This window comes from Streptomyces sp. NPDC001373 (assembly GCF_042895815.1).
Classification (GTDB): domain Bacteria; phylum Actinomycetota; class Actinomycetes; order Streptomycetales; family Streptomycetaceae; genus Streptomyces.
Genome location: NZ_JBIAWQ010000004.1, coordinates 280,251 through 337,407, shown reverse-complemented (window position 1 = coordinate 337,407; position 57,157 = coordinate 280,251). Strand labels below are relative to the sequence as shown.

General features: G+C 73.0%; 51 protein-coding genes and 1 riboswitch (2 of these 52 only partly in view). Of the genes, 33 read left to right on the top strand and 18 right to left on the bottom strand.

The window, feature by feature from the left end; genetic code table 11:
* On the top strand, window positions 1–825 hold the 3' portion of the coding sequence (locus tag ACFY15_RS12505; RefSeq protein WP_390685957.1) for a 6-phosphofructokinase. Its footprint begins 207 nt before the window's first position; 825 of the gene's 1,032 nt are visible here — the last part of the coding sequence; its start codon lies off the left edge, out of view; the stop codon is at window positions 823–825.
* A 92-nt stretch (window positions 826–917) separates the two neighbouring features.
* A complete protein-coding gene (locus ACFY15_RS12500; RefSeq protein ID WP_390825526.1) occupies window positions 918–1,922 on the top strand; it encodes a 2-hydroxyacid dehydrogenase in 1,005 nt (334 codons plus the stop codon).
* Window positions 1,923–1,945: 23 nt separating this feature from the next.
* On the opposite strand, the gene ACFY15_RS12495 is transcribed toward ACFY15_RS12500, so the two are convergent.
* Complete coding sequence (locus ACFY15_RS12495) at window positions 1,946–3,847, bottom strand: anthranilate synthase family protein (RefSeq protein ID WP_390825453.1); 1,902 nt, start codon at window positions 3,845–3,847, stop codon at window positions 1,946–1,948.
* Window positions 3,848–4,178: 331 nt separating this feature from the next.
* On the opposite strand from ACFY15_RS12495, the gene ACFY15_RS12490 reads away from it, so the two are divergent.
* Window positions 4,179–5,543 carry a class II 3-deoxy-7-phosphoheptulonate synthase gene (locus tag ACFY15_RS12490; protein ID WP_390685688.1) on the top strand — a complete coding sequence of 455 codons (1,365 nt, stop codon included), beginning with the start codon at window positions 4,179–4,181 and terminating at the stop codon, window positions 5,541–5,543.
* 183 nt (window positions 5,544–5,726) lie between these two features.
* Window positions 5,727–5,993, top strand: a complete 267-nt coding sequence (locus tag ACFY15_RS12485; RefSeq protein ID WP_390685689.1) for a bacterioferritin-associated ferredoxin — start codon at window positions 5,727–5,729, stop codon at window positions 5,991–5,993.
* Window positions 5,994–6,029: 36 nt separating this feature from the next.
* Here the strand turns inward: ACFY15_RS12485 and bfr are convergent, their stop codons facing one another.
* Complete coding sequence (gene bfr / locus ACFY15_RS12480; protein ID WP_390685690.1) at window positions 6,030–6,509, bottom strand: bacterioferritin; 480 nt, start codon at window positions 6,507–6,509, stop codon at window positions 6,030–6,032.
* A 172-nt stretch (window positions 6,510–6,681) separates the two neighbouring features.
* Between bfr and ACFY15_RS12475 the strand changes: the two genes are divergently transcribed.
* The gene (locus ACFY15_RS12475; RefSeq protein ID WP_390685691.1) at window positions 6,682–7,314 is read left to right on the top strand and encodes a sulfite oxidase-like oxidoreductase; all 633 of its coding nucleotides are present in this window, start codon (window positions 6,682–6,684) and stop codon (window positions 7,312–7,314) included.
* A 6-nt stretch (window positions 7,315–7,320) separates the two neighbouring features.
* Here ACFY15_RS12475 and ACFY15_RS12470 read toward each other — a convergent pair whose 3' ends face one another.
* The 6 genes from ACFY15_RS12470 to thiO all read right to left on the bottom strand — a co-directional run bounded on the left by ACFY15_RS12470 (window position 7,321) and on the right by thiO (window position 13,105).
* Window positions 7,321–7,923 (bottom strand): DUF4396 domain-containing protein, encoded by a 603-nt coding sequence (locus ACFY15_RS12470; protein ID WP_390685692.1) that lies wholly within the window; start codon window positions 7,921–7,923, stop codon window positions 7,321–7,323.
* A 100-nt stretch (window positions 7,924–8,023) separates the two neighbouring features.
* Complete coding sequence (locus ACFY15_RS12465) at window positions 8,024–8,884, bottom strand: deoxyribonuclease IV (protein WP_390685693.1); 861 nt, start codon at window positions 8,882–8,884, stop codon at window positions 8,024–8,026.
* A 6-nt stretch (window positions 8,885–8,890) separates the two neighbouring features.
* Window positions 8,891–10,804, bottom strand: coding sequence for a Stk1 family PASTA domain-containing Ser/Thr kinase (gene pknB, locus ACFY15_RS12460; protein ID WP_390825452.1), 1,914 nt, complete (start codon window positions 10,802–10,804; stop codon window positions 8,891–8,893).
* A gap of 119 nt (window positions 10,805–10,923) precedes the next feature.
* Window positions 10,924–11,718, bottom strand: a complete 795-nt coding sequence (locus ACFY15_RS12455) for a thiazole synthase (protein ID WP_390685695.1) — start codon at window positions 11,716–11,718, stop codon at window positions 10,924–10,926.
* Between the two features lie 5 nt (window positions 11,719–11,723).
* Entirely contained in the window at window positions 11,724–11,924 is a 201-nt protein-coding gene (gene thiS, locus ACFY15_RS12450; RefSeq protein WP_390685696.1) for a sulfur carrier protein ThiS, read from the bottom strand.
* Window positions 11,921–13,105 carry a glycine oxidase ThiO gene (thiO, locus tag ACFY15_RS12445; protein ID WP_390685697.1) on the bottom strand — a complete coding sequence of 395 codons (1,185 nt, stop codon included), beginning with the start codon at window positions 13,103–13,105 and terminating at the stop codon, window positions 11,921–11,923. Before thiO ends, thiS begins: the two co-directional genes overlap by 4 nt.
* A riboswitch (TPP riboswitch) is annotated at window positions 13,103–13,215 on the bottom strand. Its footprint overlaps the gene before it by 3 nt.
* Before the next feature lie 101 nt (window positions 13,216–13,316).
* On the opposite strand from thiO, the gene ACFY15_RS12440 reads away from it, so the two are divergent.
* The 5 genes from ACFY15_RS12440 to ACFY15_RS12420 all read left to right on the top strand — a co-directional run bounded on the left by ACFY15_RS12440 (window position 13,317) and on the right by ACFY15_RS12420 (window position 17,862).
* Window positions 13,317–14,537, top strand: a complete 1,221-nt coding sequence (locus ACFY15_RS12440) for an NAD(P)/FAD-dependent oxidoreductase (protein ID WP_390685698.1) — start codon at window positions 13,317–13,319, stop codon at window positions 14,535–14,537.
* A gap of 148 nt (window positions 14,538–14,685) precedes the next feature.
* Complete coding sequence (locus ACFY15_RS12435) at window positions 14,686–15,051, top strand: Rv2175c family DNA-binding protein (protein ID WP_267035306.1); 366 nt, start codon at window positions 14,686–14,688, stop codon at window positions 15,049–15,051.
* A 79-nt stretch (window positions 15,052–15,130) separates the two neighbouring features.
* Entirely contained in the window at window positions 15,131–15,769 is a 639-nt protein-coding gene (gene thiE, locus ACFY15_RS12430; protein WP_390825451.1) for a thiamine phosphate synthase, read from the top strand.
* Window positions 15,770–16,004: 235 nt separating this feature from the next.
* Window positions 16,005–16,919, top strand: coding sequence for a methylenetetrahydrofolate reductase [NAD(P)H] (gene metF / locus ACFY15_RS12425; protein ID WP_390685700.1), 915 nt, complete (start codon window positions 16,005–16,007; stop codon window positions 16,917–16,919).
* A 52-nt stretch (window positions 16,920–16,971) separates the two neighbouring features.
* Window positions 16,972–17,862 (top strand): hypothetical protein, encoded by an 891-nt coding sequence (locus tag ACFY15_RS12420; RefSeq protein WP_390685701.1) that lies wholly within the window; start codon window positions 16,972–16,974, stop codon window positions 17,860–17,862.
* 223 nt (window positions 17,863–18,085) lie between these two features.
* Here the strand turns inward: ACFY15_RS12420 and ACFY15_RS12415 are convergent, their stop codons facing one another.
* The 5 genes from ACFY15_RS12415 to ACFY15_RS12395 form a co-directional block, all read right to left on the bottom strand.
* The gene (locus tag ACFY15_RS12415) at window positions 18,086–19,519 is read right to left on the bottom strand and encodes a phytoene desaturase family protein (protein ID WP_390825450.1); all 1,434 of its coding nucleotides are present in this window, start codon (window positions 19,517–19,519) and stop codon (window positions 18,086–18,088) included.
* Window positions 19,520–19,570: 51 nt separating this feature from the next.
* Complete coding sequence (locus ACFY15_RS12410) at window positions 19,571–20,185, bottom strand: DUF4126 domain-containing protein (RefSeq protein ID WP_390685703.1); 615 nt, start codon at window positions 20,183–20,185, stop codon at window positions 19,571–19,573.
* A gap of 124 nt (window positions 20,186–20,309) precedes the next feature.
* Complete coding sequence (locus ACFY15_RS12405; protein WP_390685704.1) at window positions 20,310–20,711, bottom strand: DUF3040 domain-containing protein; 402 nt, start codon at window positions 20,709–20,711, stop codon at window positions 20,310–20,312.
* 288 nt (window positions 20,712–20,999) lie between these two features.
* Window positions 21,000–21,758: a class I SAM-dependent methyltransferase gene (locus tag ACFY15_RS12400; RefSeq protein ID WP_390685705.1), complete on the bottom strand. Its 759-nt coding sequence runs from the start codon at window positions 21,756–21,758 to the stop codon at window positions 21,000–21,002.
* Between the two features lie 77 nt (window positions 21,759–21,835).
* Entirely contained in the window at window positions 21,836–22,318 is a 483-nt protein-coding gene (locus ACFY15_RS12395) for an SAV_6107 family HEPN domain-containing protein (RefSeq protein WP_390685706.1), read from the bottom strand.
* 201 nt (window positions 22,319–22,519) lie between these two features.
* Between ACFY15_RS12395 and ACFY15_RS12390 the strand changes: the two genes are divergently transcribed.
* The 3 genes from ACFY15_RS12390 to ACFY15_RS12380 are packed head-to-tail and all read left to right on the top strand — an operon-like array spanning window position 22,520 to window position 26,215.
* Complete coding sequence (locus ACFY15_RS12390; RefSeq protein ID WP_390825449.1) at window positions 22,520–23,500, top strand: ATP-binding cassette domain-containing protein; 981 nt, start codon at window positions 22,520–22,522, stop codon at window positions 23,498–23,500.
* Window positions 23,472–25,559, top strand: a complete 2,088-nt coding sequence (locus ACFY15_RS12385) for a YhgE/Pip family protein (protein ID WP_390825448.1) — start codon at window positions 23,472–23,474, stop codon at window positions 25,557–25,559. Before ACFY15_RS12390 ends, ACFY15_RS12385 begins: the two co-directional genes overlap by 29 nt.
* Before the next feature lie 29 nt (window positions 25,560–25,588).
* A complete protein-coding gene (locus ACFY15_RS12380) occupies window positions 25,589–26,215 on the top strand; it encodes a TetR/AcrR family transcriptional regulator (protein WP_366456080.1) in 627 nt (208 codons plus the stop codon).
* Window positions 26,216–26,499: 284 nt separating this feature from the next.
* On the opposite strand, the gene ACFY15_RS12375 is transcribed toward ACFY15_RS12380, so the two are convergent.
* From ACFY15_RS12375 to ACFY15_RS12360, 4 genes are all read right to left on the bottom strand, one after another.
* On the bottom strand, window positions 26,500–28,926 hold the full coding sequence (locus tag ACFY15_RS12375; protein WP_390685709.1) for a transglutaminaseTgpA domain-containing protein: 2,427 nt from the start codon (window positions 28,924–28,926) through the stop codon (window positions 26,500–26,502).
* The gene (locus ACFY15_RS12370) at window positions 28,923–30,278 is read right to left on the bottom strand and encodes a DUF58 domain-containing protein (protein WP_390685710.1); all 1,356 of its coding nucleotides are present in this window, start codon (window positions 30,276–30,278) and stop codon (window positions 28,923–28,925) included. Before ACFY15_RS12370 ends, ACFY15_RS12375 begins: the two co-directional genes overlap by 4 nt.
* Window positions 30,278–31,288, bottom strand: coding sequence for an AAA family ATPase (locus ACFY15_RS12365; RefSeq protein WP_390685711.1), 1,011 nt, complete (start codon window positions 31,286–31,288; stop codon window positions 30,278–30,280). The genes ACFY15_RS12370 and ACFY15_RS12365 overlap by 1 nt, the downstream gene beginning before the upstream one ends.
* Window positions 31,289–31,424: 136 nt before the next feature.
* Entirely contained in the window at window positions 31,425–31,976 is a 552-nt protein-coding gene (locus ACFY15_RS12360; protein ID WP_390825447.1) for a beta-class carbonic anhydrase, read from the bottom strand.
* Between the two features lie 310 nt (window positions 31,977–32,286).
* Here ACFY15_RS12360 and rsmH point away from each other — a divergent pair, with 310 nt between their 5' ends.
* The 16 genes from rsmH (at window position 32,287) to ACFY15_RS12280 (ending at window position 50,478) form a co-directional block, all read left to right on the top strand.
* Window positions 32,287–33,246, top strand: coding sequence for a 16S rRNA (cytosine(1402)-N(4))-methyltransferase RsmH (rsmH, locus tag ACFY15_RS12355; RefSeq protein ID WP_390685713.1), 960 nt, complete (start codon window positions 32,287–32,289; stop codon window positions 33,244–33,246).
* Window positions 33,243–33,794 (top strand): hypothetical protein, encoded by a 552-nt coding sequence (locus ACFY15_RS12350; RefSeq protein WP_390825446.1) that lies wholly within the window; start codon window positions 33,243–33,245, stop codon window positions 33,792–33,794. Before rsmH ends, ACFY15_RS12350 begins: the two co-directional genes overlap by 4 nt.
* 309 nt (window positions 33,795–34,103) lie before the next feature.
* Window positions 34,104–36,068: a peptidoglycan D,D-transpeptidase FtsI family protein gene (locus ACFY15_RS12345; RefSeq protein ID WP_390825445.1), complete on the top strand. Its 1,965-nt coding sequence runs from the start codon at window positions 34,104–34,106 to the stop codon at window positions 36,066–36,068.
* Window positions 36,069–36,111: 43 nt separating this feature from the next.
* Window positions 36,112–37,806 (top strand): UDP-N-acetylmuramoyl-L-alanyl-D-glutamate--2,6-diaminopimelate ligase, encoded by a 1,695-nt coding sequence (locus ACFY15_RS12340; RefSeq protein ID WP_390825444.1) that lies wholly within the window; start codon window positions 36,112–36,114, stop codon window positions 37,804–37,806.
* Window positions 37,803–39,221, top strand: coding sequence for a UDP-N-acetylmuramoyl-tripeptide--D-alanyl-D-alanine ligase (gene murF, locus ACFY15_RS12335; RefSeq protein ID WP_390685717.1), 1,419 nt, complete (start codon window positions 37,803–37,805; stop codon window positions 39,219–39,221). The genes ACFY15_RS12340 and murF overlap by 4 nt, the downstream gene beginning before the upstream one ends.
* Entirely contained in the window at window positions 39,218–40,288 is a 1,071-nt protein-coding gene (mraY, locus tag ACFY15_RS12330; protein WP_079426112.1) for a phospho-N-acetylmuramoyl-pentapeptide-transferase, read from the top strand. The genes murF and mraY overlap by 4 nt, the downstream gene beginning before the upstream one ends.
* Window positions 40,270–41,715: a UDP-N-acetylmuramoyl-L-alanine--D-glutamate ligase gene (gene murD / locus ACFY15_RS12325; RefSeq protein ID WP_390685718.1), complete on the top strand. Its 1,446-nt coding sequence runs from the start codon at window positions 40,270–40,272 to the stop codon at window positions 41,713–41,715. Before mraY ends, murD begins: the two co-directional genes overlap by 19 nt.
* Before the next feature lie 67 nt (window positions 41,716–41,782).
* A complete protein-coding gene (ftsW, locus tag ACFY15_RS12320) occupies window positions 41,783–43,144 on the top strand; it encodes a putative lipid II flippase FtsW (protein WP_390825443.1) in 1,362 nt (453 codons plus the stop codon).
* 6 nt (window positions 43,145–43,150) lie between these two features.
* A complete protein-coding gene (gene murG / locus ACFY15_RS12315; protein ID WP_042813332.1) occupies window positions 43,151–44,242 on the top strand; it encodes an undecaprenyldiphospho-muramoylpentapeptide beta-N-acetylglucosaminyltransferase in 1,092 nt (363 codons plus the stop codon).
* A 23-nt stretch (window positions 44,243–44,265) separates the two neighbouring features.
* On the top strand, window positions 44,266–45,096 hold the full coding sequence (locus tag ACFY15_RS12310) for a cell division protein FtsQ/DivIB (RefSeq protein WP_390825442.1): 831 nt from the start codon (window positions 44,266–44,268) through the stop codon (window positions 45,094–45,096).
* 280 nt (window positions 45,097–45,376) lie between these two features.
* Entirely contained in the window at window positions 45,377–46,579 is a 1,203-nt protein-coding gene (gene ftsZ, locus ACFY15_RS12305) for a cell division protein FtsZ (protein WP_007263607.1), read from the top strand.
* Window positions 46,576–47,307 carry a peptidoglycan editing factor PgeF gene (pgeF, locus tag ACFY15_RS12300; protein WP_390685721.1) on the top strand — a complete coding sequence of 244 codons (732 nt, stop codon included), beginning with the start codon at window positions 46,576–46,578 and terminating at the stop codon, window positions 47,305–47,307. The genes ftsZ and pgeF overlap by 4 nt, the downstream gene beginning before the upstream one ends.
* A 3-nt stretch (window positions 47,308–47,310) precedes the next feature.
* A complete protein-coding gene (locus ACFY15_RS12295; protein ID WP_390685722.1) occupies window positions 47,311–48,030 on the top strand; it encodes a YggS family pyridoxal phosphate-dependent enzyme in 720 nt (239 codons plus the stop codon).
* A 149-nt stretch (window positions 48,031–48,179) separates the two neighbouring features.
* Window positions 48,180–48,797, top strand: a complete 618-nt coding sequence (locus ACFY15_RS12290) for a cell division protein SepF (RefSeq protein WP_042809001.1) — start codon at window positions 48,180–48,182, stop codon at window positions 48,795–48,797.
* Window positions 48,798–48,857: 60 nt separating this feature from the next.
* Complete coding sequence (locus tag ACFY15_RS12285; RefSeq protein ID WP_030155988.1) at window positions 48,858–49,154, top strand: YggT family protein; 297 nt, start codon at window positions 48,858–48,860, stop codon at window positions 49,152–49,154.
* A gap of 82 nt (window positions 49,155–49,236) precedes the next feature.
* Window positions 49,237–50,478, top strand: coding sequence for a DivIVA domain-containing protein (locus ACFY15_RS12280; protein ID WP_390825441.1), 1,242 nt, complete (start codon window positions 49,237–49,239; stop codon window positions 50,476–50,478).
* Window positions 50,479–50,770: 292 nt separating this feature from the next.
* Here ACFY15_RS12280 and ileS read toward each other — a convergent pair whose 3' ends face one another.
* Complete coding sequence (gene ileS / locus ACFY15_RS12275; RefSeq protein WP_390825440.1) at window positions 50,771–53,923, bottom strand: isoleucine--tRNA ligase; 3,153 nt, start codon at window positions 53,921–53,923, stop codon at window positions 50,771–50,773.
* A 568-nt stretch (window positions 53,924–54,491) separates the two neighbouring features.
* On the opposite strand from ileS, the gene ACFY15_RS12270 reads away from it, so the two are divergent.
* The 4 genes from ACFY15_RS12270 to ACFY15_RS12255 all read left to right on the top strand — a co-directional run.
* Entirely contained in the window at window positions 54,492–55,352 is an 861-nt protein-coding gene (locus tag ACFY15_RS12270; protein ID WP_390825439.1) for a TraR/DksA family transcriptional regulator, read from the top strand.
* Window positions 55,353–55,418: 66 nt separating this feature from the next.
* Entirely contained in the window at window positions 55,419–55,985 is a 567-nt protein-coding gene (gene lspA / locus ACFY15_RS12265) for a signal peptidase II (RefSeq protein WP_390685725.1), read from the top strand.
* A 52-nt stretch (window positions 55,986–56,037) separates the two neighbouring features.
* Window positions 56,038–56,979, top strand: coding sequence for an RluA family pseudouridine synthase (locus tag ACFY15_RS12260; protein ID WP_366456097.1), 942 nt, complete (start codon window positions 56,038–56,040; stop codon window positions 56,977–56,979).
* A gap of 65 nt (window positions 56,980–57,044) precedes the next feature.
* Window positions 57,045–57,157, top strand: the 5' portion of a protein-coding gene (locus ACFY15_RS12255) for a Na+/H+ antiporter (protein WP_390825438.1). It continues 1,480 nt past the right edge of the window; the window shows 113 of its 1,593 coding nt (coding positions 1–113); its start codon is at window positions 57,045–57,047; its stop codon lies off the right edge, out of view.

Genomic DNA, 57,157 nt, shown 5'->3' with positions numbered 1-57,157 from the left:
TCCTCGCGCACCAACCCGTTCAAGACGGAGAACGGGGTCCGCGCGATCAAGGAGAACCTCGCCAAGGCCGAGGTCGACGCGCTCATCGCGATCGGCGGCGAGGACACGCTGGGCGTGGCCGCCCGGCTGTACGAGGAGTACGGCATCCCCTGCGTCGGCGTCCCCAAGACCATCGACAACGACCTGTCGGCCACCGACTACACCTTCGGCTTCGACACGGCCGTCGGCATCGCGACCGAGGCCATCGACCGGCTGCACACGACGGCCGAGTCCCACATGCGGGTGCTGGTCGTCGAGGTGATGGGCCGGCACGCCGGCTGGATCGCCCTGCACTCGGGGCTCGCGGGCGGCGCGAACGTCATCCTCGTTCCCGAGCAGCGCTTCGACGTGGACCAGGTCTGCGCCTGGGTGACCTCCAGGTTCAAGGCCAGCTACGCGCCGATCGTGGTGGTGGCGGAGGGAGCCATGCCCAAGGACGGCGACCTGGTGCTGAAGGACGCCGTCTCCCGGGACTCCTTCGGGCACGTCCGGCTGTCGGGCGTGGGGGAGTGGCTGGCCAAGGAGATCGAGGCGCGGACCGGCAAGGAGGCCCGGACGACGGTCCTCGGGCACATCCAGCGCGGCGGCACCCCGAGCGCCTTCGACCGCTGGCTGGCCACCCGTTTCGGGCTGCACGCGATCGACGCGGTGCGCGACGGGGACTTCGGGAAGATGGTCGCGCTGAAGGGGACGGACATCGTCCGCGTGCCGATCGCCGAGGCGACGGCGAAGCTGAAGACGGTGGACCCGAAGCTGTACGAGGAGGCCGGAGTCTTCTTCGGCTGAGCCGCCGCCCCGCCTCTGCGGGGGACCGGACCGCGGGTCGTATCGTGACGCATGCGGTGGAACGACCCGTGGTCCGACCTGTGGGAGCGAGCGTGGAGATCCTGGCCTTCGGAGTGACCGCCGACGAGGGACCGCTCCTGGAGCGGGCCTTCGCGGCGGCGGGGCGGCACGAGGCCCGCTGCCTCGACGTCCGCCTCGGCGAGGACACGGCGCCGATCGCCGCCGGGTACGAGATCGTCTCCTCCAGCGTCAACGCCGACCTGGGCGTCCGGGTCCTGAACATCCTGGCGTCGGGCGGGACGAGGCTGATCGCCCAGCGCTCCACCGGCTTCAACAACATCGACCTCGACGCGGCACGGCGGCTGGGCCTGACCGTCAGCCGGGTCTCGTACTACTCGCCGTACTCGGTCGCCGAGTTCGCCTGGACCCTGGCGATGGCCGTGAACCGGCGCATCGTGCGCGCCTCGAACCGCACCCGGGACTTCGACTTCCGGCTGAACGGGCTGATGGGCCGCGACATGCGCGGGCGGACGGCGGGGGTGCTGGGCACGGGCCGGATCGGCGAGGCCTTCACCCGGATCGCGCACGGCTTCGGGATGCGGCTGCTGGGCTGGGACCTCGCGCCGAACCCGGCGTGCGTGGAACTGGGCATGGAGTACGTGGCGAAGGAGGAGCTGTTCGCCTCCGCGGACCTGGTCAGCCTGCACGTGCCCCTGCTGGAGGCGACCCGTCACCTCGTCGACGCCGCCGCGCTGGCGGCGATGAAGGACGACGCGATCCTGGTGAACTCCAGCCGGGGCGGGCTCGTCGACACGGAGGCCCTGGTCGGAGAGCTGCGCGCGGGCCGCTTCGCGGGGGTGGGGCTGGACGTGTACGAGGCGGAGGCGGGGATCTTCTCCCAGGACAAGTCCCTGGAGGCGGTGCCCGACGACACCCTCGCGCGGCTGGTGACCTTCCCGAACGTCCTGGTCACCTCGCACCAGGCCTACTACACGCGCGAGGCGGTGGGGCAGATCATCGACGCGACGGTCCGCAACGTGGCGGACTACCTGGCGGGACGCCGCTCGGACAACACCCTGGTCCCGGGTCTGGCCTGACCGCCGGCCGGACCCGGGGGCCGTCACACCCGCCGCCCCACCGGGGTCAGGGAGCGGACCAGGTCGCGGACGAGCGGCGCGCCCCGCAGGGTGAGGACCGACTCCGGGTGGAACTGGACGCCCGCGAAGCCGCGCTCCGCGCAGCGCAGGGCGTGGATTTCCTCCGTGGCCGGGTCGCGGGAGACCTCGACCCCGTGCGCGGCGAGCTCCGCCGCCGTCTCCGCGTCACAGGCGGCGGTGTACGTGTTGTAGAAGCCGACGACCTCCGGCGTGCCGAAGACGTCGATCCGCACCTGCGCCCCCTGCGCCGGCTCCGCCTTGCGGACGAGGGGCAGCCCGATCTCCGCCGCCAGCAGTTCGTGCCCCAGGCAGACCCCGAGCAGACCGCCCCGGTGCGAGGCGAGCAGCTCGCCCGCCAGCGCGCGCAGCATCCGCATCTTCGGGTCCGCCCCGTCGCCCGGGTTCCCCGGGCCCGGGCCCAGTACGATCGGGCCCTCCCAGGCCAGCGCCGCCTCCCGCAGCCCCGGCGCGTCGTAGTGGCGCACCGTCACCTCCAGGCCCGCCGCCCGCAGCACGTGCGCCAGCATCGCCGTGAACGTGTCCTCGCCGTCCACCACCAGCGCGTGCCCGTTTGTCGCGGGCAGCCGCTCCTGCATCCGGAGCCAGAACGGCGCCAGGTCCGCCCGCCGCGAGGCCAGCGCCGCCCGCACCCGGGGGTCGTCCGCCAGCCGGCCGCCCGTGCCGGGGGCGGGCCGGGGCGGGGCCTCCCGCACGCCCAGGGCGGCCAGCACCCCGGCGGCCTTGGCGTGCGTCTCGGCCACCTCGCCGAGCGGGTCGGAGTGGCGGACCAGGGTGGCCCCGACCGGCACCCGCAGCGCCCCGTCCGGGGCGATGTCGGCGGTGCGGATCAGGATCGGGGAGTCCAGGGTCTGGGCGCCGGACGGGTCCAGCCCCAGCAGTGCCAGCGCGCCCGCGTAGTAGCCGCGGCCCCCGTCCTCGTACCGTTCGATCACGCGGCAGGCGTTCTGCACGGGCGAGCCCGTCACCGTCGCCGCGAACATGGTCTCCCGCAGCACCTCCCGGACGTCCAGGGAGGAGCGTCCGCGCAGCTCGTACTCGGTGTGCGCGAGGTGGGCCATCTCCCGCAGCCGGGGGCCGACGACGGTCCCGCCCATGTCGCCGACCGTGCACATCATCTTCAGCTCCTCGTCGACCACCATCGACAGCTCCTCGGTCTCCTTGCGGTCGCCGAGGAAGGCGAGGAGCGACTCGGCGGTCGGGCCGCCCGCGGGGTGGCGGTAGGTGCCGCTGATGGGGTTCATGACCACCGTGCCGCCCGCCATACGGACGTGGGCCTCGGGGCTGGCGCCGACGAGGGTGCGGTCCGGGGTGTGGACCACGTACGTCCAGTACGCTCCCCGCTCGCCCTCCAGCAGCCGCCGGAACAGGGCCAGGGCGTCGGCCCGGCCGAAGCCGTCGATCCGGCCCCGGTAGGTCCGCCGGATCACGAAGTTCGCGCCCTCGCCCCGGCCGATCTCGTCGCGGAGCACGCGCTCGACGGTGGCCGCGTACTCCTCGTCGCCGACGTCGAAGCCGCCGCCCTCGACCCGTACGCCGTGGGCCGGGAGCGCGGCCAGCGCCTCGGCGAGCGGGACCTCGTACGCCTCCTCGGCGGCCAGTACCGCCAGCGGGGTGCTGTCGTCGCGGACGTCGAACCCGCGCTCGCGGATCTGGCGGAAGGGGACCAGGGCCAGGGTGGGCAGCGCGCGGACGGGCAGGTCGGCGAGGCGGTCGGCCTCGTGGACCGGGCCCAGCAGCACCTCGACGGTGTCGTGGTCGCGGCCGGGGGTGCGCCGGCGCAGCAGCGCGAAGGGCGGGGCGTCGGCGTCGAGGAGCCGGGCGAGGGAGAACTCGGACTGGGGCATGGGGCGGGCGTCCTTCCGGTGGGGTGTCGGGAGGAGGGGCGGCCCGCGCCGGTCGGTGCACGCAGAAGGCCGCCCCTCGGGGCGGCCTTCGCTTCGCTCGTGTCAGTGGGTACGCACGAGGGGTGGGCCGCCGGGAGCGGACCACCACCAGTTCTGGACGGAGAGCGCGTACATGGGAGGCACCCTAGCCCACGCGCCCGTCCTCCTGTCGCATCCCGCCCCTTCCGCCATATGAACCTTGAATTCCGTTCATCCGGGCTCCCGTGGACCTTCGAACGACACCGTCTCACCAGGTGGGCGTCCGGCCGGACACGGCGAATGACGCCGTAATGTGTACGAGGTGACCGTGAACGCTGAAAACCACGCCCTCGCCGCCAAGGCGACCTGGCGAGACCTTCCCGCGGCGCAGCAGCCTTCGTACCCCGATGCCGAGGCCCTGCGCGCTGTCGTCGCGGACCTCGAGTCGTATCCTCCGCTCGTCTTCGCGGGCGAGTGCGACCAGCTGCGCGCCCGCCTGGGAGCCGTCGCCAAGGGCGAGGCGTTCCTGCTGCAGGGCGGCGACTGCGCCGAGGCCTTCGACGCCGTCTCCGCCGACCACATCCGCGCCAAGCTGAAGACCCTGCTCCAGATGAGCGCTGTCCTGACGTATGCGGCCTCCGTGCCCGTCGTCAAGGTCGGCCGCATCGCGGGCCAGTACTCCAAGCCGCGCTCCAAGGACACCGAGACCCGCGACGGCGTGACCCTGCCGACCTACCGCGGCGACTCCGTCAACGGCTTCGCCTTCACCGAAGAGGCCCGCGTCCCGGACCCCGAGCGCCTCAAGCGCATGTACCACGCGTCGGCCTCCACGCTGAACCTGGTGCGCGCCTTCACCACCGGCGGTTACGCCGACCTGCGCCAGGTGCACGCCTGGAACCAGGACTTCGTGAAGTCCTCCCCGTCCGGTCAGCGCTACGAGCAGCTCGCGCGGGAGATCGACAACGCGCTGAACTTCATGAAGGCCTGTGGCACCGACCCGGCCGAGTTCAAGGCGGTGGAGTTCTACTCCTCGCACGAGGCCCTGCTGCTCGACTACGAGGGCGCCCTCACCCGTACGGACTCCCGCACCGGCAAGCTGTACGACACCTCCGGCCACATGGTCTGGGTCGGTGAGCGCACCCGCCAGCTGGACCACGCGCACATCGAGTTCTGCTCGCAGATCGCCAACCCGATCGGCATCAAGCTCGGCCCGACCACCACGGTGGACGAGGCGCTGACGTACATCGACCGCCTGGACCCCGAGCGCGAGCCGGGCCGGCTGACCTTCGTCGTGCGCATGGGTGCCGACAAGGTCCGCGACAAGCTCCCCGAGCTGGTCGAGAAGGTCACCGCGTCCGGTGCGACCGTCGCCTGGGTCACCGACCCGATGCACGGCAACACCTTCGAGGCGGCCTCCGGCCACAAGACGCGCCGTTTCGACGACGTGCTCGACGAGGTCAAGGGCTTCTTCGAGGTCCACAAGGCGCTGGGTACCCACCCGGGCGGCATCCACGTCGAGCTCACCGGCGACGATGTCACCGAGTGCGTGGGCGGCGGCGACGAGATCTTCGTCGACGACCTGCACCAGCGCTACGAGACGGCCTGCGACCCGCGTCTCAACCGCAGCCAGTCCCTGGACCTGGCGTTCCTGGTGGCGGAGATGTACCGCGACCAGTAGGCGGCAGCTCCCCCGGCCACCCGCTGGGAGGGGCCCGGTGAGGATGGGGCGCGGATCGATGTGATCCGCGCCCCATCCGCGTTCCCAGGTCTTTTAGGCAACCCTAACTTCAGGTACGGTTAGGTAAGCCTCACCGCACCGGGGATGGCTGCAAGAACCATTCCGCTCAGGGAGGTGAACCGCGTGTACGTCTGCTCTTGCTTCGGGGTCACCGACAGGCAGGTCAAGGAACACGCGGCCGCCGGGGCCTGCACCCCCCGCCAGATCGCCTCGGTCACCAAGGCGGGCACCGACTGCGGCGCCTGCGTGCGGACCATCCAGGGCCTCCTGGGCCGTGGCGCGTGCCCGCGCCGGCAGCTGCTGGAGAAGGGCGACACGGCGGCCGTCCTCGCCTCCGCCCCCCGCCCGGCCCCCGAGGCCGCGCAGCCCGTCCTGGCCGACGCGGCCTAGCCTCCGGGCGTCCGCCGGGCCCGGCTCCGTCCGTCCTCAGCTCTCCGGCTGCTCGATCTGCTGGGCGATGTAGAGCGGCTCGCCGATGCTCTCGATCAGTTCCAGCTGGGTGTCGAGGTAGTCGATGTGGTGCTCCTCGTCCTCCAGGATCTCCTCGAAGAGCCGCGCCGAGGTGACGTCCCCCTTGCCGCGCATGACCTCGATGCCCCGCCTGAGGCGGTCGATCGCCTCCACCTCGACCTGCCGGTCCGCCTGGAACATCTCCGTCAGGGTCTGGCCGACCCGCACGTGGAAGAGCCGCTGGTAGTTCGGGAGCCCGTCGAGCATCAGGATGCGCTCGGTGAGCTTGTCCGCGTGCTTCATCTCGTCCATGGACTCGGCACGGGTGTAGTCGGCGAGCTTCGTCCACCCCTTGTTGTCCTGGATGCGGTAGTGCAGCCAGTACTGGTTGATGGCCGTGAGCTCGCCGGTCAGCTGCTCGTTCAGAAACTCGAGGACCTCGGGGTCGCCCTGCATCGCAGAGGCTCCTTCCAGGCAGTGTCAGCTAGGTGACGGGGCAGTGCGCGCATCTTTGCACCGCCGTAGGGGGGCGTCCAGTAAGTGCCTCCTTAGTGGGAGTTACCGCGACTTGCCCGTTTCGGCTCGTACCTGGTCGTGACCACCCCGCCACGTCTGTCACCATGGAGACATGGGTCAGCCGGAAAGCCGGGAATCTCCGGGAGCAGAGCAACTGGAGCTTCCTCCGGGGCAGAGGCTGCAGAGGGGCTGGCCCGTCACCCACTACGGTCCCGTGCCCAGGTTCAAGCCGGACCGCTGGGAGTTCCGCGTCTTCGGGGCGACGGCCGACGGCGAGAAGCACTGCTGGAACCACGAGGAGTTCGCGGCGCTGCCGTTCGACTCGGTGGTGGCCGACCTGCACTGCGTCACCAAGTTCAGCATGCTGGGCGCCGAGTGGGGCGGGGTGATGGCCCGCGACATCCTCGCCCTGGCCCCTCCGGCCCCGCAGGCCACGCATGTGATGGTCTGGGCCGAGTACGGCTTCAGCTCCAACATGCGGCTGGCCGACTTCGCCTCCGACCGGACCGTGTTCGCCACCCACATGGGCGGCGAACCCCTCACGGCCGAACACGGCTTCCCGCTGCGCCTGGTGGTCCCGCACCTGTACGCCTGGAAGGGGCCCAAGTGGGTGCGGGGCATCGAGTACATGACCGCCGACCGCCGGGGCTTCTGGGAGGAGCGCGGCTACCACAACATCGGCGACCCCTGGCGCGAGCAGCGCTACTCGTACCAGGAGGGGCCCGGCGACGGTCCGGAGCTGTGACCGCCCTCAGTGGTGGTACTGGTGGACGACGGCGTGGCCCTTGCCGCGGCCGATCATCCACTTGTTGACCGGTGTGGTCACGACGAAGGCGAGAGCCAGCGAGATCGCCAGGGCGATCCAGAACAGCGCCTCCGAGAGGTGGGCGTCCATGGCTCCGGGCCAGACGGCGATGACGCCGTTGTCGATCAGCTCCATGACGGCGATCGAGAGGGTGTCCGCGGCCAGCGCCACCCGGACGGCCGAGCGGAAGTCCACGCCGACGGCCAGGATCCCGCGCAGGGTGAGGGCGTAGCCGAAGAAGAACGCCAGGACGATCGCCAGCACCATCGTCGGGAGGTTCCCCCAGCCCAGGGCGGTGCCGACGATCATGCCGAGGACCTCGCCGATGGCGCATCCGGTCAGGCAGTGCAGCGTGGCCCTGGCCGCCATCCCCCAGCCGACGGGGCCGCCGCCGTGGGTGTGCGCGTGGCCGTGGTGCGCGTGATCGGTGTGATCGGCGTGCTGCTGGTGCTGGGCGTGCTGCGCGTGGTCCTGGTACTGGGCGTGTGCGTGGTGCTCGTGGTTCTCGTGCTGCGTCTGGTGCTCGTGAGGTTCGTGCGCCTGCGTCATGACAACCCCCTGGAGGTCTGGCGGAACGCCGGGTGGCGGTCCCGCCGACTGGTGGAACCGTATACCCCCCAGGGGTATTCCCCAAGGAGGGGGCAAGCGGTCAGTGCAGCTCGCGGAGCTCCTTCAGCAGGGCCACGTCCGCCGCGTGCCCCTCCTTGCCGCCGGGCGTCTCGATGATCAGCGGGACGCCGTCCGTCTCGGGATGGGAGAACAGCTCGGCGAAGGCCTCCCGGCCGATGTGGCCCTGGCCGATGTTGGCGTGCCGGTCCTTGTGGGCGCCGACGCCCTCCTTGGAGTCGTTGGCGTGGATCAGCTTCAGCCGGCCCGCGCCGACCGTGTCCACCAGCAGGTCCAGGGTCTGCTTGGTGCCGCCCGGCTCGGCCAGGTCGTGGCCCGCCGCGAAGATGTGGCAGGTGTCCAGGCAGATGCCGAGCTTCTCGTGGTGGTCGAGGGCCTCGAAGTACGGACCGAAGTCCCAGGTGCGCGAGCAGAGCGAGGAGCCCTGGCCGGCCGTGGACTCCAGCAGCAGGAAGGGGTCGTCCTCGTGCGCCAGGTCGTCCAGCAGCGGCAGCATGTACTCCCTGACCTGCGCGTACGCCTCCTCGCGCGGGCGGCCCCCGGTCGCCGAGCCGGTGTGCACGACCACCCCGAGCGCACCGATCTCCCGGCCCCGGCGCAGCGAGTGCCGCAGGGACTCCACCGACTTCTCGACGGTCGCGGCGGTGTGCGAGCCGAAGTTGATCAGGTACGGGGCGTGCACGTAGACCGGGATCGACTCCCCGGCGCACCGCGCGCGGAACAGCTCGTCCTGCGCCGGGTTCCCGGTCGGGGTGGCCCATCCGCGCGGGTTGGCCACGAAGACCTGGACGGCCTCGGCCCCCATCTCACGGGCGTAGGCGAGGCCCACGGAGGCGAGCCCGCCGGCGACGGGCACGTGCCCGCCCACGAGATTGCGTGACAACGGCGCTCAGAGCCCCTTGGTCCTGATGGTGATCGTGCTGCCCTCGGGGACGCTCTGCCCGGCGGGCACCGACTGGGTGTCCACCGTGCTGCTGAAGGAGAGGAAGGGCCGCTCCACCTTCACCTTGAAGCCCAGGGCCTCCAGTGCCTTGCGGGCCGCGTCCACGTCCTGGCCGGCCACGTTCGGGACCTGGACCGGCCGGGGGCCCTTGGAGAGGGTCAGCGTGACCGTGTCCCCGGCGGCGGCCTGGGTGCCCGCGCCGAGCGACTGGTTGGCGACCGTACCGGCGGGCGCGGGGGAGTTGACCTGGTCGGGGGCCGTTTCCGCCTTCAGGCCGAGGGCCTCCAGCGCGGCCCGCGCCTGGTCGGCCGACTGGCCGGTGACGTTCGGGACCTGGACCGGGCGGCCCTTGCTGACCTGGAGGGAGACGGCGGTGTCGGGGGCCCGCTTCTGGCCGCCGGCCGGGTCGGTGCCGATCACCGAGCCCTGGGCCACGTCCTGGCTGAAGGCCTGGGTGACGATGCCGGGAGCCAGCCCCGCCTTCGTCAGCTCGGCCTTGGCCTCCTCCAGCGGCCGGCCCTTCAGGTCGGGCACGCTGACCAGCTCGGGGCCGCGGGAGACGGTGAGGGTCACCGCGCCGTTGCCGCGGATCCGCTTGCCGCCGACCGGGTCGGAGTTCATGACCGTGCCGCGTTCGAAGGCCTCGCTGAACTTCCGGTCGACCCTCTTGACGCCGAGACCGGCGGCGGACAGCTCCGCCCTGGCCTGGTCCTCCGTCTTGCCGAGGAGGTTCGGGACCTTGGCGAACTGGCCGGAGTTGATGTACCAGGCGCCGGTGCCGATGCCCAGGGCGAGCAGGATCCCCGCGATGACGAGGACCATGCCCCGGCGCTGCCGGCGGGGGGCCGCAGGCGCCGGGGTCTCCGGAACGTGCGGCCGCTCCAGTCGGGAGGTGTGGTGCAGGACGGGCTCGGCGGCCCGCCCCGCCAGCGGACGCGGGATCACGCCGGTGCGGTCCTCGGCGGAGGACCGCTCGGCGGCCCGCGCCTGCGGCGGTACGGCGTCCAGCTCGGCCTCGCCGAGACGGGCCCGGGCCTCACGGGTCATGCCCAGCAGGGCGGCGGCGTCCGCGGGGCGCAGGTCGGGGTTCCGGGCGGTGGCCCGGGCGACGAGCTCGTCGAGCGCGGCGGGCAGCCCCGGGACGGCTGCCGACGGGGGCGGGACGTCCTCGTTGAGGTGCTGGAACAGCACCTGGGCGGGGGTGCCGCCGGTGTGCGGCTTGGAGCCGGTGAGCATCTCGTACAGCACGACGCCGCAGGCGTAGACGTCCACGCGGGCGTCGTAGACACCGTCCTCGATCTGCTCGGGGGCGAGGTAGGAGACGGTGCCGAGGACGGAGCCGGTGGTGTGGGTGGCGGCGTCCACGGAGCGCACGAGGCCGAAGTCGGCGACCTTGACCCGGCCGTCGTCGCCGATCAGGACGTTCTCGGGCTTGATGTCCCGGTGGACGAAGCCGGCGCGGTGGGCGGTGCCGAGGGTGGCGAGGACCGGTTCGAGGATGTCGAGCGCGGCCCGCGGCTGGAGCGCGCCGCGCTCGCGCAGGACATCGCGCAGGGTGCAGCCGGAGACGTACTCCATGGCGAGGTACGTGTAGGGGCCGTCCGTGCCCTGGTCGAAGACGCCGACGACGTTGGGGTGCGCGAGGCGGGCCACGGACTTCGCCTCGCGGATGAAGCGGTCGACGAAGGCGGCGTCGGCGGCCAGGTCCGGGTGCATGATCTTCAGCGCGAGGACGCGGTCGAGGCGGGTGTCGAGGGCCCGGTAGACCGTCGCCATGCCGCCTGCGGCGATGCGGGCGTCGACGCGGTAGCGGCCGTCGAGCACGCGCCCGACGAGGGGGTCATCCAGGGTCGTATCCACCCGGCGATTCTACGAGGGCCCCCGCCACCCCCGGCCGGGGTGTCCACGCCTTGCAGCGCAGCTGTGACGGGGGCGGGGGCGGGGGCGGGGGCGTGGGCGGGGGGTGAGGGCCGGGCCCCTCAGAACGCCGGGCGTTCCGGGTCCAGGGCGGCGCGGCCCTCCAGGGGGGACGAGGCCTCGGCGAAGCGGCGCTGGGGGATGCGGCCCGCGCGGTGGGCCAGCCGGCCCGCCGAGACGGCGTCGCGCATGGCCGCCGCCATGAGCACCGGCTCCTGCGCCCGGGTCACCGCGGAGGCCAGCATCACCGCCGCGCAGCCGAGCTCCATCGCCAGCGCGGCGTCCGAGGCCGTCCCCGCGCCCGCGTCCAGGATGACCGGCACCCCGGCCCGCTCCACGATCAGCTCGAAGTTGTGCGGGTTGCGGATGCCCATCCCGGAGCCGATGGGGGAGCCCAGCGGCATGATCGCCGCACAGCCCACGTCCTCCAGCTTCCGCGCCAGTACCGGGTCGTCGTTCGTGTACGGGAGGACGGTGAAGCCCTCGTCGACCAGGACCTCCGCCGCGTCCAGCAGCTCGACCCCGTCCGGCAGCAGCGTCCGCTCGTCCGCGACCACCTCCAGCTTGATCCAGTCCGTGCCCAGGGCCTCCCGCGCCAGCCGGGCCGTCAGCACGGCCTCGCCGGCGGTGAAGCAGCCCGCCGTGTTGGGGAGGACCGCGATGCCCAGCTTGGACAGGACGGACAGGACGGAGCCCTGGACCGTCGGGTCCAGGCGGCGCATGGCCACCGTCGTCAGCTCGGTGCCGGAGGTGATCAGCGCGCGTTCCAGGACCTCCAGGCTCGGGGCGCCGCCCGTGCCCATGACCAGGCGGGAGGAGAAGGTCCGGCCGCCCAGGGTGAACAGGTCGTCAGCCATGGTGCTCAGCCTCCCTGGACCGCGGTGAGGACCTCGACCCGGTCGCCGTCGCCGACCGCGGTGCGCGGCCACTGTCCGCGAGGGACGACCGTCTCGTTGAGGGCGGCGGCCACGCCGGAGGGGGCGGTGGTCAGGGTGGCGACCACCGTGTCGAGGGTGGTGCCGGCCGCGACCTCGCGCGGCTCGCCGTTGACGGAGATGGTCATGCGAGGGACTCCTGACGCGTGGAGGAGAAGCGGCGGGGGCTGAAGGGGCGGGCGACCTCCGGCACGGCGCCGGTGGTCAGCAGCTCCGCCATGACGTCGCCGGTGAGCGGGGTCAGCAGCACCCCGTTGCGGTAGTGGCCGGTGGCCAGGTGCAGCCCGGGCAGGTCGCTGGGGCCCAGCAGCGGCGCGTTGTCGGGGGTGCACGGGCGCAGCCCGGCCCGGGTCTCGGTCAGGGGGAGCTCGGTGATGCCCGGGACCAGTTCGTGGGCGTCGCGCAGCAGCTCGTAGACCCCGCCGGCGGTGACGGTGGTGTCCCAGCCGAGTTCCTCGCTGGTGGCCCCGACGACGAGCTCGCCGTTCTCGCGCGGGACCAGGTAGACGTGGCTGCCGCGCACCACGGCCCGTACCGTCCGGGACAGGAACGGAGCGTAGGCGGGCGGCACGGCCAGCCGCAGGACCTGCCCCTTGACCGGCCGTACGGGGGGCAGCACCTGCTCCGGTACGCCCTCCAGCCGGCCGCTGAGCGAGCCGGCGGCCAGGACCACCTGGTCGGCGCGCAGCCCGGTGCCGTCGTCGAGCAGCGCTCCCGAGGCCCGGTCGGCGGTGACGAGCAGCCTGCGGGCGGCCGCCCGGTGGATCTCCACCCCGGCCCGCTCGCAGGCGGCCAGCAGTGCGGCGGCGAGCCGGCGCGGGTCCACCTGGTGGTCCCCGTCGACGCGCAGCCCGCCGCGCACCCCGGGGGCCAGCATCGGCTCCAGGCGGCGGCACTCGCGGCCGGTGAGCCACTCGGACTCCAGGCCGCAGCGGCGCTGGAGGGCGTGCAGTTCCCGCAGGTGGAGGCGGTCGTCGGCGTCGAGGGCGACGGCCAGGGTGCCGCAGGCGCGGTAGCCGAGGTCCATGCCGCCGCTGGCCTCGGTGAGCTCGGCGGCGAACTGCGGGTAGCGGGTAGCGGAGGCGAGGTTGAGCCCCAGCAGGGTCTCCTCGCCGTAGTGCAGTTCGGTGACGGCGGCGAGCATGCCGGCCGCGACCCGGGCGGCGCCGCCGCCGGGGTCGGGGTCGGCGAGCGCGGTGCGCAGGCCGCTGCGGGCCGCCCGCCAGGCGGTGACCAGGCCGATGATCCCGCCACCGATGACGAGGACGTCGCAGCCCCGGTGGTCGGATCCCTTGTCGGATGCGTGCATGGGCGTCCAGCCCCTCCCTTCGCCGGCATGACCCGGATCAGGTTCGTACGGTCGGAGGCCGGCCAGCCTCCCTCTCAGCCCGGTGCGCCCGGACTCCCGCGATAGGTACGGTGGCCAGCGTAACCCCGGGGCCGGTGGCGGGTAAGGCTGCCTCCCTGTGGCACCCCGCCCCCCGTTTCCTGACGGGCCGTCAGGTGGCTAGGCTGGCCGTGTGAGTGAGCAGACGGAACAGACGAAGCCCGGTGTCGTGATCGTCGGCGCCGGAATGGCCGGCGTGCAGACCGCGGTGGCCCTGCGGGAACAGGGCTGGACCGGCCCCGTGACCCTGCTGGGCGCCGAACCCCACCAGCCCTACGACCGCCCGCCGCTTTCCAAGGCGGTGCTGCTCGGCAAGGCCGAGGACTCGGCCTTCGACGTCGACTTCGAGGGCCTCGGCATCGCACTCCGCCTGGGCGTCGAGGTCACCGGCCTGCGCGCCGCCGACCACGAGCTGGACACCGAGACCGGCCCGGTCCCGTACGAGGTCCTCGTCCTGGCCACCGGAGCCACGCCCCTGACCCTGCCCGGCACCGACGGCGTCCCCGGCGTCCACCTGCTGCGCACCCTCGACGACGCCGCCCGGCTGCGCCCGGTCCTGGCCGCCGCCCCCGACACCGTCGTGGTCGGGGCCGGCTGGATCGGTGCCGAGTTCGCCACCGCCGCCCGCGAGGCCGGCTGCGCCGTCACCGTGGTCGAGGCGGCCGACCGGGTCCTCGCCGGGGCCCTGCCCGCCGAGGTCGCCGCCCCCATGGCCCGCTGGTACGCCGGAGCCGGCGCCACCCTGCTCACCGGCGCCCGGGTGGCCGGGATCGAGGAGGGCCGGGTGCTCCTCGCGGACGGCCGCGAGCTGCCCGCCGGGGCCGTCGTCGTCGGCGTCGGCGCCCGGCCCGCCACCGAATGGCTGGACGGCAGCGGCGTCGAGCGGGGCCCCGACGGCTCCGTCACCGCCGACGCCCACCTGCGCACCTCCCTGCCCGGGGTGTACGCCGTCGGCGACTGCTCCTCCTTCCCGTCGGCCCGCTACGGGACCCGGCTGCTGGTCCACCACTGGGACAACGCCCTCCAGGGCCCGCGCACGGTGGCGGCGAACATCGTCGCGGGGGAGGCCGTACAGGCCTACGACCCCGTGCCCTACTTCTGGTCCGAGCAGTTCGGCCGCTTCGTGCAGTACGCCGGCCACCACGGCGGCGCCGACACCCTGCTGTGGCGCGGCGACCCGGACGGCGACACCTGGTCGGTGTGCTGGCTGCGCGGGAACGCCCTCGTCGCGGTCCTGGCCGTCGGCCGCCCCCGGGACCTGGCCCAGGGGCGGAAGCTGATCGAGTCGGGCGCCCCCGTGGATCCGGCCAGGGTCGCCGACCCGGGCGTACCGCTGAAGTCGGCCGCCGTCTGACACGGTCCCGGAGCCCGGCCCGCGGCTCCGCGGCCGGGGCCGTAACCGGACGCGGACCCCGATCCGGGCGGATCCCCGCCTACGCGGACGGACCCGGACGGACGGGGCCGGGTACCGGGTGCCCCGCCGAGGTGGCAGGCTTGTCCCCGTGACCGAGATTGACGCAAAGATCGATGCCCTCGTCCCCTCCTGGCTGTACCTCCCCGACATCGCGGAGATGCTCGACATCGAGGTGACCCGGGTCCGCCAGATGGTCAAGGAAGGGCAGCTGATCGCCGTACGCCGGGGCGAGAACCGCGCCCTGCAGGTTCCGGCCCAGTTCATCGACGGCGACAAGGTCGTCAAGGGACTCGTCGGCCTGCTGACGGTGCTGCGCGACGACCGCTTCTCCGACGAGGAGATGCTGGAGTGGCTCTTCACCGAGGATCCGACCCTGCCCGGCACCCCCGTGCAGGCGCTGCGCGAGAATCGCGGCACGGAGGTGAAGCGCCGCGCCCAGGCGCTCGCCCTCTGACCGGCTGATCCACGGGTGTGCGGGCCGGCGGGGTAGCCTCGGCCCGCCCGCACACCGCCACCACCAGGGGGGTACTCCCATGCAGCAGCTGTCCGACGCCCGGCTCTACCTGTGCACGGACGCCCGAAAGCGGCAGGGAGACCTCCCCGAGTTCCTCGACGCCGTCCTGGCCGGCGGGGTGGACGTCGTCCAGCTCCGCGACAAGGGCATGGAGGCCGGCGAGGAACTCGAACACCTCCGGGTCTTCGCCGAGGCCGCCCGCCGGCACGGCAAGCTCCTCGCGGTCAACGACCGCGCCGACGTCGCGCACGCCATCGGCTCCGACGTCCTGCACCTGGGCCAGGGCGACATCCCCGTCCCCGCCGCCCGCGCGATCCTCGGCCGGGACGTCCTGATCGGGCGCTCCTGCCACTCCGCGTCCGAGGTCGACGCCGCCGTCGCCGAACCCGGCGTGGACTACTTCTGCACCGGCCCCTGCTGGCCCACCCCCACCAAGCCCGGCCGCCACGCCCCCGGCCTGGACCTCGTCCGCCACGCGGCCTCCCTGGACCAGGCCCGCCCCTGGTTCGCGATCGGCGGCATCGACGCCGCCAACCTGGACGAGGTCCTCGACGCCGGTGCCACCCGCGTCGTCGTCGTCCGCGCCATCACCGAGGCCTCCGACCCCGGTGCCGCCGCCGCCGAGCTGGCCAAGCGCGTCCGCGCCCGCCTCGCCTGAGGCCCCGGACCCGTTCCGCCCCGCCCGGACCCGCCCCGCCCGGACCCGTTCCGCCCCGCCCGGACCCGTTCCGCCCGGACCCGACCCGGCCCGGGCGGCGGCCCCCTCGCACCGTGCTCGCACCCCGCTCGCGCGGACCTCGTGCCCGGCCGGAGCCCGCGCCGGGGTGTCCAAAAATCCGTCCAATGGGTGGACAGCGCTTCGGCGTCCGCCGGGGCGCGTCTAACCTGCCCGTATGGCCCTTGGTACCGCTTCCACCTGGTCGGACCGCGCACACACGGTCCGCGACCTCCTCGCGTCCGGAGCCTCGTATTCCTTCGAGTTCTGGGCTCCCAAGACCGAGAAGGGCGAGCGCAACCTCTGGAACGCGCTCCGCCGGATCGAGGCGGTCTCCCCGAGCTTCGTCTCCGTCACGTACGGGGCCGGAGGCTCGACCCGGGGCGGCACCGTCCGCGCCACCGAGCAGATCGCCGCCGACACCACCCTGACCCCCGTCGCGCACCTCACCGCCGTAGACCACTCCGTCGCCGAGCTGCGCCACGTGATCGGCCAGTTCGCCGACGCCGGCATCCGCAACATGCTCGCGCTGCGCGGGGACCCGCCGGGCGACCCCATGGGCCCCTGGGTCAAGCACCCCGAGGGTGTGGACTACGCGGCCGACCTCGTGCGCCTGCTCAAGGAGTCCGGCGACTTCTGCGTCGGCGTCGCCGCCTTCCCCGAGATGCATCCGCGCTCGGAGGACTGGGACACGGACATCCGACACTTCGTGGACAAGTGCCGTGCGGGTGCGGACTACGCCATCACCCAGATGTTCTTCGATCCGGAGAATTATCTGCGGCTGCGCGACAGCGCCCGGAAGGCGGGCTGCGAGACCCCGATCATCCCCGAGGTCATGCCCGTTGTGGGCATCAAGCAGCTCGACCGGCTGCCCCAGCTGAGCAACGCGGCCTTCCCGGACGCCGTGAAAGACCGCATGCTCGCCGTCAAGGACGATCCGGCCGCTGTACGCTCCATTGGCATCGAGTTCGCCACGGAGTTCTGCGCGCGGCTGCTGTCCGAAGGTGTACCCGGACTGCACTTCATCACGCTGAACAATTCCACGGCGACCCTCGAGATCTACGAGAACCTGGGCCTGCACCAGCGGGCCTGATCGGCCGTCTCCCGTTTCCCGCGCGGTACGGCCGTACCGAGAGGGGCCTTGCATGGGAATGACGGTCCTCTACATCGCGTTCGGTTTCGTCGCGTTGTGGCTGCTTGCCGAGGTCCTGATGCAGTACAAGGCCCGGCTGCGCTGGCGCCTGCTCGCCTTCGCCGGGTTCCTCGGCGTCGTGGCCGGGGTCGTGCTGCCGTCGGTACTGGTCATCGCCGTCGGCGCTCTCGCCTTCGCCGTCGGCCAGACCCTGGTGACGCTCTCCTTCCGCAAGGGCTTCGTCGCCGGCTGGGCCCTGCGCAGGGGCAGGGGTGCCGAGCCCGCACGACCGGAGGGCAAGACCAGACGCCGCCGCTCCGGGGGCGCCGCGCCGCGTCCCGAACCCGCGCTGGAGGTGACCGGGCTGGAGTACGGCTCCCCGGGCCCCGCCTCCCCCCGCGACGACACCGCCGGCCGGGACGACCAGGACGACCGCGACGTCTTCACCCCGCAGCCGGTGCCCGAGGAGACCGGCTCGTACGGCATACAGAGCTTCGCCCCCCAGCAGCCGGACGCCACCGCCGCCTTCGCCTCGCCGTTCGCCGCGGACGGGCAGGACGGCGGACAGCAGGCCGCCTACCACGACGGCGGGCAGGGCCAGGGCGGATACGACTACACCGGCGGCTACCCGGCGGGCGGACAGCAGGTCTACGCCGCCTACTCGGACCCGTACATCGGCACCGGCGGCGCGGTCGCCCCGGGGCAGACGTACGACTACCCGCAGTACACCGACCCGGCGCAGCAGCAGTACTCCATGGACACCCCGCCCGGCGGGGTCTGGGTCCCGCAGCAGCGCGCCACAGACGCGGCCCCGCAGCCCTACCCGGAGCAGGACCCGCAGCAGCAGCCGCCGCAGGGGTACCCGTACCAGGGCAACGGCGAGTACGGGCAGTACCGCTACTGACGTGGAACGGGGGGGGGGGGGGGGGCGGCGCCCCCCGCCCCCCCCCCCCCCCACCCCGGGGAGCAAGGGCGCCCCGCCGGGCGCGCCCCCCGCGGCTACGGCCGGCCCGCCGGGGGGCCCCCGGCCCCGGGGCGGGGGGGGCGGCCGCGCCCCCCGCCGCGGCGGGGGGGGGGGGGGGGGCCCGCCACCCCCCCCCCCCCCCCCCCCCCGCCCCACGCCGGGCTCACTGCGAGCCGCGGAAGTCCGCCCCCTCGACGATCAGGCCGGCCACCAGGGCCCCCGTCATCCCCGCGTGCGCGAGCCCGCCGCCGGGGTGCGCCCAGCCGCCCGCGAGGTACAGCCCGGGCAGCCCCGTCGCGTTGGCCGGGTACAGCAGGCGGCCCCCGTCGCCCGGCAGGGCCGGGGCGGGCACCGAGCCGCCGAGGGCGCCCGTGGCCGCCTCCACGTGCGCCGGGGTGCGCACCTCCTGCCACAGCAGCCGCCTGCGCAGGTCGGGGACGGCCCGCGCGGCCAGGTCCAGGAGCTTCTCCGGGTCCGGGACCGCCGACCCGCCGGCGGGACCGCACACGGCGCTGACGGTGACCGCCTCGTGGTCCGCGTCGGGCCGGGTGGACGGGTCGTCCGGGCGCAGCACCGTGACCAGCTGGACGGCGGCGGAGCCGGGGGAGTGCACCAGCGTGCGGTGGACGGCGTCCTCGGGCCGCCCGCCACGCAGGGCGAGCATCAGGGTCAGCCGTCCGGGCACCGATCCGCCCCGGGCCTGCACGCTGCCGCGCGGCCAGGACACCGAGCCGGCCGGGAGCTGCCGCGGGTCGATCCCGCAGACCACGAAGTCGGCCGCCGCCTCGGTGCCGTCGGCCAGCCGCACCCCCGCCGCCCGGCCGTCCCGGGCCACGACGCCCTTCACGGCGGCGCCGAAGACGAACTCCACCTTCCGCTCCCGGCAGCGCTCGTACACGGCGGTGGCCAGCTCGCGCATGCCGCCGCGGACGTACCAGCTGCCGAAGGTCTGCTCCATGTACGGCAGGGCCGCCGCGGAGGCGGGCGCCGAGTCGGGGTCCAGCCCGTACGCAAGGACCCGTCCGCGCAGCAGCTCCCCGAGCCCGCCGCCCAGCTCGCGCCGGGCCACCTCGGCCAGGGTCGGCTGGCGGCGGCGCAGCAGGCCGCTCCCGCGCAGCGCCGGGTAGGGGTCGCGGCCCAGGACCTGCCAGTCGGGGCGCAGCGGCTCCTCCAGCAGGGGGCGGCGGGTGGCGTCCCAGGTGTCGCGGGCGCGGCCCAGCAGGTCGTTCCAGCGTTCGCCCGCGCCGGCGCCGAAGGCCCCGTCGAGGGCGGCGGCGACCCCGCCCCGGGAGGCGCCGGGGAGGGTGACGGAGGCGTGGTCGAGGACGTGCCGGACGGCCGGGTCCACCTGGACCATGCCGACGCAGTTCTTCAGCGGCCGCTTGCCGGTCTTCACGAACAGGTCGCGGTAGACGGCGGGCAGGTGCAGCAGCCCCGGTCCGGTGTCGAATGCGAAGCCGTCGCGCTCGTACCGGCCCAGCGCGCCGCCGTACGTGGAGCCGCGCTCGTAGACCGTCACCCGGTGGCCCGCCACCGCCAGCCGCGCCGCCGTCGCCATCGCGCCCATGCCGGCGCCGATCACCGCAATTCTTGCCATGGCGCTGAGCCTATCGAGCGGGCGTCGCGCCCATCGAGCGAGGTCAGCGGGTCAGTACGGCGGTGCCCCCCGGACCGCCTCCATCCGCTTCTCCTCGCGGCGCTGGGCCCGTCGCCGCCAGAAGCGGCGGATCCGGCTCCAGAGGTAGACCAGCAGCGCGAGGCCGGCGGCGAGCAGGCCGCCCGCGACGACCGCGGCGGCCGTCGGGTGGAACAGGGCGAAGGTGACGATGCCGGCCACGCCGAGGTCCTCGGCGCCGCTCAGCACGATGTTGCTGAACGGCTCGGGTGAGGAGTTGACGGCCATCCGCGTGCCGGCCTTGACGAGATGGCTGGCCAGCGCGGTGGAGCCGCCCAGGGCCCCGGCGGCGATCTCGGGCAGGGTGCCGCTCTGCCCGGCCAGGAGCGCGCCGACCACGGCGCCGGCGGCCGGGCGGATCACGGTGTGGACGGAGTCCCAGACGGAGTCCAGGTACGGGATCTTGTCCGCGACGGCCTCGCACAGGAACAGCACGCCCGCCACGACGAGCACGTCGGTGCGCTGGAGGGAGGCCGGGACCTCGTCGGTCAGGCCGGTCGCGCCGAAGAGGCCGAGCAGGAGGACCACGGCGTAGGCGTTGATCCCGCTGGCCCAGCCGCTGGTGAAGACCAGGGGGAGCACACTCACACCGGCATCATGCCGCAGCGCGGGGGGCCGGGGAGTCCGGGGGGAAAATCTGCGGCGGAAAACCGTGAGGGGACGGCCGCCATCGCGCGGCCGTCCCCTCATCGGACGGAGAACGGGTGCGGGGCTAGTGCCCCTGCTCGTCACGGCGGCGCTGCCACCGTTCCTCGATCCGGGTCATCATCGACCGACGCTGCCGGTTCCGCCCGCGGGCCGAACCGCCTGCATTTCCGGAGACGGGCTGCTCGCCGGGCTTGGGTGCCTTGCGCCAACCGGTGACCACGAGGACCGTACAGGCCAGCATGACGAGGAATCCCACCACGCTGATCCAGAGCACTTCCTGCCAGATCACACCGGTCATGAGGAGCGCGATACCCACCACAATGCCTACGACTGCCTGGTAGACCCGTCGCCGGGTGTACGTGCGCAGTCCACTGCCCTCAAGCGCTGTCGCGAACTTGGGGTCTTCGGCGTACAGCGCTCGCTCCATCTGCTCGAGCATTCGCTGCTCGTGCTCCGAGAGCGGCACGGGAGTCCTCCTCATCCGTCGGTCGCGGGGGGTAGCGACCAGGGGTCCCCTTCAGGATAGGCGGGGAATCGCCCCCGTGACACCCGCCCTCTACGCCACATTCTGCAAATCGCTGAGCGAGAAAACCACTGCGGGACAAGCCCTGAGTGAAACGTACCGTCACCAGCGCGGTCACTGGGGCGGTTATTCCCCGATGAGCGGTCCGCCATGCCGTGCGGTGGTTCGATCATACGGGTCACGGCGAGGAAACGGAGGGGTCTCGGGGAGGTCGCCCGGCGGGCCCGCGGATCAGGCGGGCTTCTCGCCGAGGACGTGCAGCTGCGTGGCCACGGCGTGGAAGGCGGGCAGCTCGGCGGCGGCCTCCTCCAGGCGCATCAGCGCCTCCACCGCGCCCGGCTCGGTGTCCACCAGCACGCCGGGCACCAGGTCGGTGAAGATCCGTACGCCGTGCACGGCGCCGACCCGCAGGCCGGCCCCGCCGACGAGCTCCGCCAGCTGCTCGGCGGTGAAGCGGCGCGGCACCGGGTCGCCGGCGCCCCAGCGCCCGGCCGGGTCGGTGAGCGCGGTGCGGGCCTCGGTGAAGTGCCCGGCCAGCGCCCGGGCCAGGACGGCCCCGCCCAGGCCGGCGCCGAGCAGGCTGAGGACGCCGCCGGGGCGCAGCGCGGCGACGGCGTTGGCCACACCCTCGGCCGGGTCGTCCACGTACTCGAGCACGCCGTGGCAGACGACCACGTCGTAGGCGTCCCGCTCGACGACGTCCAGCAGGCCCTGGGCGTCGCCCTGGACCCCGCGCACCAGGTCGGCGACGCCTTCCTCGGCGACCCGGCGCTCCAGCCCGAACAGCGCGTTCGGGCTGGGGTCGACGACGGTCACGCGGTGGCCGAGCCGGGCGACGGGCACGGCGAACCTGCCGGTGCCGCCGCCGGTGTCGAGGACATCCAGCACATCCCGCCCGGTCGCCTTCACCCGGCGGTCGAGGGCCTCCTTGAGGACCTCCCACACCACGGCGGTGCGGAGGGAGGCACGGGGGCGGGAAGTGTCCGACACGGCTGATGACTCCTCGGCGGCATGGGTGGCGGGGTGCGGTGCGTGCCCCACCCTATTGCCTCGGCCGACCGCGCAGCTCATCCCACGTCCGGACGCTCCGGACGAGGCTGCGGCAGGGGCTGTGCCACGGGTTGCAGCGCGAGCATCCGCTCCACCAGGCGCAGGAACATCCCGGCCTCCCGTACGAGGTCGTCGGCGTCCCGGCCCGTGGCCGCGTCCCGTATGCCCGCCTCGGCCCGGGCCCGGCGGGCGGCGCCGGAGGCGAACAGGGCGCTCCACTCGGCCAGCTCCGGCGCCATCTCCGGCAGCACCTCCCACGCGCTGCGGATCCTGGGCCGCCGCCTGGGGTTGACGGGCTCGGGCCTGCCGCGGGCGGCGAGCACCGCCGCGGCGGTGCGCAGGGCGGCGAGGTGGGCGGTGGCGTACCGCTCGTTGGGCCGGGGCAGCAGGGCGGCCTCGGCCAGGCCGCTGCGGGCCTTGGCGAGCAGGTCCAGGGCGGCCGGGGGTGCGGCCGACCTGCGCGGGACGGGGTGGACAGGGGACGGGGACGGTGTGGCCATGACGAACCTCCTGTCGTTGCGTGGTGCTCGGCGGTGATACCGGGTGGTGCGTCCGTTGTTGCGTGGATCCATCGTGACGCCCCCCACTGACAATCACTCTGACCTGCTCTTTCACCCCCAAAGTCCCCCTCCTGTACCGACCTTGGCCCGGCAGCTGCTAGTTTTTGAACTGACCGGTCAGTTCAAAAGGAGGGGGAGGGCGTGGACAGCCCGCACGGAGCCGCCGTCAAGGCCGAGGGCTTCGGACTCAAGGGCCCGCGCGGCTGGGTCTTCCGCGACGTCGGCATCGACGCGGCGCCCGGTACGCTCATCGCGGTCGAAGGGCCCTCCGGCAGCGGCCGCACCTGCCTGCTCCTCGCCCTCACCGGGCGGATGAAGGCCACCGAGGGCCACGCCGAGATCGGCCGCCACCGCCTGCCGAAGAAGATGGCCGCGGTCCGCCGCATCGCCGCACTCGGCCCGGTCCCCGGGGTCAACGACCTCGACCAGGCCCTCACCGTCGCCGAGCAGCTGCGCGAGGGCGCCATGCTCCAGCGGCGCTACGAAGCCCCGGTGCGCGCCCTGCTGCGCCCGCGCGGCGCGCACCGCGCCCCGGCCCCGGCCCGGATCGAGGAGGCCCTGGCCGTCGTCGGGCTCGACCCCGCCGCCCTGCCCAAGGGCCCGCGCACCTCCGTGCGGGACCTGGAGCGGCTGGAGGCCGTCCGGCTGTCCGTGGCCATCGCCCTGCTGGGTGGCCCCCGGCTGCTGGCCCTCGACGACCTCGACCTCAAGCTCTCGGACGCCGAACGCACCGAGGCCTGGGACATGCTCCGCTCGGTCGCGGCCCGGGGGACCACCGTCGTCGCGGTGTGCAGCGAGGCCCCGGACGACGCCACGGTGGTCCGCACGGGCCCGCCGGCCGAGTCGGCACCCGCCCCGGAGCGGGCCGCGACGCCCCCCGCCGTGACCCCGGAGGTCACCTGGGGCGCCTCCCGCCCGGCGGAACCGGAAGCCGGAACGGAACCCGGGGAGAAGGCCGCCGCGCCCTCCCTCACCCAGCCGGACGCGAAGCCGGAAACCAAGCCGGACGACACCGAGGCCGCGGACCGCACCGGAACGGGCACCGGAACCGACGCAGACGCAGACGCAGAAGACGACACGAAGGGGGCGGACGATGCGCTCGCCGAAACTGGCCGCGCTTGAGCTGAAGCGGTTCGGGCGGGGGAAACTGCCCCGGGCCGCCCTCGTCGCGCTGCTCCTGCTGCCGCTGCTCTACGGAGCGCTGTACCTGTGGTCGTTCTGGGACCCGTACAAGCGCCTCGACCACGTCCCCGTCGCCCTCGTCAACGCCGACAAGGGCGCCACCGTGGGCGGCGAGCACCTCGACGTCGGCGGTGAGATCACCAGGAACCTGCGTGAGCGCAAGACCTTCGACTGGCGCGTGGTCAGCGCCGACGAGGCGGCCAAGGGTCTGGAGGACGGCACGTACTTCCTCTCCCTGACCATGCCCGCCGACTTCAGCGAGAAGATCGCCTCCAGCGGCGGCGCCGACCCCACCACCGGGGCCCTCCAGGTCCGCACGAACGACGCCAACAACTACATCGTCGGCTCGATCTCGCGCACCGTCTTCTCCGAGGTCCGCTCGGCCGCCTCCACCAAGGCCTCCCGCAAGTTCCTCGACAAGATCTTCGTCTCCTTCTCCGACCTGCACGACAAGACCGCCGAGGCCGCCGACGGAGCCGACAAGCTCAAGGACGGCGCGGGCAAGGCCCAGCAGGGCGCCCAGGACCTCGCCGACGGCCTCGACACGGCCAAGGAGAAGTCCGGCGAGCTCACCGGGGGCCTGAACAAGCTCAACTCGGCCGCCGGCCAGCTGGAGACCGGTACGCGGCAGATCGCCGAGGGCACCCAGAAGGTCGCCGACCTGGCGAACGGCGCCGCCGACAAGGCCCGCCCGTTCGTCAAGGACCCCAAGAACCTCGCGGACACCGCCAAGCTGGTCGCCGACACCGCCCACGTCGTCAACAACCACCTCGACAAGGCGGCCGAACGCGCCCCGGGAGCCGCCGCGGCCGCCAAGCGCCTGTCGGGCCTCGCCGACTCCACCTACGGCCAGTACTGCGCCAAGCCCGGCCCGCAGCTGCCCGCGGGTCTCTGCGAGGCCCAGAAGAAGATCAAGGACGACGCGGCCGAGGCCGCCCTGCTCACCGGTGACGTGAACACCGTCCTCGGCAACTCCAAGGGCGACCTCACCAAGCTCAGGGAGCAGCTGACCAGCCTGGAGAACAAGGCCCGCGAGCTCGCCGACAAGGCCCCCGGCCTCGCCGGCGACCTCAACGGGGCCGTGGCCCAGGCCAACGCCCTCAACGACGGGGCCCACAAGGTCGCCGACGGCATGGTCAAGCTCCACAACGGCATCGGCTCCGCCGCCGGCGGCTCCGGCAAGCTCGGCGAGGGCGTCGGCAGGCTCGGCGACGGCGCCCAGCAGCTGGGCGGCGGCATGGTCAAGCTGGTCGACGGCACCGGCGAACTCGCAGGAGGCCTCCACGACGGCGCCGGCAAGATCCCGGACTACGACCAGCGGCAGCGCGACGCCCGCACGCAGGTCATGGCCGACCCGGTCCAGCTCGCCAGCGACCCGCTGCACAAGGCGCCCAACTACGGCACCGGCTTCGCCCCGTACTTCATCCCGCTCTCCCTGTGGGTCGGCGCGATGGTCGCCTACATGCTGATCGCCCCCATGAACAAGCGGGCCCTGGCCGCAGGCGCCTCCGCCTGGCGGATCGCCTTCGCCGGCTGGCTGCCCGTGGTCGGCCTCGGCGCCGCGCAGGTGGGCGCGCTGATGTCCGTCCTGCACTGGGGCCTCGGCCTGAAGATGGCCCACCCGGCCCTGACCATCGGGTTCCTGGTCCTCGTCACCGCCTGCTTCGCGGCGATCATCCAGTGGCTCAACGCCAAGTTCGGCGCCGCCGGCCGCATCCTGGTCCTCGCCGTCCTGATGCTCCAGCTGACCTCGGCGGGCGGCACCTACCCCGTCCAGACCAGCCCGGACTTCTTCAACGCCATCCACCCGTACCTGCCGATGTCGTACATCGTCGCGAGCCTGCGCCGCCTCATCACCGGCGGGGACCTCACCCCGGTGTGGCAGGGCGGCCTCGTCCTGATCGCCTTCACGGCCGGCGCCCTGGCCCTCACCGCCCTCGCCGCCCGCGGCAAGCAGGTGTGGACGATGGACCGACTGCACCCGGAACTGAGCCTGTAAGGGGCTGTTGACCTGTGAGAATCAGCGCCATGGAAAGCAGCAGCACCACCGCCGGCGGGGCCCGGCGGCAGGCCACGCGACAGAAGCTGTACGAAGCGGCCGTCACCCTCATCGCGGAGCAGGGCTTCTCCGCGACCACGGTCGACGAGATCGCAGAGCGGGCGGGCGTGGCCAAGGGCACCGTCTACTACAACTTCGCGAGCAAGACCGAGCTCTTCGAGGAGCTCCTGCGGCACGGGGTGGGTCTGCTGACCGCCTCGCTGCGGGCGGCGGCCGACGAGACGGAGGCCCGTGGGGGCAGCCGCATCGAGGCCCTCGACGCGATGATCAGGGCGGGCCTGGTCTTCATCCACCGCTACCCGGCCTTCACCCAGCTCTACGTCGCCGAGCTCTGGCGGACCAACCGCGCCTGGCAGGGCACCCTGATGGTGGTCCGGGGCCAGGCGGTGGCCGTCGTCGAGTCGGTGCTGCGCGAGGGCGTCGAGCGCGGCGAGCTCAGCGCCGAGATCGACGTGCCGCTGACGGCGGCCGCACTGGTCGGGATGGTGCTGGTGGCCGCGCTCGACTGGCAGGCCTTCCAGAGCGAGCGCTCCCTGGACGACGTCCACTCGGCGCTGTCGCTGCTGCTGCGGGGGCGCGTGAGCGGGAGCCGGTGACCCCCGGTCGGCGGTGCCGCCCGGGGGGCCGGGCGGCGTAGAACTGAGTATCCGTACCTAGGCACACAGATGAGTACGCGTACGGATGGGCTCCCACCTGCGGAAACAGCAGACTGGGGGGAGGGGACAAGGGCGGGTCGGACCGCACCGCGGACACGGGGCCGCGGAGCGGACCGGCCACCGCCCGGGAAACAGAACGCCGGCGCGTCCGGGCTCGGGGGGAACGAGCCCGGCCGCACCGGCGTCTTCCGTCTCCCGGGGGCTCAGCCCCGGACCCCGGCGGCTCAGCCCCGGTCGCGCAGCGGCAGGCGGACGCGGCCGCCGAGCCGGGCCGCGGCGGCCGACACCGAGGACAGCCGGGCCGACACCGCGGCGGCCACCCGCGCCCCCGACCGCGGCAGCAGCAGCGCCCGCAGCCGGGCCCCGCGGCCGACCCCGGCCAGCAGCGCCGCCCGGGCCGCGAGGACGTCCGCGGCCAGCCCGGGGTACGAGAGGTCCGCGCCGGGCGGGGCGTACAGCGCCCGCTCGACCGCGCCCGCCACCCGGTGCACCGCCTCGGCGGCCCCGCCCTCCAGCCGGCCCAGCAGTACGACCCGCCCGGCCGCGCCGCGCGGCGACAGCGCCTCGTCGGGCGGGACGCCCACGTCCCAGGCGCAGTCGCCCAGCTCCCGCCAGGCGGCCAGTACGTCGCCCGTGCCCAGCCGCCGCCGGCACACCCGGCGCCGCCACAGCAGGGGCAGCAGCGGCAGCCCGGCCACCGCCAGCGCCACCGCGGTCCAGCCGAGGGCCGTGCCCGCCGACACCCCGCCGGACCCGGACCCGGTGCCCTGCCGGGCCACCGGCCCGCCGCACTCGCCGAGCTTCTTCTGCTGCGGGGGGCACGCCTCGGCCTGCGAGGGCGCGGGCGCCGGGGCCGACGCCGACTGCGAGGGCGCCGCGGACGGCGCGGACGGCTGCGGGGCCGGGACCTCGGGACGGCTGTACTCCGGCACCGTGATGCCCGAGCGGGGCGTCGGCTCGAACCGGGTCCAGCCCACGCCCTCGAAGTACAGCTCCGGCCAGGCGTGCGCGTCCCGCATCGAGACGTTCACCGTGCCGTCGGTCTGCTTCTCGCCCGGGGTGAAACCGACCGCGACCCGCGCCGGGATGCCCAGCGTCCGCGACATCGCCGCCATCGAGAAGGCGAAGTGGACGCAGAAGCCCTCCTTGTCCTCCAGGAAGCGGACGATGGCCTGCGAACCCGTGCCCGAGGACACCTTCGTGTCGTAGCGGAAGCCGCCGGTCACGGCGAAGAAGTCCTGGAGCTTCACCGCCCGCGAGTAGTCGTCCTTCGCGCCCTGCGTCACGCGCCGCGCCGTCTCCGCCACCACCGGCGGCAGGTTGTCCGGCAGCTTCGTGTACTCGGCGTGCACGGCCGAGTTGGCGGGCGGCGCGGACTGGAGCTGCTCCGCCGTGGGCCGCAGCAGCAGGCTCCGTACCGTGTACTGGGCGCCCTGCACGTTCTGGAAGCGGTCCTTGGCCAGCTGGTCCCCGACCAGGGTCCGGCCGGCCGGCTCGAAGCGCCACTTCCCGCCGATGTCGACCTGCGTGGCCGGGTACGGCATCGGCAGGTAGCGCTGGGCGTACGTGTCCGCCGCCGAGACGGTGGTGCGCACCTCGACCGCGGTCGCGCGGACCTCCTCGGCGAGCCCCGCCGGGTTCGGCAGCCGCTGCGGGACGTCCGTCAGCGGGCGGGCGGAGGCCTCCCACTTGACCCCGTTGAACTCGTCGAGGGCCAGGATCCGCAGGTACTGCTCACCGAGCTGCGGGCTGTCCGTGCGGTACTTCATCACGACCCGGTTGTCCTGCGCGTTCAGGCTGCTCTGCAACGAGACCAGCGGGTTCACCGCCGAGATCGTGCCGCCGCCCCCGCCCGCCGAGGGGGAGTCCTCGCCCGGGGTGCCCAGCATCCCGCCGCCCAGCGACGGCAGCGCGGCCGGCACCGCCAGTGCCAGGCCCAGCGCGACCGCGCCGATCCGCCGCCCGGTGCGCACGGGCGCCACGGCGCGGGTGCCCCCGGCCCCGTTCGCACCGTAGCCGGCGCCGGCGCCGGCGGGCGTGCGGGCGCCCGGGGCCCCGCCGAAGACCCGGCCCCACTGGGCGAGCCGGTCGCGGCCCTCCGACAGCAGCATCATCAGGTAGCCGGCGCCGGCCAGCAGGAACGCCAGCCAGGTCTGGCCCCGCCCGGCCGACAGCCCGGCGGCGACCGAGTACAGGGCCAGCAGCGGCAGGCCGGCCGCCGCGGCCGACCGCATCGTCACCGCCAGGAAGTCCACCAGCAGCCCGATCGCCAGCACCCCGGCCAGCAGCAGCAGCCGGATGCCGTCCGTCAGCGGCGCCGGTATGGCGAACTCGCCCACGTCCCGCACGCCCTGCTGGAACAGCCCGGCGAAGTCGGTGACCAGGAAGGCCAGCGGCCCGCTCCCGGTGGACTCGGCCTTCCCCGCGAAGAGGAACAGGAGCAGCAGCAGCGACACCAGCAGCTGCGCGGCCACGGTCAGCCACCGGGCCAGCGGCACCCGCCGCGCCCCGGCGCCCACCGCGGCCTGCACGGCCAGCAGCAGCGCCGCCTGGAGCAGCCAGCCGGTGGTCTCCACCAGCGGGGCCAGCGACCAGGAGGTCAGCAGCGTCGCCAGTGCCGCGAAGAGCGTCACGCGCGCCCGCCCGCTCATACCGTTCCTCCGGGGGTCCGCATGCCGAGGTTCCCGGCCTGTCGCCACAGTTCGGGGAAGGCGGCGCCGGGCGGGACGGCCAGGGCCGTCCAGCCGGCGTCCCGCAGCCTGCGCAGCCGCTCCTCCACGTGCGAGGGCGCCCCGGTCCAGAGCGCGGGGTCCAGCACGAACGCGAGCGCGGCCGCGCTGCGCTGGCGCATCCGGGCCGCCATCTCGGCCTGCTCGTCGTCGAGGTCGCCGAAGAAGGCGACCAGCAGTCCGTCGCCGCCGGAGGAGCCGGAGCCGGTCCCGCCGCGCAGGGCGTCGTAGGCGCGGCCCAGGCCGCTGCCCTCGGAGTGGCCGACGACCGCGAGGGTGTCCATCATCAGCCCGGCCGCCTCGGCGGACTCCGGGCCCGTGCCGGAGGTCCCGCCGGCGAAGGCGCCGGCGCCGGGCACCGCGTCGCCGGTGTCGGTGAGCAGCCGTGCCGCGAAGCCCTGTTCGAGCACGTGCAGCAGGGTGGAGGCGGCGGCCGACACGGCCCACTCGAAGGCGGAGTCGGGGCCGGCGCCCTCGTGGGCGAGGTGGCGGGTGTCCAGCAGGACGGTGGCCTTGCTGCGCTGGGGCTGTTCCTCGCGGCGGACCATCAGCTCGCCGTAGCGGGCGGTGGAGCGCCAGTGGACCCGGCGCAGGTCGTCGCCGCGCCGGTAGGTGCGGGGGATCACGTCGTCGTCGCCGGCCAGGGCCAGGGAGCGGCGGCTGCCGTCGCCGTGGCCGCCCGCCTCGCCGGTCATCCGGACCGCGGGCAGGGGCTGGGTGCGCGGGACGACGGTGAGGGTGTCGTAGGCGCTGAAGGAGCGGGTCAGCTCGACCATCCCGAAGGGGTCGGTCAGCCGCAGCTGGAGCGGGCCCAGCGGGTAGCGGCCGCGCAGGTCGGAGCGGACCCGGTAGGACACCTCGCGGCGGCCGCCGGGCTCGACCCGGTCCAGCACGAAGCGGGGGCGGGGGCCCAGGACGTAGGGCACCCGGTCCTGGAGCATCAGCAGCCCCGTGGGCATCCGCGAGACGTTCTCCAGCCGCAGCTGCACCCGGGCCTCGCCGCCGGCGGGCACCCGCGGCGGGCTCAGCCGGCGGCCGGCGGTGACCTGCTGGCGGGTGCGGTGCAGGGCGAGGACGCAGATCAGGGGCAGGACGACGAGCAGCAGTCCGACCCGCAGCAGCTGGTCCTGTCCGAGGACGTACGCGCAGACGGCCGCGGCGGCCCCGGCCGCGAGGAACGAGCGGCCCCGGGTGGTCAGCCCGGACAGCGAGGCGCGTACCCCTCCGGGGTTCCCGGCCTGCCCGCCGGCGCCGTGCGGGGCACCGGCGCCCATCAGAAGCTCCGGGCGCCCGCGCCGGGCGGCACCTCGCCGCGGGTGTGCGTGGCCGGGACGGGGGTGCGCTGGAGGATGTCGTGGACGACCTGCTCGGCGGTGCGCCGGTTCAGCTGGGCCTGCGCGGTCGGCAGGAGGCGGTGCGCGAGGACGGGCGCGGCCAGCTGCTGGACGTCGTCGGGCAGCACGTAGTCGCGGCCGGACAGGGCGGCGGAGGCCTTCACGGCGCGCAGCAGGTGCAGGGTGGCGCGGGGGGAGGCGCCCAGGCGCAGGTCGGGGTGGCTGCGGGTGGCGGACACCAGGTCGACGACGTAGCGCTTGACCGGGGCCGCGACGTACACCTCGCGGACGGCGTCTATGAGCTTGACGACGTCGTGGGCGTGCGCGACGGCGGTGAGGTCGTCGAGCGGGGAGAGCCCGCCGTGCACGTCGAGCATCTCCAGCTCGGCCTCGGGGCTGGGGTAGCCGACCGAGACGCGGGCCATGAAGCGGTCGCGCTGGGCCTCGGGGAGGGGGTAGGTGCCCTCCATCTCGACCGGGTTCTGGGTCGCGACGACCATGAAGGGGCTGGGCAGGGCGTAGGTGGTGCCGTCGATGGTGACCTGGCGCTCCTCCATCGACTCAAGCAGCGCCGACTGCGTCTTGGGGGAGGCACGGTTGATCTCGTCGCCGATGACGATCTGGGCGAAGATCGCTCCGGGCTTGAACTCGAACTCGCGGCGCTGCTGGTCGTAGATGCTGACGCCGGTGATGTCCGAGGGCAGCAGGTCCGGGGTGAACTGGATGCGCTGGACCGAGCAGTCGATGGACCTGGCCAGGGTCTTGGCCAGCATCGTCTTGCCGACGCCGGGCACGTCCTCGATGAGCAGGTGGCCCTCGGCCAGCAGGACCACCAGCGCGAGGCGGACGACCTCGGGCTTGCCCTCGATCACGCGCTCGACCGACTGGCGGACCCGCTCGGCCGTGCTGGTCAGATCAGCGAGGCTCGCTCGGTCGTCGTACGTGGTCACCTGGTTCTCCTCGGCCCTTTCCCAGGGCCGACGCGCATGGCACGCGGTCCGGCCCACCCCGCAACACGGACGCCGCCCCGGAGGGGTTCCGGGCGACGTCCCACCGCATTCTTGACGGCGTCCGGCGCTCTGTCACTCAGGTGGCCGGATCGATCTCCCGCAGGAGCCCGGTGTGCACGTCGAAGACGAAGCCTCGCACATCGTCCCGGTGGGGCAGGAACGGGTTGGTGCGAACCCGCTGCATGGACTGGCGCACGTCCTGGTCCACGTCGCGGAAGGCCTCCACCGCCCAGGCGGGGCGCTGGCCGACCTCGTCCTCCAGCTCGTGCCGGAAGTCCTCGGTCAGGCTTTCGAGGCCGCAGCCGGTGTGGTGGATCAGTATCACGGTCCGGGTGCCCAGGGCGCGCTGGCTGATGGTGAGCGAGCGGATGGTGTCGTCGGTGACCACGCCGCCGGCGTTGCGGATGGTGTGGCAGTCGCCGAGCTCCAGGCCGAGGGCCTTGTGCAGGTCGAGACGGGCGTCCATGCAGGCCACGACGGCCACGTGCAGCACGGGGCGGGCGTCCATGCCGGGGTCGGCGAACTCCGCGGCGTAGCGGCGGTTGGCCGCGACGAGCCTGTCGGTGACGGAGTCGCCGCCGGAAGCCGCGGGCGCGGGGTATGCGGGCAGGGATGCGGAAGTCGTCATGCCTACGACGGTAGTGGCCACGGGCTGTCCGGGCAGGGGGTGAGGATGCACAAAGAAGGTCAACGATGCTTGTTGTGAGCTAACCCACATGAGTGGGAAGGAGGCCGCCGTCCGGGTGATTCGCGGCTTTTGCGGGTGCGCCGGAGCGGGGGCGCACCGCGCGCGGGGCGGTTCGTTGACCGGGGCGGGCGTTGCACTAAAGTGACGCGAACCGGCCGGAGCCCGGCCCCACCGGCCGCCCGGCCCCCTGGTAACACTCCGCGTGCGCGGCGCGGCGTATGCCTGCCGCGCCGTTATCTGAGAGGGCGCTTTGACTAGCGAGTCCCGACATGTCCCGGTGATGCTCCAGCGGTGCCTGGACCTGTTGGCCCCGGCGCTGGAGAGGCCGGGGGCCGTCGTCGTCGACTGCACCCTCGGCCTCGGCGGCCACAGCGAGGCCCTGCTGACCCGGTTCCCCGAGGTGCGCCTGATCGGCCTCGACCGCGACAAGGAGGCCCTGAGGCTCTCCGGCGAGCGGCTCGCGCCCTTCGGTGACCGGGCCACCCTCGTCCACGCGATCTACGCCGACCTCGCCGAGGTCCTCGACGGCCTGGGGCTGCCCGCCGTCCAGGGGATCCTCTTCGACCTCGGCGTCTCCTCCATGCAGCTCGACGAGGCCGACCGCGGTTTCGCGTACGCCCAGGACGCACCCCTGGACATGCGCATGGACCAGACGACCGGCATCAGCGCCGCCGAGGTCCTCAACACCTACGCCCCCGGCGAGCTGGTCCGCATCCTGCGCCAGTACGGCGAGGAGAAACAGGCCAAGCGGATCGTCTCGGCGATCGTGCGCGAGCGCGCGAAGGAGCCCTTCACCAACAGCGCCCGCCTCGTCGAGCTGATCCGCGACGCGCTGCCCCAGGCCGCCAAGCGCACCGGCGGCAACCCCGCCAAGCGGACCTTCCAGGCCCTGCGCATCGAGGTCAACGGGGAGCTGGCCGGTCTGGAGCGGGCCATTCCCGCCGCCGTCGACCGGATCTCGGTCGGCGGGCGGATCGCGGTCCTGTCGTACCACTCCCTGGAGGACCGGCTCGTCAAGCAGGTCTTCACCGCCGGCGCCACCTCCACCGCCCCGCCCGGGCTGCCCGTCGTACCCGAGAAGTACCAGCCGAGGCTGAAGCTGCTCACCCGCGGCGCGGAACTGCCCACCGAGGAGGAGATCGCGGAGAACCGGCGGGCCGCCCCGGCACGGCTGCGCGGCGTCGAGCGCATCCGCGAGGCGCGGCCGTGACCAAGGCCGGGAAGGCGGGGAGGGCCGGGAAGGCGGCCACGCTGACCCGCGGGCAGGCGGCCCGCCTCGTCCGGCCCCGCCCCGCCGGGGCCGGACCCGCAGGCGCCCGGCAGGCGGCGAGGATGCCGTTCGTGCTGCTGGTCGTGGCGCTGCTGGCCGGGGGCCTGATCAGCCTGCTCCTGCTGAACTCGGCGCTCAACCAGGGCTCCTTCCAGCTGAGCAGGCTCAAGAAGGAGACCACCGCGCTGACCGACGAGCAGCAGGCGCTCCAGCGGGACGTCGACGGCTACTCCGCCCCCGACGCCCTCCAGCGGCGGGCCCGCGAGCTCGGCCTGGTGCCCGGCGGCAGCCCCGTCTTCCTCGGCCCCGACGGAAAGACCGCCGGCACCCCGGCGGTGGCGGAGGCCCCGCCCCCGCCCTCACCGACCCCGGCGCCCTCGGCCCCGCCGGTCTCGCAGCCCCCGTCCCCGGCGCAGCCGGCCGCCTCGCAGAACCCCGACACCCCGGCTCCGTCGGCCCCGAGCGGTACCCCGACCCCAGGAAGGTGACGTCGTGACGCTGACCCCCGCCGGGCCCCCTGCGGGGCTGGTCCCCCACCCGCCCTTCCACCGTTCCCGCCCCGGCCGCCGGCGCGGCCACGGACACGGCGCCACCGCGCCCGCGCCTCGAACGCCGACGAGGCCGGAAGCGCGCTGCGCGCACCCCGGCCCGCAGGCGACGGCCCGGGCGCGCCGGGATCCGGCCCCGCCGGCGTTCGTCCCGCTGTGGGCACCTCCAGCGGCAGCCGGTGGAGGGTCTGGGGAGGGAGCCCCCAGGAGCCTGGGCGGAGCCCCCCGGGGCCGCCGCGGAGCGCACCGGTGAGCCGCGAGGAGCCCCCGCGGCGGGTCCCGGGCCTGGGCAGGCCCCGCACCGGCGCGAGGCCCCCCGCGCAGCGCACCCCGCACACGATCCGGCTCGGCAGCCCCAGGCCGCGGCTGCGCCTGGTCGGCGTCGGGCTCACCCTCGTGATGCTCGCCTTCGTCGTCCGGCTCCTCCAGGTCCAGGCCGTCGACGCCTCCGCGTACTCCGCCAAGGCCACCGAGAACCGCTTCGCCAGCTACGTCCTGGCCGCCGAGCGCGGGGAGATCACCGACCGCAAGGGCGTCGCCCTGGCCACGAGCGTCGACGCGTACGACATCACCGCCGACCCGAAGATGTTCACGCCCCAGGAGAGCAAGGCCCCCGACGCGCCCGAGCAGGCCGCCGCCCTCCTCGCGCCGATCCTCGGCAAGGACGCCAAGGAGATCGCCGCCCGGCTGAAGACCAAGGACACCCGCTACGTGGTCCTGGCCCGCCGGCAGACCCCCCAGGTCTGGAACCAGATCAAGGACCTCAAGAAGCTCTTCGCCGACAAGGCGGCCGCCGACAAGCGCCGCAACGGGCCGGGCGCCAACGTCATCGCCGGGGTCTTCAACGAGAACAGCAGCAAGCGCGTGTATCCCGGCGGCGACCTCGCCGCCGGGATACTGGGCTACGTCAACGCCGAGGGCAAGGGCGGCGGCGGACTGGAGTCCGCCCTCGACAAGAAGCTGGCCGGCAAGGACGGCGAGATCACCTACGCCCAGTCCGGCGGCCGGCGCGTGCCCACCGCCGGGTCCCACGAGAAGCCCGCCGTACCCGGCGACGACATCGAGCTGACCATCGACCGCGACATCCAGTGGGCCGCCCAGAGCGCCATCGCGGAGCAGGTCGAGAAGTCCGGCGCCGACCGCGGCTACGTCGTGGTCCAGGACACCCGCACCGGCGAGGTCCTCGCCATGGCCAACGCCCCCGGCTTCGACCCCAACGACCTCACCCGGGCCCGCTCCACCGCCATGGGCAACGCCGCCCTCCAGGACGTGTACGAGCCCGGCTCCACCGCCAAGGTGATCTCCATGGCCGCCGTCCTGGAGGAGAAGAAGGCCGCCCCCGACACCCACGTCGAGGTCCCCAACCGGCTGCACCGCGGCGACCGGCTCTTCAAGGACGACATCGACCACCCGACCTGGTACCTGACCCTCAACGGGGTCCTCGCCAAGTCCTCCAACATCGGCACCATCCTGGCCACCGGCCAGCTCGGCGCCACCCAGTCCGAAGCCAACAAGGTCCTGTACTCCTACCTGGACAAGTTCGGCATCGGACGGCCCACCGGCCTCAACTACCCCGGCGAGTCCCGCGGCATCCTCGCCAAGCCGGAGGCCTGGTCCACCTCGCAGCAGTACACGATCCCCTTCGGCCAGGGCCTGTCCCTCAACGCGATGCAGGCGGCCTCCGTCTACTCCACCGTCGCCAACGGCGGCGTCCGCATCACCCCCACCCTGGTCCGCGGCACCAAGGGCCCCGACGGCCGCTTCACCCCGGCCCCGGCGCCCGAACGGACCCGCGTCATCAGCCAGGAGACGGCCAAGAGCCTCTCCGAGATGCTGGAGTCCGTGGTCGACGACCAGGAGGGCACCGGAACCAAGGCGAAGATCCCCGGCTACCGGGTCGGAGGCAAGACCGGCACCTCCAACCGGGTGGATCCGGCCACCGGCCGCTACAAGGGCTACACGGCCTCCTTCGCCGGCTTCGCCCCCGCCGACAACCCGCGGATCACCGTCTACTGCGCCATCCAGAACCCCACCAAGGGCAGCTACTTCGGCGGCCAGATCTGCGGCCCGATCTACAAGACGGTCATGGAGTTCGCACTCAAGACCCTCCAGGTCGCGCCCACCGGAACGGCCCCCGCCGGCCTCCCGGTGACCTATGGAACCGGCCAGCCGCCCGCCGCCCCGAACAGCGCGCAGCCCAGTCCACAGCCCTGACGGCGAACCGACCGTCCCACCACCCACGCGTGAGGCTCCATCAGTGACAACGATCACCCCGAAACCCGGGAACCAGACGGCCGAAGGCGCCCAGGACGGGCCCTCGCTTCGCGAGCGGCCCGCCGCGCCCGGTACGCTCACCGCCGTGCCCCACGCTGATCAGCCCAGAACCGCCCAGAAAGACGCCCCGGCAGCGCCGCCGGGAGCGCCCCGGCCCGTGAACGCCCGCCCGACCCCTCTGGGCGAGCTGGCCGGCCTGCTGGGTCTGCCCGAGTCCGGCTCCGCTCAGATCACCGGCATCACGCACGACTCCCGTGCCGTGCGCCCCGGCGACCTCTACGCAGCCCTGCCCGGCGCCCGGCTGCACGGCGCCGACTTCGCCGCCCAGGCGGCCGCCCTCGGCGCCGCCGCCGTGCTGACCGACCCGCAGGGCGCCGAACGCGCCGCCGCGACCGGCCTGCCCGTGCTGGCCGTCGAGGACCCGCGCGGCCGGATGGGCGAGCTCGCCGCCGAGATCTACGGCCGCCCCGGCGAAGCCCTGCTCCAGCTCGGCATCACCGGCACCTCCGGCAAGACCACCACCGCGTACCTCGTCGAGGGCGGTCTGCGCGCGGCGGGACGGGCCACCGGACTGGTGGGCACCGTCGAGATGCGCATCGGTGACGAGCGCATCAAGTCCGAGCGCACCACCCCCGAGGCCACCGACCTCCAGGCCCTGTTCGCCGTGATGCGCGAACGCGGCGTCGAGGCCGTCGCCATGGAGGTCTCCAGCCACGCCCTGGTGCTGGGCCGGGTCGACGGCTGCGTCTTCGACGTCGCCGTCTTCAACAACCTCAGCCCGGAACACATGGAGTTCCACTCCGACATGGAGGACTACTTCCAGGCCAAGGCGCAGCTCTTCACCGAGCGCCGCGCCCGCCTGGGCGTGGTCAACGTGGACGACGAGTACGGCCGCCGCCTCGCCAAGGAGTCGCCGATCCCGGTCGTCACCTTCTCCGCCGCCGGCGACCCGTCCGCCGACTGGCGCGCCGAGGACGTGGTCAGCGGCCACATGGACTCCACCCTGACCCTGGTCGGGCCCGAAGGACGGCGCGTCCGGGCCAAGGCCCCGCTGCCCGGCCCGTTCAACGTCGCCAACACCGTCGCCGCGGTCGTGACCCTCGCCGCCGCCGGACTCGACCCGCAGACCGCCGCCGACGGTGTCGCCGCGGTCCCCGGGGTCCCCGGCCGCCTGGAGCGCGTCGACGCGGGCCAGCCGTACCTGGCCGTCGTCGACTACGCCCACAAGACCGACGCCGTCGAGTCGGTGCTGCGCGCCCTGCGCGAGGTCACCACCGGCCGGCTGCACATCGTCCTCGGCTGCGGCGGCGACCGCGACACCACCAAGCGGGGCCCGATGGGTGCCGCCGCGGCCCGGTACGCCGACACCGCCGTCCTGACCTCCGACAACCCGCGCTCCGAGGACCCGCTGAAGATCCTCGCCGCGATGTTCGAGGGCGCCGTCTCCGTCCCCGCCGAGGAGCGCGCCGCCGTCCTCGTCGACGCCGACCGTGCCGCGGCCATCGCCGCCGCCGTCGCGCGCGCCGAGGCGGGCGACACCGTCCTCGTCGCGGGCAAGGGCCACGAGCAGGGCCAGGACACCGCGGGCGTGGTACGCCCCTTCGACGACCGCGCCGTGCTCCGCGCGGCCATCGAGAACCAGCAGCGCAGCGTCCGACAGGCCGAGGTGAACCCGTGATCGCCCTTTCCCTCGCCGAGATCGCCGACATCACCGGCGGGCGGCCCCACGACATACCGGATCTCTCCGCCCTGATCAGCGGCCCGGTCGTCATCGACTCCCGCCAGGTGGAGCCCGGAAGCCTCTTCGCCGCCTTCGCCGGCGAGCACGTCGACGGCCACGACTACGCCGAGCGCGCGGTCTCCGCCGGGGCCGCCGCCGTCCTGGCCGCCCGGCCGGTCGGCGTCCCGGCGATCGTGGTCGACGACGTCGAGAAGGCGCTCGGGGCCCTCGCCCGCGCCGTCGTCGGACGCCTCGGCACCGACGTGGTCGCCCTGACCGGCTCGGCCGGCAAGACCTCCACCAAGGACCTGATCGCCCAGGTGCTCCAGCACCACGCGCCGACCGTGTGGACGCCGGGCTCCCTCAACAACGAGATCGGCCTGCCGCTCACGGCGCTCAGGGCCACCGCGGAAACCCGGCACCTGGTCCTGGAGATGGGTGCCCGCGGCATCGGGCACATCGCCTACCTGACCGGGCTCACCCCGCCGCGCATCGGCCTCGTCCTGAACGTCGGCACCGCCCACATCGGTGAGTTCGGCGGCCGCGAGGCCATCGCCCAGGCCAAGGGAGAGCTGGTCGAGGCCCTCCCGGGCGAGGCCGACGGCGGGGTCGCCGTCCTCAACGCCGACGACCTGCTGGTGCGCGCGATGGCCGCCCGCACGAAGGCCCGCACGGTCCTCTTCGGCGAGGCCGAGGACGCGGACGTACGCGCCACCGAAGTGCGGATGACCCCCGCGGGACAGCCCTCCTTCACACTCCACACACCGACCGGGTGCAGCGATGTGACCTTGCGCCTGTACGGTGAGCACCACGTGTCGAACGCGCTCGCCGCGGCCGCCGTCGCTCATGTCCTGGGCATGTCAGCCGAGGAGATCGCCACCGCGCTCTCCGGGGCGGGCACCCTGTCCCGGTGGCGCATGGAGGTCACCGAGCGGGCGGACGGCGTCACGATCGTCAACGACGCCTACAACGCGAACCCCGAATCCATGCGGGCCGCCCTGCGCGCACTGGCCGCCATGGGCGGTGCCGGCAAGGAGGACGGGGGACGTACGTGGGCGGTGCTCGGCCCCATGGCCGAGCTCGGTGACGCGTCGCTGGCCGAGCACGACGCGGTGGGGCGGCTTGCCGTCCGGCTCAACGTGAGCAGGCTCGTGGCAGTCGGGGGCAGGGAAGCGTCCTGGCTGCAGCTGGGCGCATATAACGAGGGTTCGTGGGGTGAGGAGTCGGTGCTCGTGTCCGACGCGCAGGCGGCGGTCGACCTGTTGCGCAGAGAACTGCGCCCGGGGGACGTCGTGCTGGTGAAGGCTTCCAGGTCGGTCGGTCTGGAGCGGGTGGCGCTGGCGCTGCTCGAGGGCGAGGTCGCCGGCCGATGAGGCAGATCCTGTTCGCCGGTGTCATCGGCATGTTCCTCACCGTCATCGGCACCCCGCTGCTGATCAAGCTGCTGGCCCGCAAGGGCTACGGCCAGTTCATCCGCGACGACGGCCCCCGCGGCCACGCGGGCAAGAAGGGCACGCCCACCATGGGCGGCATCTCCTTCATCCTGGCCACCCTCATCGCGTACGCCCTGACGAAGGTCATCACCGGCGAGGAGCCCTCCTTCTCGGGCCTGCTGGTGCTCTTCCTGATGGCGGGCATGGGCCTGGTCGGCTACCTCGACGACTACATCAAGATCGTCAAGCGGCGTTCGCTCGGTCTGCGGGCCAAGGCCAAGATGGCCGGCCAGCTGATCGTCGGCATCGCCTTCGCCGTGCTCGCACTCCAGTTCAAGGACTCGCGCGGGCTCACTCCGGCCTCGACGAAGCTGTCGTTCGTCACGGACTTCGGCTGGGCCATCGGCCCGGTGCTGTTCGTGGTCTGGGCCCTCTTCATGATCCTGGCCATGTCCAACGGCGTGAACCTGACCGACGGTCTGGACGGCCTCGCCACCGGCGCCGCCGTGATGGTCTTCGGCGCCTACACCTTCATCGGCGTCTGGCAGCACCAGGAGTCCTGCGCCAACGCGGTGACCCTGACCAACCCCAACGCCTGCTTCGAGGTCCGAGACCCGCTGGACCTCGCGGTCGTCGCCTCCGCGCTCATGGGAGCCTGCTTCGGCTTCCTGTGGTGGAACACCTCGCCCGCCAAGATCTTCATGGGCGACACCGGCTCGCTCGCGCTCGGCGGCGCGCTCGCGGGTCTCGCCATCTGCTCCCGCACGGAGTTCCTGATGGCGCTCCTCGGCGGCCTCTTCGTGCTCATCACGATGTCGGTCGTCATCCAGGTCGGCTCCTTCAAGCTGACCGGCAAGCGAGTCTTCCGAATGGCCCCGCTCCAGCACCACTTCGAACTCAAGGGCTGGTCAGAAGTCCTTGTCGTGGTCCGCTTCTGGATCATCCAGGGCATGTGCGTGATCGTGGGTCTCGGCCTCTTCTACGCGGGATGGGCAGCGGACAAGTGACCCCCTGGCAGGACCGGAACATCACCGTCGCCGGCCTCGGCGTGAGCGGCATCAGTGCCGCCCGCGCCCTGGCCGGCCTCGGCGCCGTCGTGACCGTCGTCGACGGCGGGGACAGCGAGGGCCACCGGGCCCGGGCCGCCGAGCTGGAGGCCGAGGCCAAGGGCGTCACCGTGCGCCTGGGCGACGCCGAGACCCTCCCCGAGGGCACCGGCCTCGTCGTCACCTCGCCCGGCTGGCAGCCCGACAGCCCGCTGTTCGCGGCCGCCGCCGCGGCCGGCGTGGACGTCGTCGGCGACGTCGAGATCGCCTGGCTGCTGCGCGGCGAGGACGCCGCCCCCTGGCTGGCCGTCACCGGCACCAACGGCAAGACCACCACCACCCAGATGCTGGCCTCGATCCTGCGGGCGGCCGGTCTGAAGACGGCGGCCGTCGGCAACATCGGCACTCCCATCATCGACGTGGTGACCGGCGAGGAGACGTACGACGTCCTCGCCGTGGAGCTCTCCAGCTACCAGCTGCACTGGGCGCCCTCCGTGCGCGCCCACTCGGCGGCCGTCCTCAACCTGGCCCCCGACCACCTCGACTGGCACGGCTCCATGGAGGCGTACGCCGCCGACAAGGGCCGCATCTACGAGGGCAACACGGTCGCCTGCGTCTACAACGTCGCCGACCCGGCCACCGAGCGGCTGGTCGAGGAGGCCGACGTCGAGGAGGGCTGCCGGGCCATCGGCTTCACCCTCGGCGCCCCCGCCCCCTCCATGCTCGGCGTGGTCGACGGGATCCTGGTGGACCGGGCGTTCGTGCAGGACCGGCAGAAGAACGCGCAGGAGCTGGCGCACGTCGACGACGTCAACCCGCCCGCCCCGCACAACATCGCCAACGCCCTCGCCGCGGCGGCCCTGGCCCGCGCCTTCGGCGTCGAGCCGCGCGCCGTGCGCGACGGGCTGCGCGACTTCCGCCCCGACGCGCACCGCGTGGCGTACGTGGACGAGGTCGACGGGGTCCGCTACGTCGACGACTCCAAGGCCACCAACACCCACGCCGCGGAGGCCTCCCTGGCGGCCTTCGAGCCGGTCGTCTGGATCGCCGGCGGCCTCGCCAAGGGCGCGACCTTCGACGAGCTCGTGCAGAAGTCCGCGAAGCGGCTGCGGGGCGTGGTGCTCATGGGCGCCGACCGGGCGCTGATCGCCGAGGCGCTGGCGCGACACGCGCCCGAGGTCCCGGTGACCGACCTCGAACGGACCGACACTGGGGCGATGCTCGCAGCGGTCCGGGAAGCGGCCCGGCTCGCGGAACCCGGAGACACCGTCCTGCTGGCGCCGGCGTGCGCCTCGATGGACATGTTCGCGAACTACAACAAGCGGGGCGACGCGTTCGCCGACGCGGTGCGCGAACTCGCCTCCGGGAGCGCCGCGGACACGGCCTAGCCGAGGGCGCCCGACAGGTTCCCCCGGCCGGCTGCTCGCCTCGTACGAGTGGAGGGGAAGATCACAGATGCCGGCCAGACAGATGCTGCCGGGACGGCGGCCCCCCGCCGTCAAGGCGCAGGGCCGCAGACGTCCCGCCCCCGGTGCCAAGCGGCCCGCCCGGGGCGGGCCGCTGGAGCGGCTGCGGCGCACGCGGCGGCAGTTGACCAAGGCCTGGGACCGCCCGCTCACCGCCTATTACCTGATTTTCGGCAGCTCGCTGCTCATCACCGTGCTCGGCCTGGTGATGGTCTACTCGGCGTCCATGATCAAGGCCCTCCAGCTGGGCCTGGGAGACGCCTACTTCTTCAAGAAGCAGTTCCTGGCCGCCGCGATCGGCGGCGTCCTGCTGCTGGCCGCCTCCCGCATGCCGGTCAAGCTGCACCGGGCGCTGTCCTACCCCGTGCTCGCCGGCACCCTGTTCCTGATGGTCCTGGTCCAGGTCCCCGGGATAGGGGTCTCCATCAACGGCAACCAGAACTGGATCTCCCTGGGCGGCCCGTTCATGCTCCAGCCCAGCGAGTTCGGGAAGCTGGCGCTGATCCTCTGGGGCGCCGACCTGCTGGCCCGCAAGGGCGACAAGGGGCTCCTGACCCAGTGGAAGCACCTGCTGGTGCCGCTGGTCCCGGTCGCCTTCCTGCTGCTCGGGCTGATCATGCTCGGCGGGGACATGGGCACCGCGATGATCCTCGGAGCCGTCCTGTTCGGCCTGTTGTGGCTCGCGGGGGCGCCGACGCGGCTGTTCGCCGGGGTGCTCGCCTTCGCGGGTGTGATCGTCGCACTGCTCATCAAGACCAGCCCGCACCGCATGGACCGGCTCGCCTGCATCGGGGCGACGGAACCGGGCAGGAACGACCTCTGCTGGCAGGCGGTCCACGGGATCTACGCCCTCGCATCCGGCGGATGGTTCGGTTCCGGCCTGGGTGCGAGTGTGGAAAAATGGGGGCAACTGCCCGAAGCCCATACCGACTTCATCTTTGCCATCACCGGTGAGGAACTGGGCCTGGCGGGGACGCTGTCGGTGCTCGCCCTGTTCGCGGCTCTAGGCTATGCGGGTATCCGCGTGGCCGGACGCACGGAGGACTCCTTCGTACGGTATGCCGCGGGAGGCGTGACCACCTGGATCACGGCCCAGGCCGTGATCAACATCGGTGCGGTGCTCGGTCTGCTGCCGATCGCAGGGGTGCCCCTCCCGCTGTTCTCCTACGGGGGGTCCGCCCTGCTGCCGACCATGTTCGCGGTCGGACTGCTCATCGCGTTCGCGCGGGAGGAGCCGACGGCGCGCGCGGCGCTCGCCATGCGGCAGCCGAGAGCCGGCTGGCGGCGGAGCGGGCCGATATGGAAGTCGATGAGACGGCGCGTCAAGAGGCGTCCGTCCGGAGAGCGGTGAATTTCGGTGCATGTCGTACTCGCCGGTGGGGGGACCGCCGGCCACATCGAGCCGGCGCTCGCCCTCGCGGACGCCCTGCGCAGGCAGGACCCGACCGTGGGCATCACCGCCCTCGGCACGGAGCGCGGACTCGAGACCCGCCTCGTGCCGGAGCGCGGCTACGAGCTGGGCCTGATCCCCGCCGTACCGCTGCCCCGCAAGCCCACTCCGGAGCTGATCACCGTCCCCGGGCGGCTGCGCGGCACCATCAAGGCCGCCGAGGAGATCCTCGTCCGCACCAAGGCCGACGTGGTCGTCGGCTTCGGCGGCTACGTGGCCCTGCCCGGCTACCTGGCAGCCAAGCGGCTCGGGGTGCCGATCATCGTCCACGAGGCCAACGCCCGGCCCGGACTGGCCAACAAGATCGGCTCCCGCTACGCGCACGCCGTCGCCGTCTCCACCCCCGACAGCAAGCTCCGCGGCGCCCGCTACGTGGGCATCCCGCTGCGCCGCTCCATCTCCACCCTCGACCGCGCCGCCATGCGCCCCGAGGCGCGGGCCGCCTTCGGCCTCGACCCCAACCTCCCGACGCTGCTCGTCTCCGGCGGCTCGCAGGGCGCCCGTCGCCTCAACGAGACCATCCAGCAGGTCGCGCCGACCCTCCAGCGCTCCGGGATCCAGATCCTGCACGCGGTCGGCCCGAAGAACGAACTGCCGCGTGTCGACAACATGCCCGGGATGCCGCCCTATGTCCCGGTACCGTACGTGGACCGGATGGACCTCGCGTACGCCGCCGCCGACATGATGCTGTGCCGCGCGGGCGCGATGACCGTCGCCGAACTCTCCGCCGTCGGACTGCCGGCCGCCTACGTACCGCTGCCCATCGGCAACGGCGAACAGCGGCTCAACGCCCAGCCGGTGGTCAAGGCCGGCGGTGGTCTCCTCGTCGACGACGCGGAACTGACGCCCGACTGGGTGCTGGGCCAGGTCCTCCCGGTGCTGTCCGATCCGCACCGCCTGTACGAGATGTCCCGCGCCGCCGCCGAGTTCGGCCGGCGGGACGCCGACGAGCTCCTCGTCGGCCTCGTCCACGAGGCGATCGCGGCCGCACGCGGGTAACCGCTGACCCAGGAGGCGCAGGAGTGGCCGGAGCGACGACGGCACGACGCGGACCGTCCGGCCGGGCGGGCAGGGGCGGCACGGGCGCGGGGGCGTCCCGGCCGCCCAAGTCGCCGAAGAGCACCAGCCCGCGCGGATCCGGCGGCGGGAGGCCGCGCCGGGTCCGCCTGCTGGTGACCCTCGCGGCGGCGGCGCTGCTCGCCGGGGGTGCCGCCTGGGCCCTCTACGGGTCGTCCTGGCTGCGTGTGGAGAAGGTCACGGCCTCCGGCACCGAGGTGCTCACCCCCGAGCAGGTCCTGTCCGCCGCGGCCGTGCCCGTCGGCGCCCCGCTGGTCAGCGTGGACACCGGCGAGATCGCGAGCCGGGTGCGCGCCCGGCTGTCCCGCATCGATTCGGTCGATGTGGTGCGGGCGTGGCCGCACGGGATCGGGCTGAAAGTGACGGAACGCAAACCGGTCCTGCTCATCAAAAAGGGCACGGACTTCATCGAAGTGGACGCGACGGGTGCGCGGTTCGACACGGTTGCGAAAGCACCCGTCGGCGTTCCGCTCCTCGAAATGGCCGCGGACCGGTCGCCGAGCGCGCGCCGCTTCGACGAGGAGCGGCTGCTGCGGGAGGCGGTGGGCATCGCGGGAAGCCTTCCCGACGCAGTCGCGAAGGAGACGGTGCAGGTCAGGGTGGGGTCGTTCGACTCCGTCGTGCTGGAGCTGACGAAGGGCCGCACCGTGGTGTGGGGGAGCGGCGAACTGGGTGAGGCCAAAGGCCGGGCGCTGACCGCCCTGCTGAAAGCCTCGCCCAGGGCCGACCACTTCGACGTGAGCGTTCCCACCGCCCCGGCGGTGTCCGGGAGTTGACGTCGAGTCGAGGACCGACGCACCCTGGTTGGCCACCGATACGGGTGATCACATAGGGTGAAAAGAAAAACGGGAGGTTCGGCGTGTTCGTTGAACACGCGCTACTTGTCGACTTAGTGTCCTGTTCGGAAGAGTCCAAGGAACAGACACACCCTTAACCCTAAACTTCAGGGTTAGGGTTCGGGTCGGCGCGTAGCGGACGTCCCACATTTCGGCATCAGTCGTCGCACCGCAGGCCTGCGAGGCGGCGACACGTAACTCGAGGCGAGAGGCCTTCGACGTGGCAGCACCGCAGAACTACCTCGCAGTCATCAAGGTCATCGGTGTCGGCGGCGGTGGTGTCAATGCCATCAACCGAATGATCGAGGTCGGTCTCAAGGGCGTCGAGTTCATCGCCATCAACACCGACGCCCAGGCGCTGTTGATGAGCGACGCCGACGTCAAGCTCGACGTCGGCCGCGAACTCACCCGGGGCCTCGGCGCCGGAGCCAACCCGGCCGTCGGCCGCAAGGCGGCAGAGGACCACCGCGAGGAGATCGAGGAGGTCCTCAAGGGGGCCGACATGGTCTTCGTCACCGCCGGCGAGGGCGGCGGCACGGGCACGGGCGGCGCGCCCGTCGTCGCCAACATCGCGCGCTCGCTGGGCGCCCTGACGATCGGCGTCGTCACCCGCCCGTTCACCTTCGAGGGCCGGCGCCGCGCGAACCAGGCGGAGGACGGCATCGCCGAGCTCCGCGAAGAGGTCGACACCCTCATCGTCATCCCCAACGACCGCCTGCTGTCCATCTCGGACCGCCAGGTCTCGGTCCTCGACGCCTTCAAGTCGGCCGATCAGGTCCTGCTCAGCGGCGTCCAGGGCATCACCGACCTCATCACCACCCCGGGTCTGATCAACCTCGACTTCGCCGACGTCAAGTCCGTGATGTCCGAGGCCGGCTCGGCCCTGATGGGCATCGGCTCCGCCCGCGGCGACGACCGCGCGGTGGCCGCGGCCGAGATGGCGATCTCCTCGCCGCTGCTGGAGGCGTCCATCGACGGCGCCCGGGGCGTGCTGCTCTCCATCTCCGGCGGCTCGGACCTCGGTCTCTTCGAGATCAACGAGGCCGCGCAGCTGGTGAGCGAGGCCGCGCACCCCGAGGCCAACATCATCTTCGGCGCCGTCATCGACGACGCCCTGGGCGACGAGGTCCGGGTCACGGTCATCGCGGCCGGCTTCGACGGCGGCCAGCCCCCGGCCCGCCGGGACAACGTCATCGGCGCCGCGTCCACCAAGCGCGAGGAGCCGGCCCCCGCGCCGGTCCGCGCCCCCGAGCCGGTCCGCCCGGCCTTCGGCGGACTCGGCACCGTGACGCCCCGCGAGGAGCCCCCGGCCCCGGTCGAGATCCCGGTCGAGACCGCGCCGGCCCCGCCGCAGGTCCCGACGGCCCGGCCCTACCAGGACAGCCCGGCCGAAGAGCTGGACGTTCCGGACTTCTTGAAGTGACGCTGGAGCAGCATCACGAGAGCGGCGCCCACTTCGCCTTCACCGACCGGTGGGGCGGGGTGAGCGCCGTTCCGTACGAGGAGCTCAATCTCGGCGGCGCGGTCGGCGACGACCCGGCCGCCGTTCGCGCGAACCGGGCGGCCGCCGCCCGCGGCCTGGGCATCGACCCGGACCTGGTGGTCTGGATGAACCAGGTGCACGGGCGGGACGTGGCGGTGGTCGACGGCCCCTGGGGCGCCGACGCCGACATCCCCGCGGTGGACGCGGTGGTGACCGCCCGTCGGGGGCTCGCCCTCGCCGTGCTCACCGCCGACTGCACCCCCGTGCTGCTGGCCGACCCGGTCGCAGGGGTCGCCGCAGCCGCCCACGCCGGGCGGCCCGGGCTGGTGGCCGGGGTGGTGCCCGCCGCCGTCGAGGCGATGGCGGCCCTCGGCGCCGACCCGGCGCGCATCGTCGCCCGTACCGGACCCGCCGTCTGCGGGCGCTGCTACGAGGTGCCGGCCGAGATGCGGGAGGCGGTCGCCGCAGTGGTGCCGGCCGCGTGGGCCGAGACCAGCTGGGGGACGCCGGCCGTCGACGTGGTCGCCGGGGTGCACGCTCAGCTCGCGGAGGCGGGGGTGGCGCACGGACACCGCTCCCCGGTCTGCACACTGGAGTCGCGGGACCACTTCTCGTACCGCCGCGACCGGGTGACCGGGCGGCTTGCCGGATATGTCTGGTTGGACTGACTGATGACGGATCGTAAGGCCGAGCTCGCCGAGAACCTCGCGCGGGTGGAGGAGCGGATCGCCTCCGCCTGCGCGGCGGCCGGCCGCGCCCGGGACGAAGTGACCCTCATCGTGGTCACCAAGACCTACCCGGCGACCGACGTACGCCTCCTGGCGGACCTGGGCGTCCGTCATGTGGCGGAGAACCGCGACCAGGATGCCGCCCCCAAGGCCGCGGCCTGTGCGGATCTGTCGCTGAACTGGCACTTCGTGGGCCAGTTGCAGACGAACAAGGTCCGTTCCGTGGCGGGATACGCGCACGTGGTGCAGTCGGTCGACCGGCCGAGGCTCGTCACGGCGCTCTCGGCCGCCGCGGTGGCGCGGGGGCGGGAGATCGGCTGCCTCGTGCAGATCGCCCTCGACGCCGAGTCGGGGCAGCGCGGGACCCGGGGCGGTGCCGCGCCCGAGCAGATGGCCGAGTTGGCGGATCTCGTCGCCGGGGCACCGGGGCTGCGGATCGACGGTCTCATGACCGTGGCCCCCCTCGCCGGCCTCTACGCGGGGCGCGAACAGGCCGCCTTCGAGCGGCTGATGGAATTGTCATCCGGCCTGCGCGCGGACCATCCGGCTGCCACGATGGTGTCGGCGGGAATGAGCGCCGACCTGGAACAGGCCGTACTGGCCGGTGCGACACATGTGCGCGTCGGCACTGCGGTACTCGGCGCGAGACCCCGGCTCGGGTAACGTCGCGAAGAAAGTCGGACCACAGCAGAAAATATGGTCATTCCCGCAGATGAGCGGACAGACCACGTGGATCGCGGGCAGTTGGTGACTTTGGTGACACAGCGACACCTGCGACAGGGCGATCCACCACAGAGCGGAGGACTCGGAGAATGGCCGGCGCGATGCGCAAGATGGCGGTCTACCTCGGCCTCGTGGAGGACGACCGGTACGACAACCCGGGGTACGACCCCGATGACGAATTCGAGCCCGAGCCGGAGCCCGAGCGCCCCCGGGAGAGGGACCGGCGACAGCAGCCCGTGCACCAATCGCCCGTAACGGACGAACCGGTACGAGCAGTGCAGCCGCCGGCGCCGCGCGAACCCCTCCCAATTCCGTCAGAAAACGGACGTCCTGCGCGAATTGCCCCCGTGGCATCCATCACACCTGACCGCACCAACCTGGAGAAGAACGCCCCCGTGATCATGCCCAAGGTCGTCTCCGAGCGGGAGCCGTACCGCATCACGACGCTGCACCCCCGGACCTACAACGAGGCCCGTACCATCGGGGAACACTTCCGTGAGGGCACCCCGGTGATCATGAATCTCACGGAGATGGACGACACCGACGCGAAGCGTCTGGTCGACTTCGCGGCCGGCCTCGTCTTCGGTCTGCACGGCAGCATTGAACGCGTGACGCAGAAGGTGTTCCTGCTGTCGCCTGCTAACGTCGATGTCACGGCGGAGGACAAGGCCCGCATCGCGGAGGGCGGGTTCTTCAACCAAAGCTAGACCGATCCGTCAGATACGGGGCCGGGAACAGAGCGGGAGCAGGGGAGAGGGAAGCGCGGGATGGGCGTCGCACTGCAGGTGGTCTACATCGCGCTGATGTGCTTCCTCATCGTGCTGATCTTCCGACTGGTCATGGACTACGTGTTCCAGTTCGCACGTTCATGGACACCCGGCAAGGCGATGGTGGTCGTTCTGGAGGCCACCTACACTGTCACCGATCCACCGCTCAAACTCCTGCGGCGGTTCATCCCGCCGTTGCGTCTCGGGGGCGTGGCGCTCGACCTGTCCTTCTTCGTTCTGATGATCATCGTTTACATCCTCATCAGCTTCGTGAGCACCGCTGCGAGAAGCGTGTGAACGATGAGCTCCCCCGTGCCTGCGGGGACAGTCCCGATACGGTCCTGCCGACTGCCGACGACTACGTAGAGGTGAAGAAGACATGCCGCTGACTCCCGAGGACGTGCGGAACAAGCAGTTCACGACCGTCCGCCTGCGAGAAGGCTATGACGAGGACGAGGTCGATGCCTTCCTCGACGAGGTCGAGGCCGAGCTGACGCGTCTGCTGCGCGAGAACGAGGACCTGCGCGCGAAGCTGGCCGCCGCCACGCGAGCCGCCGCGCAGAGCCAGCAGCAGGCGAACATGCGCAAGCCGGAGCCCCAGGACCAGCGAGGCCCGGGCGCCCCCGTGCCGGCGGCCATATCCGGCCCGCCGCAGCCGCAGCAGCCGCAGATGGGTCCGCCGCAGCTCCCGGGCGGCCAGCCCCAGCTGCCGGGCGGCCAGCCCCAGCTTCCCCCGGGCCCCGGCGGACACGGGCCGCAGGGTCCGGGCCCGATGGGCGGCCCCATGCAGCAGCAGTCCATGGGTGGCCAGCACCCGATGGCGCCGCAGCAGCAGCAGATGGGGCAGCAGCCCATGCCGCAGCAGATGCAGCAGCAGTCGATGGGCGGCCAGAACCAGCTCGGCCAGCCGATGGGCCAGCAGATGCAGCCCATGGGGCAGCAGATGCAGCCGATGGGCCAGCAGATGCAGCCCATGCAGCAGCCGCAGCTCCCGCAGCAGGGCCCCGGCGGCGACAGCGCCGCCCGCGTCCTGTCGCTCGCGCAGCAGACCGCCGACCAGGCGATCGCGGAGGCCCGCTCCGAGGCCAACAAGATCGTCGGCGAGGCGCGTTCCCGCGCCGAGGGCCTGGAGCGGGACGCCCGCGCCAAGGCCGACGCGCTGGAGCGGGACGCCCAGGAGAAGCACCGCGTCGCGATGGGGTCCCTGGAGTCCGCCCGCGCCACGCTGGAGCGCAAGGTCGAGGACCTGCGGGGCTTCGAGCGCGAGTACCGTACGCGTCTGAAGTCCTACCTGGAGTCGCAGCTGCGCCAGCTGGAGACCCAGGCCGACGACTCGCTGGCCCCGCCGCGCACCCCGGCCGGCCCGGCCCTGCCGCCGTCGCCGTCCCCGTCGATGGCTCCGGCCGGCGCGATGGGCATGGGTGGTCCGTCCCCGATGGGCGGTCCCTCCCCGATGGGCGGTCCCTCCCCGATGAGCGGTGGTCCGTCCTACGGCGGGCAGCAGCAGATGTCCCCGGCGATGACGCAGCCGATGGCTCCGGTGCGGCCGGCCACGCCGCAGCCGATGCAGCAGGCGCCGTCCCCCATGCGGGGCTTCCTGATCGACGAGGACGACAACTGACGCAGCCGTCGGCAGTCTCTACGGGCCGGGCCCGGTTCCCCTGCGGGGGCACCGGGCCCGGCCCGTTTTCCGTCCCCGGCGTGGCACGGGCTGCCTGCGGAGCCGTCCCCCACCCGCCCTTCCACCGTTCCCAGGGGGCTCCGCCCCCAGACCCCCGCGCCTCGAACGCCGGCGGGGCTGATTCCAGCCCCGCCGGCGTTCGAGGCGGCAGCGGTGAAAGGGCGGGGCGGGGAGAAGGCACGAAAGCGGCGCCCCCCCGCATGGGGAGGGCGCCGCTTCGGTGGGCCGGGGGTTACGCCTTGCGGAGGCGGAACGTCAGGGACAGGGACTCGTCCTCGAACGGGGTGCCGTACGAGGCGTCGGCCTCGCCCTGGCCGAAGTCCGTCGCGAGGACCTCGTCCGCGATCAGGGCCGCGTGGTCCATGAGGGCCGTGACGACCTCCTCGGACGCGGACGACCAGCGGAGGGCGATGCGGTCCGCGACGTCGAGGCCGGAGTTCTTGCGGGCCTCCTGGATCAGCCGGATCGCGTCACGGGCCAGGCCCGCCAGCCGCAGCTCCGGGGTGATCTCCAGGTCGAGCGCGACCGTGGCACCGGAGTCCGAGGCCACCGACCAGCCCTCGCGCGGGGTCTCGGTGATGATGACCTCCTCCGGGGTGAGGGTCACCTCCTCGCCGTTCACCGTCACGACCGCCGAGCCGGAGCGCAGCGAGACGGACAGGGCGGCGGCGTCGGCCGCGGCCACCGCCTTCGCCACGTCCTGCACGCCCTTGCCGAACCGCTTGCCCAGCGCCCGGAAGTTCGCCTTCGCCGTCGTGTCCACCAGCGAGCCGCCCACCTCGGAGAGGGAGGCCAGGGAGGAGACGTTCAGCTCCTCCGTGATCTGGGCCTGGAGCTCCGGCGACAGCGCGTCGAAGCCGACCGCGCCGACCAGCGCCCGCGACAGGGGCTGACGGGTCTTGACGCCCGACTCGGCGCGCGTGGCCCGGCCCAGTTCCACCAGGCGGCGGACCAGCAGCATCTGCTGGGAGAGGGCCGGGTCGATCGCGGAGGCGTCCGCCGTCGGCCACGTGGACAGGTGCACCGACTCCGGCGCCCCCGGCGTGACCGGGACGACCATGTCCTGCCAGACCCGCTCCGTGATGAAGGGGGTCAGCGGGGCCATGAGCCGGGTGACCGTCTCGACGACCTCGTGCAGCGTGCGCAGCGCCGCCTTGTCGCCCTGCCAGAACCGGCGGCGCGAGCGGCGCACGTACCAGTTGGACAGGTCGTCGACGAAGGCGGACAGCAGCTTGCCGGCGCGCTGGGTGTCGTACGACTCCATCGCCTCCGTGACCTCGGAGACGAGGGTGTTCAGCTCGGACAGCAGCCACTTGTCCAGCACCGTGCGGTCCGCCGGCGCCGGGTCGGCCTCCGAGGGGGCCCAGCCGGACGTCCGCGCGTACAGGGCCTGGAAGGCCACCGTGTTCCAGTACGTGAGGAGCGTCTTGCGGACGACCTCCTGGATCGTGCCGTGGCCCACGCGCCGCGCCGCCCACGGGGAGCCGCCGGCCGCCATGAACCAGCGCACCGCGTCCGCGCCGTGCTGGTCCATGAGCGGGATCGGCTGGAGGATGTTGCCGAGGTGCTTGGACATCTTGCGGCCGTCCTCGGCGAGGATGTGGCCCAGGCAGACCACGTTCTCGTAGGAGGACTTGTCGAAGACCAGGGTGCCGACCGCCATCAGGGTGTAGAACCACCCGCGCGTCTGGTCGATCGCCTCCGAGATGAACTGCGCCGGGTAGCGCTTCTCGAAGATCTCCTTGTTCTTGTACGGGTAGCCCCACTGCGCGAACGGCATCGAGCCCGAGTCGTACCAGGCGTCGATGACCTCCGGGACGCGGACGGCTTCGAGGGAGCAGCCCTCGGCCGTGCAGGTGAAGGTCACGTCGTCGATGTACGGGCGGTGCGGGTCCAGGGCGGAGTGGTCCTGCCCGGACAGCTCGCTCAGCTCGGCGCGCGAGCCGACGCAGGTGAGGTGGTTCTCCTCGCAGCGCCAGACCGGCAGCGGGGTGCCCCAGTAGCGGTTGCGGGAGAGGGCCCAGTCGATGTTGTTGTTCAGCCAGTCGCCGAAGCGGCCCTGCTTGACCGAGTCCGGGAACCAGTTGGTCTTCTCGTTCTCCCGCAGCATCGCGTCCTTGACGGCGGTGGTGCGGATGTACCAGGACGGCTGCGCGTAGTAGAGCAGGGCCGTGTGGCAGCGCCAGCAGTGCGGGTAGCTGTGCTCGTAGGCGATGTGCTTGAAGAGCAGGCCGCGCGCGTCGAGGTCGGCGGTCAGCTTCTCGTCGGCCTTCTTGAAGAAGACGCCCCCGACGAGCGGGACCTCCTCCTCGAAGGTGCCGTCGGCGCGGACCGGGTTCACGACCGGCATGCCGTACGAGCGGCAGACCGCGAGGTCGTCGGCACCGAAGGCGGGGGCCTGGTGGACCAGACCGGTGCCGTCCTCGGTGGTGACGTACTCGGCGTTGACCACGTAGTGCGCGGCCTCGGGCTCGGGGAACTCGACCAGGGCGAAGGGGCGCTCGTAGGTCCAGCGCTCCATCTCCTTGCCCGTGAAGGTCTCGCCGGTGGCCTCCCAGCCCTCCCCGAGCGCCTTCTCCAGCAGCGGCTGGGCGACGACCAGCTTCTCGCTGCCGTCCGTGGCGACGACGTACGTGACCTCGGGGTGGGCCGCGACGGCGGTGTTGGAGACCAGGGTCCACGGGGTGGTGGTCCACACGACCAGGGCCGCCTCGCCGGCGAGCGGGCCGGAGGTCAGCGGGAAGCGGACGTAGACGGAGGGGTCGACGACCGTCTCGTAGCCCTGCGCCAGCTCGTGGTCCGAGAGGCCGGTGCCGCAGCGCGGGCACCAGGGGGCGACGCGGTGGTCCTGGACCAGCAGGCCCTTGTTGAAGATCTCCTTCAGCGACCACCACACCGATTCCACGTACTCGGGGTCCATGGTCCGGTACGCGTCGTCCAGGTCGACCCAGTAGCCCATGCGGGTCGTGAGCTCGGTGAACGCGTCGGTGTGGCGGGTCACGGACTCACGGCACTTGGCGTTGAACTCGGCGATGCCGTACGCCTCGATGTCCTGCTTGCCGTTGAAGCCGAGCTCCTTCTCGACGGCGAGCTCGACCGGCAGGCCGTGGCAGTCCCAGCCGGCCTTGCGGGCCACGTGGTAGCCGCGCATGGTGCGGAAGCGGGGGAAGACGTCCTTGAAGACGCGGGCCTCGATGTGGTGGGCGCCGGGCATGCCGTTGGCGGTGGGCGGGCCCTCGTAGAAGACCCACTCCGGGCGTCCCTCGGACTGCTCCAGCGTCTTGGCGAAGGTCTTGCTCTCGCGCCAGAAGTCGAGGACGGCGTGTTCGAGGGCGGGCAGGTCGACCTGGGCGGGTACCGGGCGGTACTGCGGCGGTGTGGTCATGAGGCTGAACTCTTCCTCCGGCGGGTGTGTCACTTCCGTCCGGAGGGACGAGAGCGTCTGCTGCTCCCGCGGTACCACCCTCCTTGGCCTCCGGACGGGTCCGGCGGCCCCCTCATTGGGGTGCGAAGCCGGTTCTACCGGCCCGACGGGAATCCGTGCGGGCTTTCTTCCGGCGGCTCCGGGGTGATCCTTCACATCGCGCTCGCCCCCGGGCTCCCACCGTCCCCGGGTCGCTCCTGGCTGCGTCCGACGCTACTCGTCCCCATCCATGCCTTTCGCTGCGCCCAGTGTACGGGCCGGGGCGCGGCTCGGCAGACCGATTTACGGCGGGGCGCGGCGGGGCGCGGGAGGGGCGCGGGAGGGGCCGCGGCGTGACCCGGACGGCCCGATGGGCCGGTCGGGGATCCGCCGGGGCGGGCGGGGCGGATTACGGGGGCTCCCGCTGGGCACAACGGATGCAGGTTGAGCTCGATGGACGCGTGCCCCGTTGCCCTGGGGTCGGAGGCGACTTATCGTTCCGGCACGATTTGGCTAAAAAGGCCACATCCGGTGAAAAGGGGCCGCGGCCATGATGGCGAAGAAGACGGCGACACGGGAGGTGGCTGCTGTGCCGGGCTCCACGGCTGCCTCCGAGCGGGCCGCTCCGGAGATGGAGACGGCCCCGGCGAAGAAGGCCGCCGCGAAGAAGGCCGCCGCCAAGAAGGCGGCCCCGGCCGGGAAGGCGGCCGCCGGGAAATCCGCGGCCGGGAAGGCGGCGGCCGAGAAGGCCGCGAAGGAGGCGGCGGCCGGGGAGGAACCGGCCGGTCGGGCCCCCGCGAAGAAGACGGCGGCGAAGAAGACCGCGGCGAAGAAGACGGCCGCCCGGAAGACGGCCGCCAGGAAGACTCCGGCCGAGAAGGCCCCGGCGGAGGTCGACGGGGCGGCCCCGGCCGCGCGGAAGACGGGAGCTCGGAAAGTGGTTGCCAAGAAGATCGCGGGCACGGCCCGCAAGACGGCCGAGGACACGGCGGGCGGCCCCGCCACCGCGCCCCCCGGCGAACTCGCCGTACGCCCCGGGGAGGAGCCCTGGACCGCCGAGGAGGTCGCGGAGGCCCGTACGGAGCTGCTCTCCGAGGTGATGCGGCTGCGCGTGGAGCTGGAGGCCTCCGAGATGGCCATCTCGGGCCTGATGCGCGACTCGGGCGACGGCGCGGGCGACGACCAGGCCGACACCGGCACCAAGAACATCACCCGGGAGTCCGAGCTCGCCCTCGCCGCGAACGCCACGTCCATGCTGGAGCAGACCGAGAGGGCCCTGGAACGGCTGGAGGCGGGCACGTACGGGCTCTGCGAGAACTGCGGGAAGCCCATCGGCAAGGCGCGCATGCAGGCCTTCCCGCGCGCCACGCTGTGCGTGGACTGCAAGCAGAAGCAGGAGCGACGTCACTAGCCAGGACCTGCGCACCCTGACGTACTCTCGTGTCTCGTCGGGATCGGGCTAGTTCGAGGGACTCACGTGGCAGAGGCGGAGCGCATCATCGGTACGCCGGAGGTCGGGGACGGCGCCGAGCCGCAGTCGGAGCCCGCCGCGCCCCGCGGGCGCAGGCGGATCACGGCGCTGCTCGTGGTGGCGGTGCTGGCGTACCTCCTCGACCTCGGCAGCAAGATGCTGGTCGTGGCCCGGCTGGAGCACCAGCCGCCGATCGAGATCGTCGGGAACCTGCTGAAGTTCGACGCCATCCGCAACCCCGGCGCGGCCTTCGGCTTCGGCGAGGCCTTCACGATCATCTTCACCGTGATCGCGGCGACCGTGATCGTGGTCATCATCCGGCTGGCACGCAAGCTGTACAGCCTGCCGTGGGCGATCGCCCTGGGCCTGCTGCTGGGCGGCGCGCTGGGCAACCTGACCGACCGGATCTTCCGCTCGCCGGGCGTGTTCCGGGGGGCGGTGGTCGACTTCATCGCGCCGGCCCACTTCGCCGTGTTCAACCTCGCCGACTCGGCGATCGTGTGCGGCGGCATCCTGATCGTCCTGCTCTCCTTCAGGGGTCTGGACCCGGACGGCACCGTCCACAAGGACTGAGGGCGGGGCTCGCGCGGGAATGGTCTTCCGCCGAGTCCTGCATACTCGACGGGTGAGTACGATTCCCGAGATCCGCACCCTGCCCGTTCCCGATGGCCTGGAAGGCGAGCGCGTCGACGCCGCCATCGCCCGTATGTTCGGTTTTTCCCGGACCAAGGCGGCCGAACTGGCCTCGGAGGGGAAGGTCTCGGTCGACGGCAGCGTCGTCGGCAAGTCCGAGCGCGTCCACGGCGGCGCCTGGCTCGAGGTCGAGATGCCCGCCCCGCCGCGGCCGGTCGAGCTGGTGGCCGAGCCGGTCCCGGGCATGGAGATCATCCACGACGACGACGACATCGTGGTCATCATGAAGCCGGTGGGCGTCGCGGCCCACCCGAGTCCGGGCTGGACCGGCACCACCGTCATCGGCGGCCTCGCCGCGGCCGGCTACCGGATCTCCACCTCGGGCGCGTCCGAGCGCCAGGGCATCGTGCACCGCCTCGACGTCGGCACGTCCGGCCTGATGGCCGTGGCCAAGTCGGAGCGCGCCTACACCTCGCTGAAGAACCAGTTCCGCGAGCGCGTCGTCGACAAGCGCTACCACGCGCTGGTCCAGGGCCACCCGGACCCGATGAGCGGCACCATCGACGCGCCGATCGGGCGGCACCCGAACGCGGACTACAAGTGGGCGGTGACCCAGGACGGCAAGGCCTCGGTCACGCACTACGACCTGATCGAGGCGTTCCGGGCGGCGTCGCTGCTGGACATCAAGCTGGAGACCGGGCGCACGCACCAGATCCGCGTGCACATGTCCGCGCACCGGCACCCGTGCGTCGGCGACCTGACCTACGGGGCGGACCCGACCGTCGCCAAGCGCCTGGGCCTCACCCGCCAGTGGCTGCACGCCGTGCGGCTGGGCTTCGAGCACCCGGCCGACGGCCAGTGGGTGGAGTTCGAGAGCGGCTACCCGGCCGACCTCCAGCACGCCCTGGACGTGATCCGGGCCGAGAGCCAGTAGGCGGTCCTGCGGGGCGGGGGTCCAAATCCCCGGGTGCGGCGCGGCCTCCTGGCAGGGTGTAGCGGGTGGATCAGCTCGCTCTGCTCTTCGTGCTGCTGCTCGGGGCCGTCGTCACCGTCCCGCTCGGGGACCGGCTGGGGCTGCCCGCCCCCGTGCTGATGACCCTCGGCGGGGTCGT

What these genes read in the sequence shown, in the direction of transcription:
- ACFY15_RS12475 (WP_390685691.1), top strand. Translation starts at nt 6,682, where the DNA reads ATGGGTCAGCCGGAAAGCCGGGAATCTCCGGGAGCAGAGCAACTGGAG.
- ACFY15_RS12380 (WP_366456080.1), top strand. Translation starts at nt 25,589, where the DNA reads ATGGAAAGCAGCAGCACCACCGCCGGCGGGGCCCGGCGGCAGGCCACG.
- thiS (WP_390685696.1), bottom strand. Translation starts at nt 11,924, where the DNA reads ATGACCATCTCCGTCAACGGCGAGCCGCGCGAGGTCGCGGCCGGCACC.
- ACFY15_RS12360 (WP_390825447.1), bottom strand. Translation starts at nt 31,976, where the DNA reads ATGACGACTTCCGCATCCCTGCCCGCATACCCCGCGCCCGCGGCTTCC.
- ftsW (WP_390825443.1), top strand. Translation starts at nt 41,783, where the DNA reads ATGCCGGCCAGACAGATGCTGCCGGGACGGCGGCCCCCCGCCGTCAAG.
- ACFY15_RS12290 (WP_042809001.1), top strand. Translation starts at nt 48,180, where the DNA reads ATGGCCGGCGCGATGCGCAAGATGGCGGTCTACCTCGGCCTCGTGGAG.
- mraY (WP_079426112.1), top strand. Translation starts at nt 39,218, where the DNA reads ATGAGGCAGATCCTGTTCGCCGGTGTCATCGGCATGTTCCTCACCGTC.
- ACFY15_RS12295 (WP_390685722.1), top strand. Translation starts at nt 47,311, where the DNA reads ATGACGGATCGTAAGGCCGAGCTCGCCGAGAACCTCGCGCGGGTGGAG.
- ACFY15_RS12470 (WP_390685692.1), bottom strand. Translation starts at nt 7,923, where the DNA reads ATGACGCAGGCGCACGAACCTCACGAGCACCAGACGCAGCACGAGAAC.
- thiO (WP_390685697.1), bottom strand. Translation starts at nt 13,105, where the DNA reads ATGCACGCATCCGACAAGGGATCCGACCACCGGGGCTGCGACGTCCTC.
- metF (WP_390685700.1), top strand. Translation starts at nt 16,005, where the DNA reads ATGGCCCTTGGTACCGCTTCCACCTGGTCGGACCGCGCACACACGGTC.
- ACFY15_RS12280 (WP_390825441.1), top strand. Translation starts at nt 49,237, where the DNA reads ATGCCGCTGACTCCCGAGGACGTGCGGAACAAGCAGTTCACGACCGTC.
- ACFY15_RS12370 (WP_390685710.1), bottom strand. Translation starts at nt 30,278, where the DNA reads ATGGGCGCCGGTGCCCCGCACGGCGCCGGCGGGCAGGCCGGGAACCCC.
- ACFY15_RS12375 (WP_390685709.1), bottom strand. Translation starts at nt 28,926, where the DNA reads ATGAGCGGGCGGGCGCGCGTGACGCTCTTCGCGGCACTGGCGACGCTG.
- murD (WP_390685718.1), top strand. Translation starts at nt 40,270, where the DNA reads ATGGGCAGCGGACAAGTGACCCCCTGGCAGGACCGGAACATCACCGTC.
- ileS (WP_390825440.1), bottom strand. Translation starts at nt 53,923, where the DNA reads ATGACCACACCGCCGCAGTACCGCCCGGTACCCGCCCAGGTCGACCTG.
- ACFY15_RS12415 (WP_390825450.1), bottom strand. Translation starts at nt 19,519, where the DNA reads ATGGCAAGAATTGCGGTGATCGGCGCCGGCATGGGCGCGATGGCGACG.
- bfr (WP_390685690.1), bottom strand. Translation starts at nt 6,509, where the DNA reads ATGCAGGGCGACCCCGAGGTCCTCGAGTTTCTGAACGAGCAGCTGACC.
- ACFY15_RS12420 (WP_390685701.1), top strand. Translation starts at nt 16,972, where the DNA reads ATGGGAATGACGGTCCTCTACATCGCGTTCGGTTTCGTCGCGTTGTGG.
- ACFY15_RS12285 (WP_030155988.1), top strand. Translation starts at nt 48,858, where the DNA reads ATGGGCGTCGCACTGCAGGTGGTCTACATCGCGCTGATGTGCTTCCTC.
- ACFY15_RS12270 (WP_390825439.1), top strand. Translation starts at nt 54,492, where the DNA reads ATGATGGCGAAGAAGACGGCGACACGGGAGGTGGCTGCTGTGCCGGGC.
- ACFY15_RS12385 (WP_390825448.1), top strand. Translation starts at nt 23,472, where the DNA reads ATGCGCTCGCCGAAACTGGCCGCGCTTGAGCTGAAGCGGTTCGGGCGG.
- thiE (WP_390825451.1), top strand. Translation starts at nt 15,131, where the DNA reads ATGCAGCAGCTGTCCGACGCCCGGCTCTACCTGTGCACGGACGCCCGA.
- ACFY15_RS12495 (WP_390825453.1), bottom strand. Translation starts at nt 3,847, where the DNA reads ATGCCCCAGTCCGAGTTCTCCCTCGCCCGGCTCCTCGACGCCGACGCC.
- ACFY15_RS12455 (WP_390685695.1), bottom strand. Translation starts at nt 11,718, where the DNA reads ATGGCTGACGACCTGTTCACCCTGGGCGGCCGGACCTTCTCCTCCCGC.
- ACFY15_RS12395 (WP_390685706.1), bottom strand. Translation starts at nt 22,318, where the DNA reads ATGGCCACACCGTCCCCGTCCCCTGTCCACCCCGTCCCGCGCAGGTCG.